General features: G+C 60.0%; 51 protein-coding genes, 1 tRNA gene and 1 pseudogene. 39 read left to right on the top strand and 14 right to left on the bottom strand.

What is annotated here, in order from left to right; translation table 11 throughout:
- Positions 1-467: 467 nt before the first annotated feature.
- From AB4Y71_RS16850 to AB4Y71_RS16800, 11 genes and pseudogenes are all read left to right on the top strand, one after another.
- A pseudogene (locus tag AB4Y71_RS16850) lies at positions 468-1,685 on the top strand (hypothetical protein); the annotation flags it as partial.
- 180 nt (positions 1,686-1,865) lie between these two features.
- On the top strand, positions 1,866-2,657 hold the full coding sequence (locus AB4Y71_RS16845) for a hypothetical protein (protein ID WP_441722238.1): 792 nt from the start codon (positions 1,866-1,868) through the stop codon (positions 2,655-2,657).
- A gap of 48 nt (positions 2,658-2,705) precedes the next feature.
- Entirely contained in the window at positions 2,706-3,713 is a 1,008-nt protein-coding gene (locus tag AB4Y71_RS16840) for an HAD-IIA family hydrolase (RefSeq protein WP_441722235.1), read from the top strand.
- Positions 3,714-3,715: 2 nt separating this feature from the next.
- The gene (locus AB4Y71_RS16835; RefSeq protein WP_013348515.1) at positions 3,716-3,889 is read left to right on the top strand and encodes a hypothetical protein; all 174 of its coding nucleotides are present in this window, start codon (positions 3,716-3,718) and stop codon (positions 3,887-3,889) included.
- Positions 3,886-4,674 carry a TlyA family RNA methyltransferase gene (locus AB4Y71_RS16830; protein WP_441722232.1) on the top strand — a complete coding sequence of 263 codons (789 nt, stop codon included), beginning with the start codon at positions 3,886-3,888 and terminating at the stop codon, positions 4,672-4,674. The genes AB4Y71_RS16835 and AB4Y71_RS16830 overlap by 4 nt, the downstream gene beginning before the upstream one ends.
- A 75-nt stretch (positions 4,675-4,749) precedes the next feature.
- Positions 4,750-5,775 (top strand): NAD kinase, encoded by a 1,026-nt coding sequence (locus AB4Y71_RS16825; RefSeq protein WP_262982999.1) that lies wholly within the window; start codon positions 4,750-4,752, stop codon positions 5,773-5,775.
- A 117-nt stretch (positions 5,776-5,892) separates the two neighbouring features.
- On the top strand, positions 5,893-7,647 hold the full coding sequence (gene recN, locus AB4Y71_RS16820; RefSeq protein WP_441722228.1) for a DNA repair protein RecN: 1,755 nt from the start codon (positions 5,893-5,895) through the stop codon (positions 7,645-7,647).
- A gap of 107 nt (positions 7,648-7,754) precedes the next feature.
- Positions 7,755-9,434 carry a CTP synthase gene (locus tag AB4Y71_RS16815; RefSeq protein WP_134780520.1) on the top strand — a complete coding sequence of 560 codons (1,680 nt, stop codon included), beginning with the start codon at positions 7,755-7,757 and terminating at the stop codon, positions 9,432-9,434.
- 114 nt (positions 9,435-9,548) lie between these two features.
- Positions 9,549-10,193 (top strand): NUDIX domain-containing protein, encoded by a 645-nt coding sequence (locus tag AB4Y71_RS16810; protein ID WP_193057741.1) that lies wholly within the window; start codon positions 9,549-9,551, stop codon positions 10,191-10,193.
- Positions 10,190-11,113, top strand: a complete 924-nt coding sequence (gene xerD, locus AB4Y71_RS16805; protein ID WP_013348521.1) for a site-specific tyrosine recombinase XerD — start codon at positions 10,190-10,192, stop codon at positions 11,111-11,113. The genes AB4Y71_RS16810 and xerD overlap by 4 nt, the downstream gene beginning before the upstream one ends.
- A gap of 2 nt (positions 11,114-11,115) precedes the next feature.
- On the top strand, positions 11,116-11,616 hold the full coding sequence (locus AB4Y71_RS16800; RefSeq protein WP_441722226.1) for an 8-oxo-dGTP diphosphatase: 501 nt from the start codon (positions 11,116-11,118) through the stop codon (positions 11,614-11,616).
- A gap of 14 nt (positions 11,617-11,630) precedes the next feature.
- Here the strand turns inward: AB4Y71_RS16800 and AB4Y71_RS16795 are convergent, their stop codons facing one another.
- The 6 genes from AB4Y71_RS16795 to AB4Y71_RS16770 form a co-directional block, all read right to left on the bottom strand.
- Positions 11,631-11,843: a helix-turn-helix domain-containing protein gene (locus tag AB4Y71_RS16795; RefSeq protein ID WP_441722223.1), complete on the bottom strand. Its 213-nt coding sequence runs from the start codon at positions 11,841-11,843 to the stop codon at positions 11,631-11,633.
- The gene (locus AB4Y71_RS16790; RefSeq protein WP_180993058.1) at positions 11,843-12,340 is read right to left on the bottom strand and encodes a DUF2975 domain-containing protein; all 498 of its coding nucleotides are present in this window, start codon (positions 12,338-12,340) and stop codon (positions 11,843-11,845) included. The genes AB4Y71_RS16795 and AB4Y71_RS16790 overlap by 1 nt, the downstream gene beginning before the upstream one ends.
- Before the next feature lie 134 nt (positions 12,341-12,474).
- Positions 12,475-13,614: a bifunctional 2-methylcitrate synthase/citrate synthase gene (locus AB4Y71_RS16785; RefSeq protein WP_013348525.1), complete on the bottom strand. Its 1,140-nt coding sequence runs from the start codon at positions 13,612-13,614 to the stop codon at positions 12,475-12,477.
- Between the two features lie 94 nt (positions 13,615-13,708).
- Positions 13,709-14,638: a methylisocitrate lyase gene (prpB, locus tag AB4Y71_RS16780; RefSeq protein WP_441722220.1), complete on the bottom strand. Its 930-nt coding sequence runs from the start codon at positions 14,636-14,638 to the stop codon at positions 13,709-13,711.
- Between the two features lies 1 nt (position 14,639).
- Positions 14,640-16,157, bottom strand: coding sequence for an MmgE/PrpD family protein (locus tag AB4Y71_RS16775; RefSeq protein ID WP_441679982.1), 1,518 nt, complete (start codon positions 16,155-16,157; stop codon positions 14,640-14,642).
- Positions 16,154-16,807 carry a GntR family transcriptional regulator gene (locus tag AB4Y71_RS16770; RefSeq protein WP_013348528.1) on the bottom strand — a complete coding sequence of 218 codons (654 nt, stop codon included), beginning with the start codon at positions 16,805-16,807 and terminating at the stop codon, positions 16,154-16,156. The genes AB4Y71_RS16775 and AB4Y71_RS16770 overlap by 4 nt, the downstream gene beginning before the upstream one ends.
- 148 nt (positions 16,808-16,955) lie before the next feature.
- Between AB4Y71_RS16770 and AB4Y71_RS16765 the strand changes: the two genes are divergently transcribed.
- The gene (locus AB4Y71_RS16765; RefSeq protein ID WP_441722217.1) at positions 16,956-18,911 is read left to right on the top strand and encodes an AMP-binding protein; all 1,956 of its coding nucleotides are present in this window, start codon (positions 16,956-16,958) and stop codon (positions 18,909-18,911) included.
- A gap of 25 nt (positions 18,912-18,936) precedes the next feature.
- Here AB4Y71_RS16765 and AB4Y71_RS16760 read toward each other — a convergent pair whose 3' ends face one another.
- Both AB4Y71_RS16760 and AB4Y71_RS16755 read right to left on the bottom strand, forming a co-directional pair.
- A complete protein-coding gene (locus tag AB4Y71_RS16760; protein ID WP_134780514.1) occupies positions 18,937-19,686 on the bottom strand; it encodes a response regulator in 750 nt (249 codons plus the stop codon).
- A 15-nt stretch (positions 19,687-19,701) separates the two neighbouring features.
- On the bottom strand, positions 19,702-21,396 hold the full coding sequence (locus AB4Y71_RS16755) for an ATP-binding protein (protein WP_441722214.1): 1,695 nt from the start codon (positions 21,394-21,396) through the stop codon (positions 19,702-19,704).
- Positions 21,397-21,571: 175 nt separating this feature from the next.
- On the opposite strand from AB4Y71_RS16755, the gene AB4Y71_RS16750 reads away from it, so the two are divergent.
- The 3 genes from AB4Y71_RS16750 to AB4Y71_RS16740 all read left to right on the top strand — a co-directional run bounded on the left by AB4Y71_RS16750 (position 21,572) and on the right by AB4Y71_RS16740 (position 24,062).
- Positions 21,572-22,870: a cation:dicarboxylate symporter family transporter gene (locus AB4Y71_RS16750; RefSeq protein WP_441722211.1), complete on the top strand. Its 1,299-nt coding sequence runs from the start codon at positions 21,572-21,574 to the stop codon at positions 22,868-22,870.
- 128 nt (positions 22,871-22,998) lie between these two features.
- On the top strand, positions 22,999-23,622 hold the full coding sequence (locus AB4Y71_RS16745; protein WP_441722208.1) for a DUF459 domain-containing protein: 624 nt from the start codon (positions 22,999-23,001) through the stop codon (positions 23,620-23,622).
- Positions 23,619-24,062, top strand: coding sequence for a cytidine deaminase family protein (locus AB4Y71_RS16740; RefSeq protein ID WP_441693214.1), 444 nt, complete (start codon positions 23,619-23,621; stop codon positions 24,060-24,062). Before AB4Y71_RS16745 ends, AB4Y71_RS16740 begins: the two co-directional genes overlap by 4 nt.
- Positions 24,063-24,078: 16 nt before the next feature.
- On the opposite strand, the gene AB4Y71_RS16735 is transcribed toward AB4Y71_RS16740, so the two are convergent.
- The 4 genes from AB4Y71_RS16735 to AB4Y71_RS16720 form a co-directional block, all read right to left on the bottom strand.
- Positions 24,079-24,417 carry a VOC family protein gene (locus AB4Y71_RS16735; protein ID WP_441722206.1) on the bottom strand — a complete coding sequence of 113 codons (339 nt, stop codon included), beginning with the start codon at positions 24,415-24,417 and terminating at the stop codon, positions 24,079-24,081.
- A 110-nt stretch (positions 24,418-24,527) separates the two neighbouring features.
- Positions 24,528-24,968 (bottom strand): hypothetical protein, encoded by a 441-nt coding sequence (locus AB4Y71_RS16730; protein ID WP_441722203.1) that lies wholly within the window; start codon positions 24,966-24,968, stop codon positions 24,528-24,530.
- The gene (locus tag AB4Y71_RS16725; protein WP_081461110.1) at positions 24,965-25,120 is read right to left on the bottom strand and encodes a maleylpyruvate isomerase N-terminal domain-containing protein; all 156 of its coding nucleotides are present in this window, start codon (positions 25,118-25,120) and stop codon (positions 24,965-24,967) included. Before AB4Y71_RS16725 ends, AB4Y71_RS16730 begins: the two co-directional genes overlap by 4 nt.
- Positions 25,121-25,154: 34 nt before the next feature.
- Complete coding sequence (locus AB4Y71_RS16720) at positions 25,155-25,535, bottom strand: hypothetical protein (RefSeq protein ID WP_441722201.1); 381 nt, start codon at positions 25,533-25,535, stop codon at positions 25,155-25,157.
- A 186-nt stretch (positions 25,536-25,721) separates the two neighbouring features.
- On the opposite strand from AB4Y71_RS16720, the gene AB4Y71_RS16715 reads away from it, so the two are divergent.
- The 9 genes from AB4Y71_RS16715 (at position 25,722) to AB4Y71_RS16675 (ending at position 34,147) form a co-directional block, all read left to right on the top strand.
- Complete coding sequence (locus tag AB4Y71_RS16715) at positions 25,722-26,618, top strand: ParA family protein (protein WP_013348536.1); 897 nt, start codon at positions 25,722-25,724, stop codon at positions 26,616-26,618.
- Positions 26,618-27,520, top strand: coding sequence for a segregation and condensation protein A (locus AB4Y71_RS16710; RefSeq protein ID WP_441687085.1), 903 nt, complete (start codon positions 26,618-26,620; stop codon positions 27,518-27,520). The genes AB4Y71_RS16715 and AB4Y71_RS16710 overlap by 1 nt, the downstream gene beginning before the upstream one ends.
- On the top strand, positions 27,513-28,103 hold the full coding sequence (gene scpB / locus AB4Y71_RS16705) for an SMC-Scp complex subunit ScpB (RefSeq protein ID WP_013348538.1): 591 nt from the start codon (positions 27,513-27,515) through the stop codon (positions 28,101-28,103). The genes AB4Y71_RS16710 and scpB overlap by 8 nt, the downstream gene beginning before the upstream one ends.
- A gap of 101 nt (positions 28,104-28,204) precedes the next feature.
- Positions 28,205-29,311: a pseudouridine synthase gene (locus AB4Y71_RS16700; RefSeq protein ID WP_134780508.1), complete on the top strand. Its 1,107-nt coding sequence runs from the start codon at positions 28,205-28,207 to the stop codon at positions 29,309-29,311.
- Positions 29,312-29,314: 3 nt separating this feature from the next.
- Positions 29,315-30,415 (top strand): prephenate dehydrogenase, encoded by a 1,101-nt coding sequence (locus AB4Y71_RS16695; protein WP_013348540.1) that lies wholly within the window; start codon positions 29,315-29,317, stop codon positions 30,413-30,415.
- A complete protein-coding gene (cmk, locus tag AB4Y71_RS16690; protein WP_441687082.1) occupies positions 30,397-31,092 on the top strand; it encodes a (d)CMP kinase in 696 nt (231 codons plus the stop codon). Before AB4Y71_RS16695 ends, cmk begins: the two co-directional genes overlap by 19 nt.
- Positions 31,093-31,157: 65 nt before the next feature.
- Complete coding sequence (gene der / locus AB4Y71_RS16685; protein ID WP_013348542.1) at positions 31,158-32,690, top strand: ribosome biogenesis GTPase Der; 1,533 nt, start codon at positions 31,158-31,160, stop codon at positions 32,688-32,690.
- 101 nt (positions 32,691-32,791) lie between these two features.
- Positions 32,792-32,868: transfer RNA gene (locus AB4Y71_RS16680), tRNA-Pro, on the top strand.
- 4 nt (positions 32,869-32,872) lie between these two features.
- Positions 32,873-34,147: a tyrosine-type recombinase/integrase gene (locus AB4Y71_RS16675; RefSeq protein ID WP_441722198.1), complete on the top strand. Its 1,275-nt coding sequence runs from the start codon at positions 32,873-32,875 to the stop codon at positions 34,145-34,147.
- A gap of 48 nt (positions 34,148-34,195) precedes the next feature.
- Here AB4Y71_RS16675 and AB4Y71_RS16670 read toward each other — a convergent pair whose 3' ends face one another.
- Entirely contained in the window at positions 34,196-34,609 is a 414-nt protein-coding gene (locus tag AB4Y71_RS16670) for an ImmA/IrrE family metallo-endopeptidase (RefSeq protein ID WP_441722195.1), read from the bottom strand.
- On the bottom strand, positions 34,587-35,021 hold the full coding sequence (locus tag AB4Y71_RS16665) for a hypothetical protein (RefSeq protein WP_441722192.1): 435 nt from the start codon (positions 35,019-35,021) through the stop codon (positions 34,587-34,589). The genes AB4Y71_RS16670 and AB4Y71_RS16665 overlap by 23 nt, the downstream gene beginning before the upstream one ends.
- Before the next feature lie 136 nt (positions 35,022-35,157).
- On the opposite strand from AB4Y71_RS16665, the gene AB4Y71_RS16660 reads away from it, so the two are divergent.
- The 15 genes from AB4Y71_RS16660 to AB4Y71_RS16590 form a co-directional block, all read left to right on the top strand.
- Positions 35,158-35,448: a helix-turn-helix domain-containing protein gene (locus AB4Y71_RS16660; RefSeq protein WP_441722189.1), complete on the top strand. Its 291-nt coding sequence runs from the start codon at positions 35,158-35,160 to the stop codon at positions 35,446-35,448.
- A complete protein-coding gene (locus AB4Y71_RS16655) occupies positions 35,445-35,678 on the top strand; it encodes a hypothetical protein (protein WP_441722187.1) in 234 nt (77 codons plus the stop codon). The genes AB4Y71_RS16660 and AB4Y71_RS16655 overlap by 4 nt, the downstream gene beginning before the upstream one ends.
- Before the next feature lie 86 nt (positions 35,679-35,764).
- The gene (locus AB4Y71_RS16650; RefSeq protein WP_441722184.1) at positions 35,765-36,031 is read left to right on the top strand and encodes a hypothetical protein; all 267 of its coding nucleotides are present in this window, start codon (positions 35,765-35,767) and stop codon (positions 36,029-36,031) included.
- A 427-nt stretch (positions 36,032-36,458) separates the two neighbouring features.
- Positions 36,459-36,962 (top strand): hypothetical protein, encoded by a 504-nt coding sequence (locus AB4Y71_RS16645; protein WP_441722181.1) that lies wholly within the window; start codon positions 36,459-36,461, stop codon positions 36,960-36,962.
- On the top strand, positions 36,955-37,248 hold the full coding sequence (locus AB4Y71_RS16640) for a hypothetical protein (protein WP_441722178.1): 294 nt from the start codon (positions 36,955-36,957) through the stop codon (positions 37,246-37,248). Before AB4Y71_RS16645 ends, AB4Y71_RS16640 begins: the two co-directional genes overlap by 8 nt.
- Positions 37,249-37,332: 84 nt before the next feature.
- A complete protein-coding gene (locus AB4Y71_RS16635; protein WP_441722175.1) occupies positions 37,333-37,875 on the top strand; it encodes a hypothetical protein in 543 nt (180 codons plus the stop codon).
- Positions 37,876-38,163: 288 nt separating this feature from the next.
- Complete coding sequence (locus AB4Y71_RS16630) at positions 38,164-38,589, top strand: hypothetical protein (RefSeq protein WP_441722172.1); 426 nt, start codon at positions 38,164-38,166, stop codon at positions 38,587-38,589.
- Between the two features lie 251 nt (positions 38,590-38,840).
- Positions 38,841-39,662 carry a PD-(D/E)XK nuclease-like domain-containing protein gene (locus AB4Y71_RS16625; RefSeq protein WP_441722169.1) on the top strand — a complete coding sequence of 274 codons (822 nt, stop codon included), beginning with the start codon at positions 38,841-38,843 and terminating at the stop codon, positions 39,660-39,662.
- On the top strand, positions 39,655-40,386 hold the full coding sequence (locus AB4Y71_RS16620) for a hypothetical protein (protein WP_441722166.1): 732 nt from the start codon (positions 39,655-39,657) through the stop codon (positions 40,384-40,386). The genes AB4Y71_RS16625 and AB4Y71_RS16620 overlap by 8 nt, the downstream gene beginning before the upstream one ends.
- A gap of 3 nt (positions 40,387-40,389) precedes the next feature.
- Complete coding sequence (gene ssb / locus AB4Y71_RS16615) at positions 40,390-40,941, top strand: single-stranded DNA-binding protein (protein ID WP_441722163.1); 552 nt, start codon at positions 40,390-40,392, stop codon at positions 40,939-40,941.
- Positions 40,942-41,301: 360 nt separating this feature from the next.
- Positions 41,302-41,709: a hypothetical protein gene (locus AB4Y71_RS16610; protein ID WP_441722161.1), complete on the top strand. Its 408-nt coding sequence runs from the start codon at positions 41,302-41,304 to the stop codon at positions 41,707-41,709.
- 184 nt (positions 41,710-41,893) lie between these two features.
- Positions 41,894-42,220 (top strand): DUF3310 domain-containing protein, encoded by a 327-nt coding sequence (locus tag AB4Y71_RS16605; protein WP_441722158.1) that lies wholly within the window; start codon positions 41,894-41,896, stop codon positions 42,218-42,220.
- A complete protein-coding gene (locus AB4Y71_RS16600) occupies positions 42,217-42,558 on the top strand; it encodes a hypothetical protein (RefSeq protein ID WP_441722155.1) in 342 nt (113 codons plus the stop codon). Before AB4Y71_RS16605 ends, AB4Y71_RS16600 begins: the two co-directional genes overlap by 4 nt.
- Positions 42,555-43,049, top strand: a complete 495-nt coding sequence (locus AB4Y71_RS16595; RefSeq protein WP_441722152.1) for a hypothetical protein — start codon at positions 42,555-42,557, stop codon at positions 43,047-43,049. The genes AB4Y71_RS16600 and AB4Y71_RS16595 overlap by 4 nt, the downstream gene beginning before the upstream one ends.
- Positions 43,039-43,404, top strand: a 366-nt coding sequence (locus tag AB4Y71_RS16590; protein ID WP_441722149.1) for a hypothetical protein, incomplete at its 3' end; no start/stop codon positions are given. The genes AB4Y71_RS16595 and AB4Y71_RS16590, both read left to right, overlap by 11 nt.

The raw sequence follows: 43,404 nt of genomic DNA, 5'->3' as shown, positions 1-43,404 counted from the left end.
GATGGTACTGCACTCGTGAGGGTGTGGGAGAGTAGGTCACCGCCGGACTTAACTTGAGATGAATGGTTTGAGGCCCTGGAACACTTATTGTGTTCCAGGGCCTCACCTGTTTAACCCGCAAAACAGGTTGCTGGGATGGCTTGCTGGTTGGTTGGTGGGGGGCAGAGGTTGATGCTTGGCCTCTTTCCGCTATTTAAAACAGGACTTGAAGACTCTGCTCCTATCGTTCCTAGCCAACACTGATATAGCTAGTTCTTAGGATCATCGGTTTTGGAAGTTCCTTGTAGCGTGCACTGAGTGTCTTGCCACATTAGAGCTGTTTCCCTAGGGTGGGACTCGTGCCTCCCGTAGACTTGAAGATAGATGTACATGTCTTTCTGGACGTGCTAAATAGTTAATAGTGAAGTGTTTTGCAAAGGCAAACACGAAGGTTGCGGTATTGAGATAGCCGCTGAAGGGGACATTAAATGTCTAACGAATTCCGCCGAAACTCCGATAACGGACGAGGCGACTTCCGGAACTCAGATTCAAACCGCAACAACTCCCGCGATGGCTTCAAGCGTCGCGAAGATCGTGGCGATTTCAAGCGCGATGATAACCGTGGTGGTGGCTTCAAGCGCGATGACAACCGCGGTGTTGGCTTCCGCAGCGATCGCAATGATGATCGCGGTGGGTTCCGTGGCGAGCGTCGTGACGACAACCGTGCCGTCGGCTTCAAGCGCGATGACAACCGCGGTGGTGGCTTCCGCAGCGATCGTAACGATGACCGTGGTGGCTTCAAGCGCGATGACAACCGCGGTGGTGGTTTCAAGCGTGACGATAACCGCGGTGGTGGTTTCAAGCGTGACGATAACCGCGGTGGTGGCTTCCGCAGCGATCGTAACGATGACCGTGGTGGTTTCAAGCGCGATGACAACCGCGGTGGTGGTTTCAAGCGTGACGATAACCGCGGTGGTGGCTTCCGCAGCGATCGTAACGATGACCGTGGTGGCTTCAAGCGTGATGACAACCGCGGTGGTGGCTTCCGCAGCGATCGTAACGATGATCGTGGTGGCTTCAAGCGTGATGATAACCGTGGCGGTGGCTTCAAGCGCAACGATGATCGTGGTGGCTTCCGCAGCGATCGCAATGATGATCGTGGTGGCTTCAAGCGTGATGATAGCCGTGGCGGATTCCGTGGCGAACGTCGCGATGACAACCGTGGTGGCGGCTTCAAGCGCAACGATGATCGCGCTGGCTTCAAGCGCGACGACAACCGTGGTGGTGGCTTCCGCAGCGATCGCAATGACGATCGCGGCGGTTTCAAGCGTGAGGATAACCGTGGTGGCGGTTTCAAGCGCAATGATGATCGCGGCGGTTTCAAGCGTGAGGATAACCGTGGTGGCGGTTTCAAGCGCAAYGATGATCGCGGCGGTTTCAAGCGCGACGACAACCGTGGTGGTGGCTTCCGTGGCGAACGTCGTGATGACAACCGTGGCGGTGGCTTCCGTGGCGATCGCAATGACGATCGCGGCGATTTCAAGCGTGACGATAACCGCGGTGGCGGCTTCAAGCGCGACGACAACCGTGGCGGTGGCTTCCGTGGCGAGCGTCGCGACGACAACCGCGGTGGTGGCTTCAACCGCCCTGACGACCGTCGCTCGCAGGGCGAACGCCCAGCACGCGAGGATCGCTTTGCCGACAAGCGCGGCGACGCACCACGTGCCCACAACCCAGGCGATCTGCGTATTTCGAACCGTGCAGACCGCGAGCAGTCCCCAGATATCGATGAGGACGTTACCGGTAAGGAGCTGGACCGCGTAGCTCGCGCTCAGCTGCGCTACCTCGAAGAGCGTTCGGCTAGCTGGGTTGCCAAGCACTTGGTGATGGCCGGCCGTCTGCTGGAAGAAGATCCAGAGCTGGCATACGAGCACACCCTGGCAGCATCGCGCCGTGGCGGTCGTGTAGCAGTAGTCCGCGAAGCCGTAGGCATCGCTGCCTACCACGCCGGCAAGTACGCCGACGCGCTTCGCGAACTGCGTACCCACCGTCGTATTTCCGGTTCGGACTACAACCTGCCATTGATCGCTGACTCGCTGCGCGGCCTGGGCCGCCCAGAAAAGGCAATCGAACTGGCACAGTCCGAGGAATGCGCCAACCTGGAAACCGCCGTCAAGGTCGAAATGCAGATCGTGGCAGCCGGTTCCTACGGTGACCTGGGCAAGCTGGATAAGGCACTGGCCGAACTGGAGTCGCTGGAACAGCTGGACTTCAACCGCGCCTTCTCTTTCAGCCCTCGCCTGTTCACTGCCTACGCTGATCTGCTTTCGGCCGCTGGTCGTGCCGAGGACGCAAAGCGTTGGAACGCACAGGTCGAGGTGGCTGAAAACGCTTTGGGCATCGAACGTGAAACCGAATCCTTCATCATGGACCTGGCTCCGGAGATGGACGAGGAAGAGGAAACTCCACGCGCCAAGGATCTGATTGATCCTGCCGAGGCTGAAACCGAAGACGCTGCGCAGGCCGACTCCGTCGAAGCAGATGCCGAAGCTGATGCAGATGCAGATGACGCTGAAGCTGAGCAAACCGGCATCGACGAGGAAGACGACCTGAACGAGGTTGTCGAATCCGACACGGACGCCATCGAGACAGACGCAGAAGAAGACTCATCGAAGTAAACTTTGGCGTAGTAGCCAAAACTCTCAAGTAGTAGGAACCGCCACAGAATGCTGATCTCCGGATTTGATTCCGTCCTCTCCGACTTGGACGGCGTCGTCTATGCTGGCCCGAACGCCATCGACGACGCCGTGGAGTCGCTGAACACCCTCGCGGAAGTGAACGTCACCTTGGCATTCATAACCAACAATGCCGGGCGTTCACCGATGTCAGTCGCAGCGCACCTGCGTCAGCTGGGTGTGAAGACCAGCGCTGAGCAGGTCTTCGGCTCGGCTGATGCTGGCGCGGAGATGCTGGCCCGCGAATTGAATCCGGGGTCCAAGGTTCTTGTGGTCGGTTCCCCCTACTTGCGTGAATGCATTGCGGTGCGCGGTTTGGAAGTCGTCGAATCCCATAGTGAAGAACCCGTTGCGGTGATTCAGGGGTTCGACCCGGACATTTCGTGGAAGAACCTGGCCGAGGCCAGCTACGCGATCAACAACGGCGCCAAATGGGTTGCCACCAATACCGACTTAACCATTCCGCGCGCCGAGGGCCTGGCCCCGGGCAACGGTTCACTGGTCAATGCGGTGAAGCTGGCTACAGACGTGGAACCACGGGTAGCTGGCAAACCGGAATCCTACTTGTTCGCGCGGGCCGCGGATCGCTTGGATTCCAAGCGTCCACTGGTTATCGGCGACCGTCTGGACACCGATATCCTCGGCGGATTCCGTGCCGGCTTCTCCACTGCGCTGGTGCTCACCGGCGTCGACACCCCGCGTACCGCTCTGGGTGCCCCTGTGGAGCAACGCCCCAACTATCTGATCAACTCCATGGCAGATCTGTATCGCCCGTACCCGACCATCAAGGTGCTTGGCTATGGCGTACAGGTGGGTGACGCCGTCGCGAAGGTCGACAAGGGCGCCATCGAAGTTGCGGGCAGCGAGCAGGATCTGAATGCCTGGCGCGCCGCCTGCCACGCCTGGTGGCTGGCTCACCCGCGCCAATCGGGACATGAAGAACCAGAAATCCGCTTCACCGAACGCGGACTGGACACCCTGCGCAAGATTCGAGGCTAGGGGTGGAACGGCAAAATCACGTCCCAGCTCCTGGCCCGCGCGGCCTGGGTGATGAAGCCGTTGAACAGGCTTTGTCTTCCCTGGCCGACCATGACATTACCGAGCATGCCGGAATCTATGAGCAGTTGCTCTCCGGCCTGCAGCAAGAACTGAACCGTACGGAGCACGGCGCGTGAATCGCCTGGATCAAGAACTAGTTATGCGCGATCTGGCTCGTTCGCGCACCGAAGCCGCCAAGCTGATCGAAGCCGAACGGGTGCTGCTCAACGGGCAGGTCGCAGCGAAGGCTTCGAAGAAAATCGCCGAGGGCGATGACTTGGCGCTGATACCCAGTGAAGGTGAAGAGTACGTCTCGCGTGCCGGGCACAAGCTTGCCGGCGCACTGGATGTCTTTACGACTATTAATCCTGAAGGGCTGCGCTGCCTTGACGCCGGCGCCTCTACCGGCGGTTTCACCGATGTATTGCTGCGACGCGGCGCAAAGAGCGTAGTCGCAGCCGATGTGGGCCACGGCCAGCTAGTCGATGTAATCCGCAACGACCCCCGCGTGCAGGTCCATGAAGGCCTGAACGTCCGTTATCTGGCCCCCGAAGATATTGGGGGAGTCGTCGACCTTGTAGTAGCCGACTTGTCCTTTATTTCGTTGCGTCTGGTAATCGATGCCTTGGCCGGCGCCGCCAAGGATGGCGGGTCGCTGGTGCTGATGGTCAAGCCGCAGTTTGAAGTAGGACGCGAACACCTGAACCGCACCGGTGTGATCACCAATCCAGAACTGCGCCGTAGCAGCGTTGAAGCCGTGATCGCCAGTGCGAAGGCCGCCGGATTGCATTTGCGCGGTTTGGCCCGCAGCCCGCTGCCCGGCCAGGATGGCAATGCCGAATTCTTCCTCTGGCTAGCCTCCGGAGAGAATCCACAGTCGGCCGATGTTCCACTTATCGAGCAGAACGTTGACTATTCTTAGTAGTGACGTGTTTTAGCCGTGGTCGATCGCCATGGTCATTTTGCACTTCGTGAAGCTGAGAGGGGCACGACCGCCTTGCGCCGAATCCTGATTTTCACCCATACTGGACGCCAAGAAGCGATCACCGCAGCCCTAGAGACCTGCGCCCTGCTCAATTCGGCTGGAGCGATCCCGGTGATGCGCCGCAAAGACCAGGCCGCGATGGCTGAAGCAATCGGCGCAGCGGTGCCTTCGGTGCAGGTGCTCGGTGAGGACTGCCAGATCGAAGACGTTGACCTGGGCGTGGTGCTCGGCGGCGACGGATCGGTCCTGCGAGCTGCGGAACTGGTGCGCGCCTCGCCAATGCCGCTGGTGGGCGTGAACCTGGGGCACGTAGGTTTCCTAGCCGAAGCCGAACGCAGCGAATTGGCCTCCACTGTCCAAGCGCTGGTCAACGAGACCTACACCGTGGAAGAGCGGATGACCATCGAGGTCAAAGTGTGGCTGGATAATGTCTGCCTCGCCGAAACCTGGGCCTTGAACGAAGCTGCGGTGGAAAAGGCCAATCGCGAACGCATGGTCGAAGTCGTGATCGAGGTCGACGGCCGGCCGATTTCCACCTTCGGCTGCGATGGAGTCGTCATGGCCACCCCTACCGGTTCCACCGCCTATTCCTTCTCTGCCGGGGGACCGGTGGTCTGGCCCGATGTGGCGGCGCTGATCATGGTGCCGATCTCGGCGCATGCACTGTTCGCCAAGCCTCTGGTGATCTCCCCGGACTCGATCATGGCCGTGGAAATGCTCACCCGCACCGATGCCGGTGCCGTGCTCTGGTGCGATGGCCGGCGCACCATTGAGTTGCCACCTGGAGCTCGTGTGGAAGTCACGCGCAGCGATCGTCCGGTTTACATGGCACGCTTGCACACCACCCCGTTCTCCGAACGCCTGGTCAACAAGTTCGAACTGCCTATTACCGGTTGGCGTGGTCCAGCGAATGAAGAGAGCCGTCGCCCAGCCACGACAGCACTTCCGGTGATCGGGCCAGGGTTGCAAAGTGTCGACCCGCATTACCGCGATGAACCCGGACTTCCCATGGTGGGAAAGCCCGAGAGCCAGGGTTGAAAGCCGGATTCGAAGAAAAATTTTCCACACGCTCGAACATAGTTACGAAAAATAGGGTTAGAACACATATACTAAAACGGCACGGTACGACTTGAACTCGACATTCGGGAGCAGGCAATGATTCAGGAAATCCAGATCTCCAACCTTGGGGTTATCACCGAGGCCACACTTCCCTTGGGCCCGGGGCTTACGGTAGTGACCGGCGAGACCGGTGCTGGTAAGACCATGGTGATCACAGCCCTGTCCCTGCTGCTCGGACGTCGAGCCGACGCTGGCGCGGTGCGCAATGGCGCCAAGCACGCACTGGCCGAGGCTGTGGTTCATCTGCCGCCAGATCACCACGTGCTCGATGCCGCAGGTCAAGCCGGCGCGTTTATCGAACCGGCGGGGGAGAATAGCGAACTACTGCTTTCCCGCTCGCTGTCCGCCCAGGGAAGATCCCGCGCAACCATCGGCGGACGCAGCGCCCCGGTTGGTTTGCTAGCCGAGCTTGGCCACGATCTGGTCGCCGTCCACGGACAATCGGATCAGATCCGCCTAAAGGAACCAGTCGCGCAGCGCGATGCCCTGGACCGCTTTGCTGGAAGCTCTTTGTCTCGCACGTTGAGCAACTACCAGCGTGCCTACCGCCAGTGGCGTTCGGCCGCCAAGGAGCTGGCCAGCCTCAAGACTGAATCGCGCAACCGGGTACGTGAAGCGGAAAACTTGCGCCTGGCCCTTGATGAGATCGACTCATTGGACCCGCAGCCCGGCGAGGATGGGTCCCTGCGCGAGCAATCCATGAAGCTTGGCAATGTTGAATCCCTGCGCACCGCTAGCCAGCAGGCGCAAGCGGTGATTGACTCCGAAGATTTTGAGAACCCCGGTGTAACCACCTTGGTGGAAACCGCCCGTGGCGTGCTGTCACAAGCTAGCGATGACGACGCCGGGCTCGCCGCCTTCGCGGAACGGGCCGCTGAACTTGGCATTCTCGCCTCAGAACTCTCCAGCGATCTTGCCGCCTACGTAGCCGACCTGGATGAAGAAGGCCCAGAACGCCTGGCGCAGATTGAAGCCCGCCGAGCAGACCTGAGCAAGCTCATGCGCAAATATGCGCCGAGCATTGACGAGGTGCTCGCATGGGCCTCCGAATCGCGTATCCGGCTTGAACAGCTTGGTGGCGATGACTCCCGCATTGAAGCTCTTGAAGTGGAAGTCGTCGACTTGGAGCACAAGGTCGCCTCGCTGGCCTCGGACCTGTCCGATGCGCGCCGCAAGGCCGCCAAGAAGCTGTCCACGCAGGTCTCTGCCGAGCTCAAGGCCCTGGCAATGCCCGATGCCAAGCTCGTCATCGAGGTCAATGAGCTGGACGAACCGGGTGCCTTTGGCCAAGATGCCATTTCGATGCTGCTCGCCCCGCACGCCGGAGCCTCACCTCGGCCGTTGGGCAAGGGAGCCAGTGGCGGCGAGCTTTCCCGCGTCATGCTCGCTATCGAAGTCGTACTCGCAGCAGTCGACCCGGTACCGACCTTCGTCTTTGATGAAGTGGACCAGGGTGTGGGCGGCAAGGCTGCCGTTGCTATTGGCGAGCGCTTGGCAATGCTGGCAAAGCACGTGCAGGTCATTGTCGTGACCCACCTGCCTCAGGTGGCCGCCTATGCGGACCGTCATATTCGGGTGATTAAGAATTCGGACGCCAAGTCGAAGGCGGGAGCTGGCTACACCGCCAGCGACGTCATCAGCTTGGACCAGGAAGCCCGCGTCAAGGAACTTGCACGCATGCTCGCCGGGCAGGAAGAATCCGACACTGCGCAGGCGCACGCAGAAGAGTTGCTTGAAGAAGCGCAAAATCTAGTGTCATCGCTCACCTCCAAAAAACCGGTGAAAGCCTAAAAGCGTTGGTGAGCGCCTGAATTACGGCAATGCTAGGGCATTTGCCGGTGGTGCACTAGAGTCTTATGAGGATGCGAAATATTGGAATGGTGATAGGATGAAATCCCGTGGTGCAGCGTAATTCAACTCGTGATTCTCGGTCGTCTGAAACGACAAAGCATATCTTCGTCACCGGCGGTGTGGCCTCTTCCCTGGGTAAGGGATTGACGGCATCCAGCCTTGGACATCTACTTCGAGCTCGTGGTCTCTCAGTGACCATGCAGAAGCTCGACCCGTACCTGAATGTCGATCCAGGTACTATGAACCCCTTCCAGCACGGTGAAGTCTTCGTTACTGACGATGGCGCAGAAACCGATCTGGATATCGGACACTATGAGCGTTTCCTGGATGAGAACCTCCCAGGTACCGCCAACGTGACCACCGGACAGGTCTACTCGACCGTTCTGGAACGCGAACGTCGTGGGGAATACCTCGGCGATACCGTTCAGGTCATTCCTCACATTACCGATGAGATCAAGCGTCGTATGCGCTTGGCTGCAACCGAACCAGGCGCGGGCAAGTCCGCTCCTGACGTGATCATCACGGAAATCGGTGGCACCGTCGGCGATATCGAATCCCAGCCATTCCTCGAAGCAGCACGCCAGGTCCGCCAGGACATCGGCCGCAAGAACGCTTTCTTCGTGCACGTCTCCTTGGTTCCATTCATCGGCCCAAGCCATGAACTGAAGACCAAGCCTACCCAGCACTCTGTTGCTGCTTTGCGTTCGATCGGTATCCAGCCAGACTCGCTGGTTATCCGCTCAGACCGTCCAATTCCAGCAGAAATGCGCGCCAAGCTCGGCCGCACCTGCGACGTGGACACCGAAGCAGTGATCAACTGTGCCGATGCACCAAGCATTTACGACATCCCGAAGGTCATCCACTCGCAGGGCTTGGACGCATATATCGTCCAGACCCTGGAGATGAAGTTCCGTGATGTTGACTGGACCTCGTGGGATCGACTGCTGGATGTAGTACACAACCCAGCAACCGAACTGACCGTGGCCCTGGTCGGCAAGTACATCGATCTGCCAGATGCGTACCTGTCGGTGACCGAAGCCCTGCGCGCTGGCGGCTTCGCCAACAACGCCAAGGTGAACATCCGCTGGGTGCCAGCCGACGACTGCGCTACCGAAGCAGGAGCCGCCAAGGCACTTGAAGGCGCAGAAGCTATCTGCGTGCCAGGTGGATTCGGCATTCGCGGCCTGGAAGGCAAGCTCGGCGCACTGCGCTTCGCTCGTGAAAACCAGCTGCCAACTCTGGGCCTGTGCCTGGGACTGCAGTCGATGGTCATCGAATACGCCCGCAACATGGCTGGCCTCACCGATGCATCGTCGACCGAATTCGATCCAGAAACCTCGACCCCGGTCATCGCGACCATGGAAGAGCAGCTGGCAATCGTGGACGGCAAGGGCGACCTTGGCGGCACCATGCGTCTGGGCCTGTACGACGCAAAGCTGCTTGAAGGCTCGGTCCTTGCAGAAACCTACGGCAAGACCGATGTCGCAGAGCGCCACCGCCACCGCTACGAGGTCAACAACTCGTACCGTGCACAGCTTGAAGAGGCCGGCCTGGTCTTCTCGGGCACTTCGCCAGATGGCAACCTGGTTGAGTTCGTTGAACTGCCAAAGGACGTACACCCGTACTACGTCTCCACGCAGGCTCACCCAGAGCTCTCCAGCCGCCCAACTCGCCCGCACCCGCTGTTCGCCGGTCTGGTCGAGGCAGCGCTGAAGTTGCGCAAGTAAGAGCTTCTTAGAGGTAAAATTCTGAAGGCAATGCGCGCCGGTCATTACTGACCGGCGCGCAGCTGTTTAAGCTGGAGATTGACGACCAGCATTTTCTACCAAAGGACAATCTTCGTGCCGCTGCATCCAATAGCCGATGAATTCTCACCGCGTGAACTGCTGAACCGCGAAACCGTGTACAAGGGGCGGATCTGGGATGTAGTGCATGACAGCGTGAAGCTTTCCGACGACGGCGCGACCATCGACCGCGACTACATCAGCCACCCTGGTGCGGTCAGCGTACTGGTCCTGGACGACCAAGAGCGCGTCTTGATGATCAACCAGTACCGCCATCCGGTAGGCATGCGCCTGTGGGAAATTCCTGCCGGCCTGCTGGACGTGGCAGGCGAACCGCCGCTGGAAGCTGCAAAGCGCGAATTGTGGGAGGAAGCGGATCGAACCGCCGATCACTGGGCGATCCTCACCGATGTCTTCTTGAGCCCGGGGTCCTCGGCCGAGGCCGTGCGCGTGTACCTGGCGCGGGATGCAAAACTGGTTGCCGATGACCAGCGCCATGAACGCACCGATGAAGAAGCCGAAATGATCAGCACCTGGGTGCCATTGGAAGAAGCCGTCGCAGCAGTGCTGGCTGGCAAGATCCATAACCCTACCGCGATGATCGCTATTCTGGCCGCTCAGGCTGCCCGGGCTAATCAATACCTTGGGCTGCGCGATGCAAACGAGCCATTCGACGTGCACCCCTACCTGCGCGAAGGATGAGCGACCAGTTCGAAACCCCGCTCAAACGCTACTTGCAGCACCTGGCCATTGAGCGCGGTCTGGCCGAGAACACCCTCGCCTCCTACCGCAGGGACCTGCTTCGCTATGTTGATACGATGCAGGCTGCCGGTGTTGAACAGCCGCAGAAGATTACCGAGCTGGCGATCAGCGGCTACCTGCAGGATCTTTCGCGCGGGAATGAGAAGCACAAGGCCCTGAGCGCCCGCTCGGTGGCTCGGCATTCGGTGGCGATCCGCCAGCTGCACAAGTACTGGGAGCTGGAAGGAATCTGCGTACCCAATCCCGCCCGCGAGATCCAGCCTCCCGCTATTGGCCAATCGCTGCCCAAAGCGATTTCCATTGACCAAGTCACCTCAATCCTTGAATCGGTGAGCATTGAAACCCCGGCCGGGTTGCGTGATCGGGCGATTCTGGAATTTTTGTACTCCACCGGTGCGCGCATATCCGAAGTAGTGGATCTGGACGTAGATGACCTGCACTTTGCCCAGGACGCTGTGGTGCGCCTCTTCGGCAAGGGATCCAAGGAACGCGTGGTTCCAGTTGGCGGGTATGCCCAACGTGCGGTGAGCGATTACCTGGTGCGTGCGCGCCCCTCACTGGCGGCCAAGGGCAAAGGCACACCCGCCTTGTTCCTCAATCAGCGCGGGGGCAGGCTGTCCCGGCAATCGGTGTGGCTGCTGCTTTCCAAGGCCGCTGAACGGGCAGGGATCACCACCGAAGTTTCCCCACACACGCTTCGCCATTCCTTCGCCACGCATTTGCTTGAAGGCGGTGCCGATGTGCGAGTCGTGCAGGAATTGCTGGGGCACGCTTCGGTCACCACCACGCAGATTTACACCAAGGTCACCGTAGATTCGCTGCGTGAGGCCTACCAATTGGCGCACCCGAGGGTGAATTAGCCATGGCTAGCAACTTACATGGTGCCAAGCAGATCGCCCTGGTGGCGTTGGTGCAGCACCGTGAAGGAGATGTGCAGATCCTGCTGGGACGCAAGCGTCGCGGGTTCGGCCAAGGCAATATCGTGCTGCCCGGAGGCAAGATCGAGCCAGGAGAAACCGCTAAGCAGGCAGCAATTCGGGAGTTCGCCGAAGAAACGGGTTTGCGGGTTGCCGCCGAGGATTTGGAACTAGCCGCGCAGATTAACTTCTGCTTTCCTGCCCAGCCAGCAGCAGATATGCAATGCGCTGCCTTTATCGCGCGGAAGGCGACCGGCCAGCTGGAACTTACCGAGGAACTCGAACCGCTATGGGCCGACCCCGCAGCGCTGCCAGTCACGCGAATGTGGCAAGATTCCCCGTTATGGTTGCCTCAGCTGGCGGCCGGCGAGAATTTCACGGTGGAAATTGTCCTGGCCGATGACAACCAGTCCGTGCAACAGATCAGCTTCGAGTATTGGCAGTAGCCAACGCGGCGAGATCAGTCTTGATCTGTCTCGAAAATCAACAGGTCGCCGGGCTGGCAATCCAGTTCCCGGCACAGCGCTTCAAGGGTGCTGAAGCGTACGGCCTTGGCTCGTCCGTTCTTGAGCACAGCCAGGTTGGCTGGGGTGATGCCGATGCGTTCGGCCAATTCGCCGACGGCCATTTTGCGGCGTGCCAGCATGACATCAATATCCACGCGGATTCCCACTAGATGACCCCGTTGAGCTCGGTGCGCAGGTCAGCTGCTTGAGCTTCGGTATGCGATGCCTGGGCCAACAGCTGGCGAAGCACCCATACGATCAGTGAGATGCCTGCCAGCACGACGCCAAGTCCGCCCGCCAAGAGGACCACGCCGGGGGCTACCTCCGGGCCTGGAGCCATGATGGCGCCGAGGGCGAAAGTCATGATGCTGCCGAAACTGATGGCCGCGATGATGATGTTGACGAATTTATAAGACGCGGGGGAGAAAACTGTTCCGTGCTGGACACGGGCGGCCAATTTCCATACGCAGATACAGCAAACTTGAATGATCAGCAGGGCAAGTACTACGTACAGGACGGTACTGCGGTGCACATAGCTGACATCTGCTGTGTCAGCCGAAGAGGCCAAGTAGAGCCACCAAGCGGCTTGGCCCTGAATAGCAAGGGCTCCGATGAAGACCAGAGCGAGAACAACGCGTAGCAGGATCGTGCTGGATTTTCCCATGACCATGCTTCTTTCTCTCACGATTTTCGATTTGCATCTATCGAAAAACAATAGGTCCTATTGATGCCAAAAGCAAGGCTGGGAAACAACAACGGGGCCAGGCCTGAAGGCCTGGCCCCGTTGTTGTGGCGCGCTTAGAGCGAGCGCTGCTCGACCCCGTTGTATGCCGAGAGCGGGCGGATCAGTGCATTTGCCGCGCGCTGCTCGAAGATGTGGCTGGTCCAACCAGTGATGCGTGCCGCGATGAAGATCGGGGTGAACATCTCGGTGTCGAAGCCCATCAGGTGATAGGTCGGGCCAGCTGGGTAGTCGAGGTTCGGCTTGATGGCCTTGGCCTCGTCCATGGCTGCTTCCAGGCCATCGTAGAGGCCCAGCATTTCATGGCGGCCGTAGTGCTCGATCATGCGGTCTAATGCGGCCTTCATGGTCGGCACGCGGGAATCTCCGTGCTTGTAGACGCGGTGGCCGAAGCCCATGACCTTCTTCTTGGCAGCCAGTGCGTCTTCCATCCACGACTTGGCACGCTTGGCAGCATCCTCGCGGGATTCTTCCTTATCGATGCCGATCTCGTTGAAGGTGTGCATGACCGCTTCGTTGGCGCCGCCGTGCAGTGGGCCCTTCAATGCGCCGATGGCACCGGTGACCGCCGAATGCAGATCCGAGAGGGTCGAGGTGATCACGCGTGCGGTGAAGGTCGAGGCGTTGAAGGAGTGCTCTGCGTACAGGACCATCGAGACGCGGAAGGCATCGACTACTTCTGGGGCTGCTTCTTCGCCAAAGGTCATCCACAGGAAGTTGGCCGAGTAATCCAGGTCCTCGCGCGGGGCAACTGGCTCCTGGCCGCGGCGGCGGCGCTGGTCGTAGGCGACGACGGCTGGGAAGGCTGCGAACAGTTCCTTGGCCTTGAGCAGTTCTGCCTCGGGGGAGGAGTTCTCCGCCTGCGGGTGGTTTGCGCCGATGACCGAGACCGCGGTGCGGCCCACGTCCATTGGGTGGCAATCGGTAGGGAGCAGGTCGATCGCTGCCTTCACGCGTGGATCCAGCGCACGGTTGGCGCGCTCAAACGCGCTGAATTCGGTCAGTTCGCTTGGCGTCGGCAGCTCACCGTTCCAGAGCAGCAGGGCGACCTCTTCGAAAGACTTGTTTGCGGCCAGGTCCTGGACCGGGTAGCCGCGGTAGAGCAGCGAGTTGGTCTCTGGATTGACCTTGGAGACGGCGGTGTAGTCAACGACGACGCCTGCCAGGCCCTTCTTGATTTCCTCGGTGGCAGTCATTCTTGCTCCTCTTCATTGCCGGAGAATAATAATGCTTTGGGTGCGCCGGCCGACGGGTGCCGGCCGGCGCAAAGGGTACTAATTGGTTGCGAGCCTAGAGGTTCGCGCTGTTGGAATCAATGTCCAGGGTCGGGACCTGGAAGTTGAAGATTCCGGTGTCGAAGCGGTTGTAGGCCTCGTAGTCTACGAGCTTATACAAACGTGACCTAGTCAACATTTTATCCACCTCGCGGGCCTGAGTGCCATCTTCGCTGATGGCATCCAGTACTCGTTCAGCCGCGCCCATGGCGCTGCGCAACAGGGTGACTGGGTAGATGATCAGCGCGACGCCGGCATCGGCCAGTTCCTGGCGGTTGAACAGCTCGGACTTGCCGAACTCGGTCATATTCGCCAGTACCGGCACGTCCACTGCGTTGCATACGGCTTCGAATTCGGCGACGTTCTTCATCGCTTCGGGGAAGATCGCGTCCGCGCCGGCATCGACCATGGCCTTGGCGCGATCGATTGCCGCGTCGAGTCCTTCGACTGCACGGATATCGGTGCGGGCCATGATCAGGAAGTTCTCATCGATGCGGGCATCTGCTGCCGCGGCGATGCGCTTGAGCATGGTCTCGGTATCCACCACGTTCTTGCCGTCCAGGTGGCCGCAGCGCTTCGGGTTGAACTGGTCCTCGATGTGGCAGCCGGCCAAGCCAGCGTATTCCAGTTCCTGGATGGTGCGGGCCACGTTCATTGGCTCGCCGAAACCGGTGTCGGCATCCACGATCGCTGGCAGGTCCGACATGCGGGCGATCTGCCCGGCACGGGTGGCGACCTCGGTCAGCGAGGTCAGGCCGATATCGGGCAGGCCCAGATCGTTGGCCAGCACGGCGCCGGAAATGTAGATGCCGTCGAATTCCTTCTCACCGATCAGCTTCGCCGAGAGCGGGTTGAATGCTCCGGGGAACTGGCGGGCAGCTCCCGGGGTGAGCATTTTGCGCAGCGCCAGGCGCTTGGCGGCGGGGGTTTTGGTTGAGTACAACATGTTAGAACAGGCCCTTCGGTGCGGCCGCTGCGTCGATGACGCCCGCTGCGGCCTGGATGTTCAGCTGATCCAGTTCGCCTGCAGCCAGGTTTTCAAGGTTTTCTGCGGCCGCGATGAAGCGGTCGATTTCCGCGTCGTCCACCAGGCCGGTGGCCAGGGTGCGGAACTTGTTGATGTACTGCTCGCGGGCGAACGGACGGGCACCCAGTGGGTGCGCGTCGGCTACGGCGATCTCATCGGTGATCACGGTGCCGTCGTTCAAGGTGATCTGAACCGAGCCGCCGAAGGCCTTCTCCGCGATATCCAGCGAGTGGTAGCGGCGGGTCCATTGCGCATCTTCTTCGGTGGTGACCTTGTTCCACAGCTCAACGGTGTCGGCACGGCCGGCACGTTCTGGAGCGTAGGAATCCACGTGGTGCCATGCGCCATCCTGCAGGGCCACGGTGAAGATGTACGGAATCGAGTGATCCAGGGTTTCGCGCGATGCGGTCGGATCGTACTTCTGCGGGTCGTTCGCACCGGAGCCGATGACGTAGTGGGTGTGGTGCGAAGTCTTGATCAGCACCGACTTCACGTTCTTCGGGTCGGCGGCTTCTGGGTGCTCGCCGTGCAGCTTGCGGGCCAGGTCGATCCAGGCCTGTGCCTGGTACTCGGCCGAGTGCTCCTTGGTGTAGGTGTCCAAGATGGCGCGCTTGGCTTCGCCGGCCTCTGGCAGCGGCACTTCGTAGGCGGCATCCTTGCCATCGAGCATCCAGGCGATGACGCCGTCTTCGCCTTCGTAGATTGGCACTGGGGAAGTCTGGCCTCGCATTGCACGGTCGGCTGCTTCAACGGCCATCTTGCCGGCGAAGGCCGGGGCGTGGGCCTTCCAAGTGGAGATCTCGCCCTTGCGCGACTGGCGGGTCGCGGTGGTGGTGTGCAGGCCCTGGCCAACGGCCTGGAAAATGGTTTCGACATCCAGGCCCAGCAGGGTGCCGATGCCGGCGGCGGCCGAGGGGCCCAGATGCGCTACGTGGTCGATCTTGTGCTTGTGCAGGCAGATGGCCTTGACCAGGTCCACCTGGATTTCGTAGCCGGTGGCGATGCCGCGGATCAGATCCTTGCCCGAAGCGCCGGTGTGCTGGGCAACAGCCAGGATGGGTGGGATGTTATCGCCTGGGTGGGAGTACTCGGCGGCCAGGAAGGTGTCATGGTAGTCCAGCTCGCGCACGGCTACGCCGTTGGCCCATGCAGCCCATTCAGGGGAGACCTTCTCGGAGATGCCGAAAACGCTGGCACCCTTGCCGCCGGTGGATGGGGCGTGGGTCAGGGCCTGGGCGCGGGCGGCAACGATCGGGCCGCGGTTCAGCGACGCGATGGCCACCGAAGCGTTGTCGATGATGCGGTTGATGATCATGTCGGTCACTTCTGCGGTGACCTCTACCGGATCGGCTGCAACCGTGGCGATCTTGTGCGCCAGCTGGTCTTCGCGAGCCAGGTTTTCCTCGGAGCGGTATACGCGTACTGGGTGGTTGATCATGGTGACTGCCTTTCTGATCCGGCCGCGTGGGCCATGATGTGTGTGAAGGATTGGTGCAGGTGGACTGTGGTGGCCGCGGCTGCGACCTCTGGGTTTCCGCTGGCGATCGCCCGGGCGATGGCCGCGTGCTCGGAAGCCGATGCTTTGAGCCGTTCGGGGTTGTCCTTGGCCATGCGCCGCACTCTTTGCAGGTTGACCCGCAAGGTGCGCAGTGCGTTGGACAGGTACTTGTTGTCAGCTGCCTTGTCGATCGACTCGTCCAGCAGCTGCACCAACTGGTAGTAGGACTCCTGGGAGCCGGGAATTTCTACCTCCGCGACGGCGGCTTCAAATCGGCTAGCTAGCTGGTTGAAGGCCGATCGCTGTGCGGACTTGGCCGCTTCGCGTGCACTGGCGCATTCCAAAGCACGGCGAAGCACGAACAGGTCCTCCACGTGGTCTTCGCTGACCTCGGAGACGATGGCACCGCGTCCGCGTTGCTGTACCGCCAAGCCGTCGGCGACCAATCTGCCCAAGGCTTCACGCACCGGTGTGCGGGAAACTCCAAGGCGTTCTGACTGTTCCACTTCGGCAAGGACGGTACCCGGAGCCAGGCGCCATTCGACGATGTCGGCGCGGAGGCTCTCATAAACCTTGTCGCTTGCTTTCATGGCTCCAGTGTATACATAAATTGCCAAAAAGTGTGACACAGGCCAATCTTTTCTGGAATTTTTGCGAAATATGTATACAAATTAGTTGCAGTGTTGTGATCATGCTCATAGAGTTAAGCCCAAGAGGACGACCTCAACCACCACGCAGGTGCCGGGTAATGAAGCTCGGTACCAGGAGGAGAACACCATGGTGCAGGAATACCGTCAGGCTTTTGACCAAGCCACCAATGACCCAGCCGCGTTCTGGCTGCAAGCTGCCCGCGGCATCAGCTGGGATACCGAACCGCAGATTGCGCTCGATGACCAGCGCAAGCCGCTGTATGACTGGTTCCCGGATGGAAAACTAAATCTTTCGGTCAACGCGCTGGACCGGCATGTGGGTGCTGGCCGCGGAGGCGACACTGCCCTCATCTACGATTCGGCGATGCTGGGCACCGTCACGAAATACACCTACTCCGAACTGCTGCGTGAAGTAGAAATCTTCGCCGGAGTGCTGGCCGGCCGAGGCGTGAAGACCGGCGACCGCGTACTGATCTACCTGCCGATGATCCCGCAAGCTGCCATCGCGATGCTCGCCTGCGCCCGTCTTGGTGCCATCCACTCGGTGGTCTTCGGCGGTTTTGCCCCTAGGGAACTGGCTGCGCGCATCACCGACTGCGCCCCGGTGGCGATCGTAACTGCCTCTGGCGGCATCGAACCAAGCCGCCACATCGAATACCTGCCGGCTGTAGCCGAAGCGCTGAGTCTGGCCGAACCTGCGGTGAAGGACGTCATCGTGGCCCACCGCGATGGATTCGCCCATTCCCTCCAGGAGTACCAGGACAAGGAAATCAACGGCCAGCAGATTAACTGGCTGGACTGGGAAGAGCAGGCCAAGACAGCTACACCAACCGGACCGGTGCCGGTGGACTCCACCCATCCGCTCTACGTGCTCTACACCTCGGGTACCACTGGTTCGCCTAAGGGCGTAGTGCGCGATACCGGCGGCTATGCCACCGCACTGCAGTACTCGATGAATGCCGTCTACGACGTGCATCCGGGGGACACCATGTTCACCGCATCCGATGTGGGCTGGGTAGTGGGCCACTCCTACATTGTCTACGCGCCGCTGATCGCCGGAGCCACCACGGTGCTCTACGAGGGCAAGCCCATCGGCACCCCGGACGCCGGAGTCTTCGGCCGGATCATCGCAGACCACAAGGTCACCACGATGTTCACCGCGCCAACCGCTCTGCGTGCAGTGCGCAAGGCTGATCCCGAAGGCGCACTGATCGCCAGCCATGACCTGTCTTCGCTGCGCGCGCTGTTCGTCGCCGGTGAGCGCCTGGATCCGGATACCTACCACTTCGCCTCGAAGCTGCTGGGCATCCCGGTAGTTGATAACTGGTGGCAGACCGAGACCGGCTGGCCGATCGCTTCGAACCCGCTGGGACTGGAAGAGCTTCCTGCCAAGGCCGGATCGCCGACCACCCCGGTACCGGGCTTCGATGTGCAGATCCGCGATGCACTGGGCGAGCAGCTGGAGGCGAACCAAGAAGGCAACATCGTGGTGAAGCTGCCGCTGCCGCCGGGAGCACTGACCACCCTGTGGGGCAACGACCAGCGCTTCATCGACACCTACCTGAGCCAGATCGAAGGCTGCTATCTGACGGGGGACTCCGGCTTCCTGGACGATGACGGCTACCTCTTTGTCATGGGACGCACCGATGACGTGATCAACGTGTCCGGACACCGCCTGTCCACCGGCGCGATGGAACAGGTGCTGGCCAGCCACCCGTCTGTGGCCGAATGCGCGGTGATCGGCTTGGCTGATGCGCTCAAGGGACAGCGGGCCAGCGGCTATGTAGTGCTCAAATCCGGAGTCGAAACCGACGAGGCAGAGCTGAAGAAGGAAATCGTTGCCCTGGTACGCCAGCACATCGGTGCGGTGGCCGACTTCCGCGAAGTCACTGTCGTGGCCGCGCTGCCCAAGACCCGCTCGGGCAAGATCCTGCGCAAGACCATGCGGCAGATCGCCGACGGCAAGGACTACACGGTTCCATCGACGATCGAGGACACCGCAGTGCTCGATGAGTTGCTGCCGCTGCTGCGTCCGCAGGCATAGGCTGCGTACGAGCTAGAGCAAGACCCTAGCGGTAAGAGGCTGCCCGGTATTCATATTCCGGGCGGCCTCTTGTGCCGTGGCGGGGCTGCTTGAGCACTGACTTCACATCGGCCAGATGCTCCAGATAGCGCCGGGCGGTGACCCTCGAAATGCCAAGATCCTCGCCCAGCTCGGTTGCCGACAGGCATAGATCGGGCTTGCTGCGCAGATGAGCAGTGATTTGCGCTAGCGTTTCGGGGATCAGGCCCTTGGGAAGGGGTGCTGAAGCGCTGGTGGTGCGCAAGGCCGAAAACGCATTATCCAAGGCGCGCTGGCTGGTATCCGGACCGGTGGAGCTGATCTCTGAAATGAACCGGCGGTGGTTTTCCAGCTTCTCGGTGAACGCCGCGAAGGTGAAGGGCTTGATCAGGTACTGGGTGATGCCGGTGGCCACGGCTGATCGCACCACAGCCAGATCGCGCACCGCGGTGATGGCGATGATATCGGTGGTCAGTCCGCGCCCGCGCATGCGCTTGGCGACGTCGATCCCGTGCAGGTCGGGCAGGGTCATATCCAGCAGGACAAGATCGAAGGGCTGCTTGGCTTCTCGGGCCGAGGCCAAGAGACCCAGCGCCTGTTGTCCATTGGCGGCAATGGCCCCGGTGGAGAAGCCGGGCACGCGGTTCACGTACTTGGCGTGGGCGGCGGCAGTTTCCGGCTCGTCGTCCACTACCAGGACCTTGAAGACGGGCGAGCCGCTGCCCGGCTGGGGGATGGAAACATGTGATTCGCGCATGGAACCTTCCGGAGGTCAGTTGTTGTTTTTCAAGGGCAGGGTGACGGTGAAGATTGCGCCGGCGTCGTTGTCAACATTCATTGTGCCACCAAGCCGAAGCACCGCTTGCTGCACCAGCGCCAAGCCCAGGCCGCGGTGTCCGCTGCCGTCCTTGGTGCTCACCCCGAAGCGCATCAGCTGGTCGAGGAACTCCGGTTCAATGCCGGGCCCGGAATCGGCGACCGCAATGATCAGCTCGTCATCGGCCGCGGTAACCTCCACCCAGACCGTCGCCTCTTGTGTTCCCACCGAGGCATCCAGTGCGTTATCCAGCAGGTTGCCCACGACCGTGACGATGTCGGTGGCGGCGTAGGCGTTGTTCGGGATGATTCCCTGTGCGTTGATATCCAGCTTGATGCCGCGTTCGTGGGCCTGGGCTGCCTTGGCCACCAGCAGGCTGGAAAGGTATACGTCATCGATGCTGTGCACGATCGCATCGGTCAGCTTCTGCGAATGCTGGCGGTCATCTACTGCAAAGGCCAGGGCCTTCTCGCTTTGGCCGTTTTCAATCAGGGTGGCGATGGTATGCAGGCGGTTGGCATGCTCGTGGGTTTGCGCTCGCAGGGCGGTGGAGAAGGTCTTCAGCGACTGCACTTCACCGGTAAGTTCCTGCACCTCGGTCAGGTCGCGCAGGGTCATGACCTGGCCGGAGAGCGGTTGGGCGCGGAACCAGCGGATCGGCAGGGAGCCACGGCGGGGCAGCCGCGCATTGGTCAGCCGCGCTGGTCCCTGGGAAATGGACAGCACGGTGTGGGTGCCCAAATGGATTTCGTCCTTGCAGCTGCGGCCGGTAGCCATCAGGGTGCGCAGGGTCTCGGGGATCTGCACCTGATCAAGATCCAGCCCATTGGGCGGCACCTGTTCCGGGAACCCCAGCAATCTGGCGGCCTCCTGGTTATAGAGCACAATGTGGTGCTGCCGGTCCAGAAGCACCAGTCCTTCGCGGACCGAGTGCAGGGCGGAAAAGTAGAAGGCATAGAGCCGGCGCAGCCCGTGCGGGCCGAAGCCCAGGGTCGCTTGATTGACGTAGCGGGAGAAGGACCAGGAGCTGAAGCCGGCCAGCAGCAAGGCAAGTGCCGAGACGGTCAAGATCTGCGGCAGTTCGCTGCGGTAGATCGATTCCAGGCTCTCCAGGGTAATGCCGGTAGCGACCATGCCCACCAGCGTGCCTTCATGGAAGACCGGGGCAATGGTCCGCACCGAAAGCCCAAGGGTGCCCAGGGCGACTTCGTTGTAGGTTTGGCCGGCCAAGGCCTGCTTGGTGGATCCGGAGTATTTCTTGCCCAGCTGCTGCGGGTTCGGGTGCGTTACGCGCCGCTCATCGGGAGTCATGATGGTGATGAAGTCGATGCCCTGCCCGCGGTCCAAGATCTTGTCCGTGTAGGGCTGCAATTCTTCGGTGGGCTGCGTTCCGGTCAGGGCCTCGGAGACGAAAGGATCATTGGCCAAGGTGATCGAAATTGTCGCCACCGTCGCCTGCTTGTCATCGAGGATGACCTGGGCTTGGTGCTTGTAGGTGGCCACTGCCAGCCCGATGACCACGAGCATGATCACCAGCATCTGCGCGGCGAAAATGACTACAGCCAGCGACCAGCCGTCGCTATTGAGCGGTGCAAGGGCGGCAGCGCGCGCTGAAGGCGGCCGGGTCTGGTCCGTGAAGTGATCGGTCAACTTGCGGTCCTCCTTGGACAGATTGGTCTTTGAAGTTCAACAGGTGTGACCAATATGAACGCAATAGAGATGCGGATCACTTCGAACCGCACCATGGATACAGAACGATTCTACGTAAGTCCGGATTGGCAAGGATGCCTGCCCGGAAAATACGCTAACAAGGGTAGGACTCTCCATGGCTGTCACCGAAGAACTAACTCCCAGCGGCAATGCGCCGCAGGGTGCAGCGAAGAAAAAAGACAAGACCCACTGGCTATACATCATGGTCATCGTCGCCGTCGTGCTGGGCGCAGGCATCGGCCTGGTAGCTCCGGAAGTCGGCAAGTCGCTCAAGCCGCTGGGCACCGCCTTCGTCGCGTTGATCAAGATGATCATCGCGCCGGTCATCTTCTGCACCATTGTGCTGGGTATCGGCTCGATCGCCAAGGCAGCGACTGTCGGCAAGGTCGGCGGCCTGGCCATGCTGTACTTCCTGGTCATGTCCACCTTGGCCCTGGGCATCGGGCTGCTGGTCGGCAATATCATCCATCCGGGCGAAGGCCTGGAGCTCAAGCCCTACGAAGCAGGCGGCTCGGGCGACTCGAACGCGACCGTCGACTTCCTGATGTCCCTGATCCCGGGCGACATCCCTGTGCTGCCAACCCTGGTACTGGCGATGTTTGTCGGCTTCGCGCTGCAGGGAATGGGCAAGGCCGGTGAGCCGGTACTGATCGGCATCCAGAACATCCAGAAGGTCGTCTTCCGCATCATGATGATGATCATGTGGGCTGCTCCGATCGGCGCTTTCGGTGCGATCGCCGCGGTGGTCGGTGCAACCGGTTGGGCCGCGATCGGCTCGATGGCTGTGCTGATGGGCGCGTTCTACCTGACCTGCATCCTGTTCATCGTCATCATCCTGGGCAGCATGCTGCGCGTGGTGACCGGGCTGAACATCTTCGCCCTGATGAAGTACCTGGCTCGCGAATACCTGCTGATCTTCTCGACGTCGTCCTCCGAGTCCGCACTGCCACGCCTGATCGCCAAGATGGAACACGCTGGCGTGTCCAAGCCCGTTGTGGGCATCACCGTTCCGACCGGCTACTCCTTCAACCTCGATGGCACCGCGATCTACCTGACCATGTCCGCGCTGTTCGTTTCCACCGCCATGGGCATGCCGATGAATCTGGGCCAGCAGATCGGCCTGCTGGTCTTCATGATCATCGCATCCAAGGGCGCCGCCGGCGTGACTGGTGCCGGCCTTGCAACACTGGCAGCCGGCCTGCAGGCGCACCGTCCGGAGCTGCTGGGCGGCATGGGCGTGATCGTGGGCATCGACAAGTTCATGTCCGAAGCCCGTGCACTGACCAACTTCACCGGCAACGCCGTAGCCACCTTGCTGATCGGCAAATGGACCAAGGAAATCGACATGGACCAGGCCAAGGCCGCGCTGACCGGCCAGATTCCTTTCGACGAAAACAGCGTCGAAGGCCACTAGCCACTAGCGACTACGGTCTTGCGAAAATCCGTTATCCGAAGCATTCGGGTAACGGATTTTTTGCGTCTTGGCTCCTTTGGGAAGATAGCCCCAGCCGGGAAAAACTGCTGGCAGGTCGGAAGGGCATCATGGGCGTTGCGGTACGAGTATGTTTTGTCGGGGATTCCTTTGTTGCCGGAGTTGGCGATGGCAGCCACCGTGGATGGGCAGGGCGGCTAATCGCCCGGGGAATCGAACGCGGCTATGAGCTCACCGGCTACAACCTCGGGGTCCGCGGCGATACCAGCACCATGATTCGCCAGCGGTTCGATGCTGAATGCGCCGCACGTTTTCCACCAGGAGAGCATGCGGTGGGGATCGTGTTCTCCTTTGGAGTCAACGACGTGATCCGCTGGTCATCAAAGCCCCGGGTGGCAGTCGGAGAACGGATTGCGAACCTCTCGGCCATCCTGGACCAAGCCATGGTGCGCCGGTGGCCGGTGCTGATGATCGGTCCGCCACCGATCGCCGATGATGCCCTGAATGAGCAACTGCGCGAGCTGGATGCGCAAATGCAGGATCGATGCGAGTTGGCCGATGTGCCCTATTTGAGCGTCCATGAGCAAATAGCCGGCAACGAGGTGTGGCGCAGCGAGGTGGCCGCAGATGATGGAGCGCATCCGCGCGCGGTCGGATATGACGCGCTGGCCGGACTGGCCGAAGGAGCATGGGATAACTGGTTGCGGGAATTGGCCGCTAGGCTGGAGCGATGAACTCCGCACCGAACCAGCTGCACTATCGCGAACTTGCCGATGCTGAAAAAGAACTCATTGAGCGGGCCCGGCAGACTATCGACGCGTCCACCGATGCGCCCGAAGGCGGCGACGGGATGCACACCATGGGAGCTGCAGTCCTGGATGCCAACGGCACCATGCACGCGGGCGTGAACTTCTACCATTTCACCGGCGGGCCTTGCGCCGAGCTGGTGGCCCTAGGAGCGGCTCGTGCCGCCGGGGCTCTGGAACCGCAGGCGGTTGTTGCGGTGGGAAACCAAGGTCGCGGTATCAAAAGCCCGTGCGGGCGCTGCCGGCAAATCATGGCCGATAGCTATCCGCAGCTGAGAGTCATCGTTCAAACCCAGGACGGACCGCGCAGCGTTGGCATCCGCCAGTTGTTGCCGTTGTCTTTCGACTGGGCGGCCGAGCAAGCCTGATTTCCCGATGGCAGGCTCAGCTCTCCGGCCCTGCTTTCGCAGAGGCGAGCACGATCCAGTTGCCGTCAGGATCCTGAAGCTGCAGGATATCTCCGCCCCTGCCGGGCTGGATGCCGGGATGCTCGATGCCTGCTTCAGCCAGCCGCGCCGCGTGGGCGTCGAGGTCGGCAACTTCCAAGACCACGGTGCTGTGCCCGGCCCGTTCAGGTTCGCAGTACACCTGCAGGCCAAAGCCCGGGCCCAGCTGCCACTCGAGCAAACCGGGCATGGGCCGACGATCCGGACCCCTGCCAATCAGCTGCGCATACCAGTGCTCGGCGCGGGCCAAATCCGATACCGTGGCATTTCCGAGCATTCCCGTGAACATCTGCCTCGCCTCTCACGCCGCCTGGAATCGGCGTTCCTGATCACATTCGACTACCACGGCGCGCGCGAGTCAAGAGCAAATCCGGTGAAGCCGGCGAATTAGCAGTTTGGGGACCAGGGCACTGGCCGGCCTAGGAATGCCGCCAGCTGATCCAGCGCAGCGGCAGTGCCGCTAATTGGCTGCGGGGGAGCGAAGCGTCCTGCTCGATCCACGCCTGCAAGCTGCCCGCCGGCGAATTCCAGAGTCTGCTGCGCCGAAGCTTGAAGCACAGGATCATTCTCCAACTGCTGGCCGGTGGCTTGGGCCAGATCCCAGAGGTGGGCGAGCAGGTCATAGCTGCGGATCAGCAACCGCTCCAAGCCGGTGGCTGTGCCCATCGGGCTCTGGAAGCTTTGTTCAAGCACGCCCGGCACGCCAAAAGCATCGAGCAGCAATTGCGCGGACCGGGCATAGGCGCCGGCAGGATCCCCGCCCAGTACGTCGGCCGCGCTAGGTGGCGGGCGCTTCCCGGCCAGCATGGCCGCGAACACCAGGTTCATCCCACCACATGTGCGAGCAGGTCGCGCACGGTCCACTCGGAGCAGGGCGTGGGCGCATCCCACTGCCGGCTTGCAATGTTCTCGACGAGCCGGCCGCCGAGCCGCAATGCATGCTCCAGGGAATCAACTGAGCTCTGGGAATCCTTGTTCATGATGGTTCCAGTCTTCAGTCCTGATGCCGGCCGGTCAATGGCCGGGCCCGGTGAGCAGCCGCTGCAGGCGCGGACCGAAACGGACCTCGTGTTCCAGCGCCATCAGTTCTTCGATCGACAGGTGGATTCCTTGGGCAGCGAGGAGCGAGCGGATGCACTTCCAGTAATCGCGAAATGCCTGGGCCCGGCTCGCCCCGGGTGCCGGTTCACCCGGGCCGACCACGGTCAGCGTGGTTTCGCGGATGGCAGCCGGTTCGGCCCGGGACCAGTTTTCGCTGGTGGACCAGCCCCGGTCACCGAGCACGAGGATGCATTGCCCGTTCTCCAGTTGGGCTTTCAGCAGCACGTACACGCTGACCTGCTCGCTGTTCGGCTCGGCCTCGGCCAGGCTGAGGAACTTTTCCAAGGTGCCCATCGGATCCTCCCGGATCATGCCAGTGCGCTTTCAGCTCGCATACAACATTAGAGCTAAGGTTCAAGGTAAAGGCTCGCCGTGAAAGTACCCAAAAAACCGGGATCGTTTGCTTCGGCCGATAACCTTGAAAAGAGCTTACAGCTCAAAGAATTAGGTTTATCGAACGGGAAGTGTGGTTTACCCATCGTGAGCGAGGAACAGGGAAATAAGCACCGCGGGGCGGGAATGCTCAAGGAGCCTCGTCCGGTGGGTCCAACTGGCAAGCCATTGACCGATTTCCCCGTGCCAGCACCGTTGCCTTCGCACGGTCCGGCACGTGTGATTGCCATGGTGAACCAGAAAGGTGGCGTCGGCAAGACGACCTCCACCATCAACTTGGCCGCTGCGCTCGCCGAATACGGGCGCAAGGTGCTGCTGGTCGACTTCGACCCGCAGGGTGCGCTGTCTGCCGGTTTCGGCACCAACCCGCATGAAATGGACATCACCGTCTACAACGTGCTGATGGACCGCAAGGTGAAGATCACCGATGCCATCGTGAAAACCGATGTCGAGAACATCGATCTGCTGCCGGCCAACATCGATTTGTCCGCCGCCGAGGTGCAGCTGGTCAACGAGGTCGCCCGCGAGCAGGTGCTTGAACGCGCACTGCGCAATGTCATCGACGACTACGACGTGGTGCTCATCGACTGCCAGCCATCGCTGGGTTTGCTGACCATCAACGCGCTGACCGCTGCGCACGGCGTGATCATCCCGCTGACCGCAGAGTTCTTCGCCCTGCGTGCGGTGGCCCTGCTGATGGAAACCATCGACAAGGTCAAGGACCGCCTGAACCAGGTCCTGGAGCTGGACGGCGTAGTAGCCACTATGTACGACGCCCGCACTCTGCACAGCCGCGAGGTCATCACCCGACTGGATGAGGCCTTCGGCGACAAGCTCTTCGAGACGGTCATCAAGCGCACCATCAAATTCGCTGATGCGAATGTGGCTGCCGAGCCGATTACGTCCTACGCAGCAAACCATCCAGGCGCCGAGGCTTACCGCAACCTGGCCCGCGAACTGATTTGGCGCGGTGGTGCCCCGTAATGAGCACCACGCTCAGCGAAGAAACCGCCACCGATTCCACCACGCCAGCAGAAGCTGAGCAGGAATCGGCTGGCGGTTTTCGCCTTGCCCTGCAGAATTTCAACGGGCCCTTCGATGTGCTGCTGCACCTGATTACCAAGCGCGAGCTGGATATCACCGAGGTAGCCCTGGCCGAGGTCACCGATGAATTCATCGCCTATCTGCGCGAACTGCAGGCTTCCAGCGCCGCCGATGGCAGCGACGGAATGAAAGTGCTCGATGAAACCACCGAATTCCTGGTCGTCGCCTCCACGCTGCTGGATTTGAAGGCCGCCCGTTTGCTGCCGCGCGGCGAGATGGCCGATGAAGAGGACTTCGAGCTGCTTGAGGCCCGCGACCTGCTCTTCGCCCGGCTGCTGCAGTACAAGGCCTTCAAGCAGGCCGCCGAATTCTTGGGCGAACGCTATATGAGCGAAGGGTCGCGCCACCCGCGCGAAGTCTCGCTGGAACCGCAGTTCGCCGCCTTGCTGCCCGAGCTGGTATTCAATATCGGACCCGATGCGCTGGCGGCAATGGCGGCCAAGGCCTTGGCGCCGAAGCCTGAACCCGCCACCGAGGTGGGCATCGGGCATCTGCACGGAGCGAATGTCACCATCGCCGAAGAGGCCGAGACGATCACCGCCATGCTTGAGTCCCGCGGCACCCTGGCTTTCACCCAGCTGGTGGCCGATGCCGATGGGCAGCTAGTGGTGGTCGTGCGTTTTCTGGCATTGTTGGAGATGTTCAGGCAAAAGGCGATCAGCTTTGCGCAGGAAGATCCGCTGGGGCCATTGCTGATTTCGTTGATTCAGGAGTCGAGTTTCGATGCGCAGGCGGTGCAAGATGACTATGAGGGCAGTAGCGGTGAGGTGAATCATGAGTGAGTTTGCACCCATTGACCAGTTGCCAGGAGGCCTGGAATCGGGTCTTGAAGCGGTGCTGATGGTCGCTGATATCCCCGTATCTTCGGCACGTTTAGCCGAAATCTTCGAGGTCCCCACGGCTAGGATTGCCACCGCATTGGAGAACCTCGCTACCGAGTATGATGGTAAGGATCGCCCGCGCGGATTTGAACTGCGTCGCGTCGCCTCCGGGTGGCGCTTCTATTCGCGGGCCGATTACGCCGATTTCGTCTCCAGTTATGTGCTCGACGGGCAGACAGCACGCCTGTCACAGGCCGCCCTAGAAACCCTGGCTGTCATCGCTTACCGACAGCCGGTCTCGCGTGGACGTATTTCGGCGATTCGAGGTGTCAACGTCGATTCAGTGGTGCGCACGCTGCTCACCCGCGGATTGATCACGGAGTATCCGGAAGTTGGAGATGGCGGAGCGACGCTGTACCAAACCACCGAATACTTCCTGGAACGACTGGGGCTGGGCTCGCTTGATGAGTTGCCTGCGCTGTCCCCGTATCTTCCCGGGGTGGCCGATCTCGAGTCGCTCGATTCGGCAACCTACGACGACTAGGTAGCTGCCAGCCGGCAGCTACACCGGATAAACTACGCGTGAAGCCCCAGAACTGGCGGGCTCGCGCAGCGAACACGTAACAGCAAGGGACACAGGCAAGCATGAGCAGGGGATCATCCTCCGGCCGCAACGATCGCGGCAACAATTCAAACTTCGGCGGCAAGCCAGCAGGCGGCCGCAACAACACCGGCGGCAAGTCCGGTGGCAAGAGCTACGGCAAGCCCGGCGGCGCAGGCCGCCCAGGTGGCAAGTCCTACGGCGAGAAGCCTTACGGCAAGTCCGCTTCGGGCAAGCCAGGGGAGAAGTCGAACTCCGCCAAGCGCAACACCTCGGCACCACGGAAGAACTCCGAGCGTGCCTTCGGCAAGGAACGCTTCGGCAACTCCGTGCCAACCAACTACGCACGCCCGACCCAGCGCGCTCGCGCCCAGGCCCGTGCCGAAAACCAGGCGCACCGCGAGCAGCATGGTGAGCAGCAGGACGGCATCCGCTTGCAGAAGGCCATGGCCAACGCCGGCGTAGCATCGCGCCGCGTCTGCGAGGAAATGATCCTCGAAGGCCGCGTCGAGGTCAACGGCAACCTGGTTGTCGAGCTCGGCTCCCGCGTGGATCCTGCCAAGGACCGCATCCACGTTGATGGCATGCGAATCCAGATGAACCAGGCCAACCGCTACTTCGTCTTCAACAAGCCGAAGCACGTGATGTGCACGATGGATGACCCTGAGGGCCGCCGCACCATCGCCGACTACTTCAAGAACGAGCACCACTCGCTGCGCTTGTTCCACGTCGGACGCCTGGACTACAAGACCGAAGGCGTCTTGATCCTGACCAACGACGGTGAGCTGGCCAACCGCCTGCAGCACCCGAAGTACGAGGTTCCCAAGACCTACCTGGTGCAGATCCCCGGCCCGCTGCCACGCGCAGTAAGCAACCAGCTGCGCGAAGGCGTCAAGCTGGAAGATGGCTGGATCAAGGTCGATGACCTGAAGATCATTGCGACCACCCCGAAGCACGTGATGGTCGAAGTGACCTTGCACTCGGGCCGCAACCGCATTGTGCGCCGCATGTTCGACGAAGTGGGCCACCCGGTCCAGCGCCTGGTGCGCGTGGCTGTGGGTCCGGTGCAGCTGGGCGACCAGAAGCAGGGCACCATCCGTTCCCTGGGCAACCAGGAAGTCGGACATCTCATGGCCATGGTGGGGATGTAACCCATGCTTTCCTCTCACCTTGCAGGCCCGGTGCTGGTCATCGGCACCGGCTTGCTGGGCACCTCGGTGGGATTGGGCCTGCGCGCCAAGGGCGTGCACGTCTACCTTTCGGATATTTCGCCGACCGCTGCCGGGGTAGCCCAGGACATTGGTGCCGGGACGCTGCTGGAACACCAGCAGATCGCCCCGGAACTGGTCGTCATCGGCGCCCCGCCGGATGTCACCGCCGCCTTGGTGGGCGACGCGCTGCTGGCCTACCCGAATGCAACCGTGGTGGATATCGCCAGCGTCAAGGGCTCCATCCTGGCCGGCGTGCTGGCCGATGAGCGCCTGGGCCAGAGTGACACCTCCCGCTATGTGGGAACGCACCCGATGGCAGGGCGAGAGAAATCCGGTCCGGCTGCGGCCCGTGGCGAGCTGTTCACCTCCATGCCGTGGGTCATCTGCGCCCATGAGGGTGCCGAAGCTTCGCGGGTGAAGGCTGCTGAATCGCTGGCCATCGACTTGGGCGCGACCATGCACCGCATGTCCGTGACCGAGCATGATGAGTCCGTCGCGCTGATCAGCCACTTCCCGCAGGCGGCCAGCTCGATGATCGCCTCGCGGCTGCTGAATGCCGAAGGCCACCAGCTGGCCTTGGCCGGCAACGGGCTGCGCGACACCACGCGCATCGCGGCCAGCGACGAGAAGCTGTGGATCCAGATCTTCTCGCACAATGCCGCCGCGCTGGTGCCGATCCTGACCGGGATGAAGGATGATCTGGACCGGCTGATCAACACGCTGCAGAACCCGCAGGGCCCAGGCGCCCTGCTGGATCTTTCGCAGCTGATGACCGAAGGCAACGCCGGCAAGGCCAGGATTCCTGGCAAGCACGGCGCCCCGCCGCAGGCTTTTGCCCTGGTCACCGTGCTGATCGATGACCGTCCCGGGCAGATCGCGCAGCTGCTGACCGAAATCGGCGACGCGCAGATCAACATCGAAGACTTGCGCATGGAGCACTCCGCCGGCCACCAGGTCGGCATGGTGGATGTTTCGGTCGTGCCCGGCCGGCGCGATGAACTAATTGACGTATTGACCAAGAACGGATGGAAAGTAGCCCAGTGAGCACCTTGAACAACGACAAGCTCGTTATCGCCATCGACGGACCTAGCGGTTCGGGCAAGTCCTCGGTCTCCAAGGCCGTGGCCCGCAAGCTGGGCGCAGCCTACCTGGACACCGGCGCGATGTACCGTGCGATCACCTACTCGGTGCTCGCCGACGGCACCGATCTGTCCGACGCCAACGCCATTGCCCAGGCAGTGCGCGATGCCAAGCTGTCCATCTCGGTTGATCCGGATGCTGAACTGGTGCAGATCGGCGGCGAAGATGTCACCGCTGCGATCCGCGAGCCGCGCATCTCCGAGCAGGTCTCCACCGTGGCCACCAACCTGGACGCGCGTGCCGAACTGGTCCGCCGCCAGCAGCAGATCATTGCCGAGAACACCCGGATCGTGGCCGAAGGCCGCGACATCACCACCGTGGTGGCACCGGATGCCGATGCGCGCATCTTGCTGACCGCTTCGGAAGAGGCCCGGCTTCGCCGCCGCGGCCTGCAGCTCGGTGGAACCCAGAACGAGTCGCAGCTGGCCACCCAGGTGCTGGCGCGCGACGCCAAGGACTCCACCGTAGTGAACTTCACCCAGGCAGCCGATGGGGTCATGACCGTTGACTCCTCGGACCTGGATTTTGAACAGACCATTGACGCGGTGCTTGACGCAATCAGCACCGCAACGAAAAACTAGCCTAAAGCTGGTGCCCATCCTCGGCGAGAGCCGATGAAGATTACGATCGCTGTGAAGGGAATATCATGAGCGAGAACAACTCCACCCACGACGAGGAATACATCCCCGTTGGAGACGACGATATCGCCGAGCGCCTGGCCGAACTGAGTGAGGAAGAGGCTGCGGTTCGCGCCCAGGCTCTGCTCAGCGGACTGGAAGACTACGAACTGGACGAAGAGGACTCCGCCCTGCTTGCAGGACTGGACTCCTTCGATGACGATGATGAAGACGTCGTCATCCCGCCGGTCCTGGCTGTTATCGGACGCCCCAACGTGGGCAAGTCCACCCTGGTCAACCGCATCCTGGGCCGCCGCGAAGCGGTAGTCGAAGACACCCCGGGCGTGACCCGCGACCGCGTGTCCTACTCCGCCGAGTGGATGGGCCGCCCATTCACCATCGTTGATACCGGTGGCTGGGAGCATGATGCCAAGGGCATCCACGCTTCGGTGGCCGACCAAGCAGAAATCGCCGCCGACGTGGCCGACGCCATCCTCTTCGTGGTCGACTCCCATGTGGGAGCAACCGCAACCGATGAGGCTGTGGTGAAGATGCTGCGCAAGAAGGGCAAGCCGGTCTTCCTGGTAGCCAACAAGGTCGATGACTTCAACCAGGAAGCCGAAGCCGCCGTGCTTTGGGGCCTGGGCTTCGGCCAGCCATGGCCAGTCTCGGCCCTGCACGGCCGCGGCACCGCCGACCTGCTGGACGCTGTCATGGAGAAGCTGCCGGCCCACTCGGCCTTCGGCGGCATGATCCCATCGGGCGGTCCGCGCCGCGTCGCGCTGATCGGCCGTCCGAACGTGGGCAAGTCCTCGCTGCTGAACAAGGTCGCAGGCTCCGAGCGCGTGGTCGTCGATGAGTATGCCGGCACCACCCGCGACCCGGTCGACGAGCTCGTCGAGCTGGGCGGAGAAATCTGGCGCTTCGTGGATACCGCAGGCATCCGCCGCCGCCAGCACATGGCAGTCGGTTCGGACTACTACGCTTCATTGCGTACCCAGACCGCCTTGGAAAAGGCTGAAGTCGCCGTGATCCTGCTGGCTGCGAACGAGATCATCTCCGAGCAGGACGTGCGCATCATCCAGCTGGCTATCGAGGCCGGACGCGCGATGGTCATCGTCTACAACAAGTGGGACGAGGTGGACGAGGACCGCCGCTACTACCTGGACCAGGAGATCGAGCGCGACCTCGCGCACATCGAATGGGCCCCGCGAGTGAACATCTCGGCGAAGACCGGCTGGCACAAGGACAAGCTCGTTCCTGCGCTGAACACTGCGCTGGATTCTTGGGACAAGCGCATTCCGACCGGCAAGCTCAACGCCTTCCTGGGCGAGCTCGTTGCAGCCCACCCGCACCCGGTGCGCGGCGGCAAGCAGCCTCGCATCCTGTTCGGCACCCAGGCTTCGGCCCGTCCGCCGCGCTTCGTGCTGTTCACCACCGGCTTCCTGGATCCGGGTTACCGCCGCTTCATCACCCGCCGCTTGCGCGAGACTTTCGGTTTCGACGGCAGCCCAATCGAAGTTTCGATGCGAATCCGCGAGCGCCGCGGACGCAACCGCTAAATTTCGAATCTGCCCCTTCACTTGGTGTAGGGTAAGAATGGAGCTTTTCGCAGACGGCACCCTTGGTTCTCACGACTTGGGGATAACGGCTGCGAGGGCATCGGGCTATGGCGCAGCTTGGTAGCGCGCCTCACTGGGGGTGAGGAGGCCGTGGGTTCAAATCCCGCTAGCCCGACCAGTACATGCCCGGTAACTCAACGAAGTTACCGGGCATGTGTCCAAATCGCTCGAAACTGTGTCCAAACTGCATTAAACTTTCCTATATGGCAAGCATCCAGACGCGCAAAAACAGCAAAGGCGTCATCACCTCATACCGCGTACGCTGGCGCGAAAAAGGTCAAAAAGGCGCGGATTCATACGAAACTTTCCACTCGCTCAACGACGCGGAAAACTACAAGCGATTCCTCGAATTGAACGGTCACGACTCCGCAAAGACGGATCGTGAAATTCTCCGCGCCGCCTCGCGTGCCCCATCTATTGAGGAAGTCGCAACGCAACACCTCAAACGCTTATCCGACATAGCAGTGCACACGATGCACACCTATGAGCGGATGATCGAAAACCACATCACACCCAAGCTCGGCTCCATCCCCTGCGACATGCTCTCAGAAGAAGACCTCGCGGACTGGGTGACATGGATGCGGGAAAAAAAGCTGTCACCCAAAACAATCAAGAACGTCCACGGATTCCTGTACTCGATCATGAAGACAGCGATCTACAAGGGGCACCGGCCAGACAACCCGTGCGAGCACACTCGACTCCCAAAGAGCGACCATACCGAGGACAAGACAACGTTCCTCACCAAGGCAGAGTTCGCGCTCATCCTGCGCCACCTCGACAAGCACTTCCACCCGTTCTTCCTATTCCTCATCGGAACCGGTCTACGCTTCTCAGAAGCCACCGCACTGCAACCGGGCGACTTCTCCGACGAGCAGGGAACCTACACTGTGCGCGTCACCAAAGCATGGAAGCGCGACGATAAGAACGGGCGAACCATCGGGCCGCCAAAGACTGAGCGTGCACGGCGCACAGTGCCTCTCAATGAGGATCTGGCCCGCACTGTCGCACCACTAGTGGCCAATACTCCGCCAGAAGCTTTCGTGTTCACGATGAAGCAAGGCGGGGAAGCGACAACCCAGGCAATGCACAACAAGGTGTGGAAGCCCGCCTTGAACGCTGCTAAGAACGCCGGCTTGAAGAAGTCGCCACGCATCCACGATCTTCGCCACACGTTCGCATCATGGATGCTCGCTGGTGAACCTCCGATGACCATCTTTGAATTGTCGGTGCTCATGGGCCACGAGTCGGTCAACACGACAACTAAGGTGTATTCCCATCTCATGCCGGAGTCGTTGAAGAAGGGTGCCGGCGTGATGGGCAATGCAATGGCCGGCCTGTTCAACATTGAAACGCAGAAGGAAGTCGATACCAACAAGCTAACGGCTATCGAGCGGTAGACAGCATAATACCCCCACTGGATCTTCGGATCTGGTGGGGGTATTTTTTTATGCCTGAAATTCGGCTATCTGGTTCATCATCTCAACTACTTGCTTGGCGTTGAGGGTGTTCACGAATGCTTCGACAACCCATGGCATGACGTTGAGTTGTGCGGCTATCTCACTAGTGGCAAGCGTGAACTGTGCCTGGTTGAGGATCATGTCGAAGTTGAGCAGCTTCCCCGCTGCCCACTTATCGGCTAGCCTCTCTGTTTTTGGGTGGTGTCCGTGGTGCCCGTATCTTGCGTGCCCGAGTTCGTGGGCGAGGGTGGAACGGTATTGGGCTTTGCTAAGGCCGGGAGAGAGTGTGATGAGGTGTCGGGGCTTGTCGTAGATGCCCCAGGTTCCGTTGGGTGTGGGCGCTTCTCTTACGCGCACACCCAAAGCCTCTGCTGTGGCATTAAGGTTCGTGTGGGCTGTCATCTGGTCCAATGTTTGGATCTGCTTTCTTTGCTGCTAGACCATAATTTCTAGCATCCTCGACGGACATGTTGGAGTAGTCGGGGTCGTCGTCTACAAGTTGCAGCTTGCGGACGTTGTCGATGTTCTGGCGTCCTGCTGCTCGGCGCAGGACTTCCTCAAGTAACGCGGTTTCGGGAACATCTTTGAGGCTGGCTTCTGCTGCCGCGTCGTTCACCTCGGATGCTTCCAGCAGTCCGGCTGCTAGTAGCCCCTCAACTGGGTTGAGGTTGTATGCGCGGCATACGGCGATGATTACTTCTGCTGTTTCGATGTTGCGGTTGAACGTGCTTGGTTGCTGTCCGAGCTTTATTGCCATCTGGCGCTTAGTATCGCCGGTTTTTTCTTCGAGCCACTGTGAGATGTTCGTGTTCATAAAATTAATTATGTTGCATTTTTGCTACATGCGCAACCTCAACGGCTCAAGTCAACGCAATTTCGTGTAGCAGTATTCGAACACTCGGTGTTTCGGATTCGAAATACACTGTTGCAATTCTGTTTGAAGGTGTGCCATGATCGATACATCAGCAAGCGAAAACGCAACAAACTTAAGGAAGTTAGACATGAGCCAACGAATTCGAATCAAGCCAGGACTTCTGGAACGTCTTCGAAATCTCTCAGGCATCCCATCTGACGATGCGCAGGCACGAATGCTAGACGTTAGCCGCGCAACCATCGATCGAATCAAGAACGGCGATCAACCTTCAGCGAAGTTCATGGCCGCGCTTTGCAGCTCATACGGGCTAGGCCTCGGAGAAGCATTCGAAATCTACGAATCAGCAGATGAGGCAATAGCAGCATGAGTGCCCAGCCAGAGTTCATCACTCCGGCACAGTTGGCCGAGAAGCTGAACATCTCAAAAACCACAGTCCTAACGAAGATCCGCAACGGCGACTGGGAATGCACCAAACTCAGTGACCGGATCTACCGCTTCTCACCAGAGCAGGTAGAAATCATCAAGGCTGGCGACAACCGCCGACACCTGAAAAGCAACAAAACGCGACTACGCGCAGCACTCAAAGCCATCGGCTAAGAGAACCCGCCCCACAGTCAGGGCAAACATTCACCCTTTGTACCACTTCCCCTTGGGTTCGTCCCTCGGAGTAAGGATTATTTGTCATGCCCTCGATCACTCTGTCATTCATGGAGAACAAGGCGAAGCAAGCCATTCCGGAGCTTCCACGTAGTGCGTATAAGAAGCTTGGCAAAATCGCTTTCAAACGGTTTGAAAAGTTCACCACCGAGCCGACCGAGCAAGAAGTGCTTGAGCTGTTCAAGACCATCGTCTACGGCGACCCTACCGGCGACACAGCAGTACGCCACCTCACGAACCCTGCCGAGTGCGAACACCACGCATCGGTGGCTCGTCGGTTGGCGGCGGCGTAATGCCTCTCGCGGACAAGACAGCGTTGCGTGAGTATCAGCGCGGTTGGATAGCTGGCCGGCGTGAAGCGTTCTTCAACGGCAAGTCCTGCGCTGAGTGTGGTTCAACTGATCGGCTTGAGCTTGACCATGTTGACCCGTCACTGAAGGTTACTCACCGCATCTGGTCGTGGTCAGTGGCTCGGCGCAATGCGGAGCTTGCTAAGTGCCAGGTTCTCTGTGCTGACTGTCATCTTCTGAAGACGATTAGCGAGTCTCGGACTGCACGTTGTGGCGATGCATCGATGTATCGGCGCGGCTGCCGGTGTGACAGGTGCAAGTTTTCTCAGCGTCTTCTGATGCGTGAGTATCGCGCTAGTAAGCGCCTAACCAAATAAGTAAAGGCCACTAGCTGTAACTAGTGGCCTTCGTCGTTTCAAGGAGAAATATCATGAATGAATTGTACTCAATCGGGCTACGTCCCGCATTCTTTATCCCACTAATCGTCATCGCCGTCCTAGCTGTAGTGGGGATATTTCCACTGCTCGCTGGGAAGAAGATCCAGAAGCGTGCGATAGACGCGAAGAAGGGTTACTTCCCCGAATGGGAAGGCGAGGGGCTGCGCACCATCGGGTACGTATCACTGACTTGCGCAGGACTCATGCTCCTTATCGCTTCCCTGATGTTCATTCCTTATCAGTGGAAGTACGCGGAGATGTACCGCGTGTCCGGTGAAGTTACCCGAGTTTCGAATGTTCTACAGGATGCCAGCGGTCAGCTGACTTCTTCGCCAGTTGTTGAGCTTGACTCTTTGGACGTTCCAGTTGAGGTCAATAACCAGCGTGCGGTTGGTATTGAAGGCAAGGACGTTACCCTGACTTGCACTTTGAATTGGAACTACGCTGCGGCTGATCGCCTGGTTTGCGATCTGTTTGAGGTGACTAGTAATGACTAGCAAGCCTCTCCCAGTACCAATGGTGCTCGATGATCGCGCCGAATGGTTTGAAGCTGCCAACGCTGGCATGGATACCTTGATCGCACGCGGTACTTCCTTCACTGCAGACGACTTGCGTGACCTCGTACCAATGCCAGCTAACCCGAATTGGGTGGGCGCAATTTTCAAAGGCTACCAGTCGATGAAACTTATTCGCACTGTTGGTTTTGAGTTGTCGCGGTCTAGTTCACGTCGTGGCGGTTCGCTACGGCGTTGGGTTGGGGTGAAGCGTCGTGCGACGGTTTAGCCCCGCTACCGTGTTCATTTGGTCGTGTGTTACCCCGTTCGCGGCCCTAGTTTTCGTTGTCATAGCAGATATGGAGTGGTGGTAGTGGAACTGGAAGAACTGCGCAAGATCGCAGAAGCGGTAAAGCAAGAGCCGTGGGTGTTAGCAGGAGGCAATGAGTGGATTTCACCTATTGGCATCACTGTTGATTATGACAACGGAGGGGTTAGTCCGGTCGAGGCCGAGTTCATCGCCACGTTTGATCCGCCTACCGTCCTCGCGCTCCTGTCCCGTGTCGAAAAGGCGGAGCGTTCCTGCCGGTTGCTTGGAAAGATCATCGAGCGTGATGGCAAAAATCTTGTTGAGCTGACCAACTCGCAGGACATCATCGCGGAAGACGGTGATGGTGACTGGGAAGTTGTGTGGGAGCGGGCGCAAGAAATGAAGGGCCGCCTCGAACAGGCTGAGCGGGTGTGCGTCAAACTGCGAAACCGTTTGGATGCGATGCGCCGGCAACGAGACGGATACCAAGCACAAGCGCGCAAGGCTGAGCAGGCCGTCGCAAGAGTGCGTACCGAGCTTGGGTATATCCCAGAATCTTTCTCTGCACGCATTTACAAGGCCCTGGACGGTGATACCCGTGGGTGACATGTGCGCCGCGTTGGTAGCGATCCAGGAACTACACAAGCCGGTTGACCCCGTATTCAACTGGAAAACCGGGCTCACCCTTTACCCTCCATGCCCTGACTGCAACGGCAAAGCCGGGGTGCATGACTGTGGCTGCTGGTCCGATGATGACGTTGAGTATGAGTGTTCTCACTGCAACGACTTCGGTAACCCCAGGCGAACCAGCGTGATTTGGCCCTGTGAAACCCGCAAGCTGGCCGACGAAGGGCTAACCGACCGTATGGCACGAACCAACCAAGGAGACACCAAATGAGCACCAAGACTTTTCATGACGATGATAGGAAGCTGGAAGTTCAAGAGAACGAAGGCCAAATCAACCTGTACATCGAAGGAGAAATCAACGAGCTCGGTATCAACCTCGCCCCGTCTGATGCTCCTGCGCTTGCCCTCGCAATCCTCGAAGCGGCGGGGCATCGGCCTGTAGCTTACGATCCAGAACGACTGGCAGGGGATGACCTTCTGGCATACATCGCTCACAGGCTGGCGGTGCATGTGGGCGATGAGGCCAAGCGCACCGCCAAAGCCAAAGACAAGGCTGAGTTGGAAGCCGAAGCGCTGGAACTATACAAAGCCGCATACCCAGTACATGCGGACTGGGATTGGAAATCAGTCGCCAACACAGATAAGTGGCTCGCTGTTGCACGCCGAGCACGTGAAATGAAGGCAGAGAAGTGAACAATCACAAGACTAGATCCTTTGAACGCCCTAAACTGCCCGTGTTTCAAGCGTCATGCGGGAAATGCGGGTGGACAGGCCGCGAATGGTCATTTGAAGCACCAGTCAGGGAAGAACAAGGTGAGCATCAATGCGACCTTTAGGAAACGGCGGATACCAGAACAGTTGCGGCCCAGGATGCGGATGCGACGATGACTTAGACCTCGAAGAATCGGGGTCTATTTTTATTGGCGACAACATGGAGGCAGACTGTGGCGACACTGATTTATGACTTGGATGAAACTGAGTATCACGCTCATGAGGCGCTTGGTTCAACGTCGATCAAGACGCTTTCAGATACCGGCATCAGCATGGCCGAGGTCAAAGTGTTGCTGTCTACGAATGAGCACAAGCGTACTTTCGACGTTGGGAGTTTGGCTCACGCGTTGATCCTCGAAGGCAGTCTTGACCGGCTTGTTGAGCGTGTGGACGTGGACGCATGGCGAACCAGCGACGCGAAACAGGCCAAGGCTGAGGCTTACGCTGCCGGGAAGATCCCGATCAACAACAGCGAGGTAGAGAGCATCTTGCAGCCGGTGGAGCGCATGGCAGATAGCGTCATGAACCACCAGCTCGCATCCTCACTGCTAACCGATTTCAGCCCGGAGGTTAGCGCGTTTTGGGAGCAAGACGGCATCAAGCTGAAAGCTCGTTTTGACGCGTACCGGCCTAATTATGGTCAGATTATCGACCTGAAAACCACCCGGTCAGCACGCCCCAACGACGTCCGCAAGTCCATCAGCGACTTCGGCTACTACATCCAAGCGCAACACTATTTGAACGGCGCTCAGGCGGTCACAGGCTTCGTGCCCGACTGGAAGTTCATCTTCGTGCAAAACTGCGAACCCTACACAGTCAGCATCGGATCACTCGACCCCGAGGCACTACGGCAAGCACAAGCACGAATTGATATTGCGTTACGCCGATACCAGGAAGCCCAGTCATCGGGTAACTGGCCAGGCTACGAAAACGAATACACCTACGGCCTCACACCGTGGGAATCAATCAGAAACGGAGAGATGGAAAATGAGTGAACTAGTACCGCAGTCCATCGGCGGGAAGATGGACTACGCACAGGCAATGGCGGGGTCAAACCTGCTGCCGAAACACTTCCAAGGCAACCCAGCCAACCTCTTGTATGCGATTGAGTTCGCCGAGGCGTTGGGCATGAAGCCTATTCATGCGATCACGAGCGTGCATGTTATCAATGGCAAACCGAGCGCCAGCGCAGACCTTATAGGGTCTATGGTTCGCAAGGCTGGGCACAAGCTACGCGTTACTGGTGATGAGACTTTCGCCGAGGCGGTACTGATCCGTGCTGACGACCCTGACTTTGAGTTCAAAGCTCGTTGGGATCTGTCCAAGGCGAAGCAAGCCGGTTTGAACACTCCCACATGGCGTGCTTACCCCGGTGCGATGTTGAAGGCTCGTGCAATCACTGAGGTGTGCAGGGCTGGTGCTCCGGACGCTCTACACGGCATCCAGCACTCTACTGAGGAGCTGGAAACCGTACCGCCAAGCAACAGTCGTTCGCACGCTCCGCAGCCCGTGGAGGACGTGCAGGAGCTTATCGAAGTCCCGATGATCACCGAAGTGCAGTGGCAAGAGGTAGTCAACGCTTGTTCGACTGCGGGGATCGAAAACCCTGGCGCGTTCGTCGCCGAAACCCTGGGACGGCAACTACCCGGCCCGAACGCAATCAAGGCAGACGAACTGCCACTAATCATGAACACCATCAACAACAACGAAGGAGCCTAACTAATGGCGAATGAAACTTACTTGACTGTCCGTGGCCGACTCACGAGTGATCCGGAGATGCGGTTTACGCCATCCGGTGCGGGGGTCGCCAATTTCACCGTGGCTGTGAACGCACGCAAGTTCGACAAGCAGACCAACGAGTGGAAGGACAAGGAGGCGAAGTTCTGGCGTTGCGCCGCGTGGAACCAGGGCAAGCTCACCTTGGCTGAGAACATCGCCGAAGGCTTGAAAAAGGGTGACGCGGTGCTCGTGTATGGCGAGGTTGAAACCCGCTCGTATGAAACCAAGGAAGGCGAGAAGCGGACCGTCGATGAAATCCGTGTGGAGCACATCGGCAAGGATCTCGTCTTCCACAAGCCAGCCCAGCAGGGTGGTGGCGGCTTCAACGCCCAGCCTCAGCAGTCTACTCAGCAGTCCGCACCACAGCAGAGCCAGCCTCAGCAGGGTGGTGGTTGGAATGCGCCGGCTGCTGACCCGTGGAGCACTGGTAACAACCAGCCACAGGGCAACGGTGGCGGATGGGGTTCGCCAAGCAACGACGAGCCAGCGTTCTAAACCGCATGCAGTAACCCTCCAAGCGCTAACCCAAACCGGGTAGCGCTTCTTTTATACCCAAAACGCGGGGTCGGTCATCACGCCGACCCCGCACACACTAACCAAGGAACCCTAATGGCACGCAAACCACACGGCACTATCCGACCTTGCGCCGAATGCGAAAAACCCATGCGACCCAAAACCTGGAAAGCCGAAGACCACCCCGGCACCGTAGTCCACGCAACATCAGGCCGATGCTCCAAATGCAACTACGCACACATCACACGCCTCGAAAAGCAAGGGCTGAAACCAACCGCACCATCACGCAAACCCAAAACCAAAGACAAAACAGCACGACCATGCCAAGGAGACTGCGGGAAGATGCTACGAAACAAAGAATGGAAAACCGAACTCTTTCCGAACACGATCATCCATCGTGGACGCGGGCTTTGCTACAACTGCTACAACAATGAACACGGGCGGGCTGAGAGGCTCATACCAGTTGTTACGCCGCGCCCATCCTACGAGGAGAACCTTGCATCGTTGCGAGCCTACTTCTCTAGCCGCCGCCCGTATCGGGAAGCGTTAGGGCAAACTTTCTTCCCTGACCCGTTGGATTCTGCTGCGAACCGGCCTGAGAACCTTGTGCCGATCGAGCATGGCAGCGCCCGCGGTTACGACATGGAAGGCCGACGAAATGTTGAGCACTGCGAACCGTGCATCATGGCGAAACGTCGAGCCAACCGCGAATCGCACCACCGCCGCAAGCAAGCAAAGGCCACAGCGTGAGCCATGACAATCCGGAATGCCTCGCTTGTTGCAAGGGCGCACCACCTTACTTCCTATGCCGGGATAAGCGGTGCATCTGCCATTTGGAGCAGGACTTGATGGCGCAGAAGAAACATAAAGCGTCTGGGCATCGCGACCCAACCGCATCAACAGCTATCGGCAACGTTATGAAAGGCCAAAAGAAATGACCACGGACGACGAGATTCAGAATGATGCGCTTGGTGAGCAGATTGATTTGGACTGCATCGAGCGTTTAGGCGCTGCACTAACCCATGTGCCCGATGTGCCACACGTTGCACCAGACCCGGTATCACACCCATCGCACTACACCGCATACCCCGGCATTGAAGTCATCCAACTAACCGAGCACATGAACTTCTGTTTAGGAAACGCCGTGAAGTACGTCGCACGCGCCGGACTGAAAGACCCATCCAAGACCATCGAAGACCTCAAAAAAGCGGTCTGGTACATCGAACGCGAAATCCAACGACTCAAGGAGCAAGGCAAATGAGCGCCGACTGGTTTACCGAGGGCATGCGCGATCAAGACGCTGGCTACGCGCTAGCCCGACCCCGCGAGAAGTTCCACGTATACCGCTACAGGATCGCCGGGCCGGGGGCACTGCGCAGGACGGCCCTCTGCCATGGAGTGCAAGGCGTAGTCATGGTCAGCAGTGGACTCGACCTGGATAACGAAGCCGAGTGCATGGCATGGCTAAACGGGGAAACCGGGATCTTTGGAGGTCGCAGATTCCCGGCAGGTGAAGACCTTGAAACAAAGCTCACCGCCTACCAATACGCCGTCATGTGTGCGCGGTGCAAGGCCAGCTACGAAAGGAAGACGTCATGACCATCCAAGAAATCCTCGAAGCGCATAAACCGTCGCGCTGGCGGTCATTCACTAACGAGAATGAGATCTTGCGCTGTTGCGGCAAGGACTTCGGGAACGCCACCAAGAAAGCCAAACGTGGAGATGGGCACCTCGCATGGACTGAGTTCAACGCTCATGTTGCTGAGGTGCTGGACAAGCACATGCAGGAACGGGAAGCGGCGGTTATTGCTGGACTCGCTGAACTACTAGACGAATACCGGAGCAACCATGACATAGCCGAATGCGCTGCACCCGTGGAGGGTGAGGCGGGGCGGCAATCGGTCATCGACAAGTGGGAAACGATTTGCGAGGAACCCGCCGAATGGTTGCGCGAACAGTCCAAGCTTCACCATGAGAACGGCTTTGAATACCTGCGGTATGTCGCCTATGAAGCATGGTACGCAGGCAAAGAATCCGACTCGGACGAAGAAAACCCCTACGCAGACGAGGAACTACACCATGGGCGCTAATGAGAAGCACGCAGCCACCTACCACGGCGGAGAATACACGCCGACGACGGCGATCGTACACAGCATCTACATGACCGCATGGAACTCCACTGCAGACCCCGTAGACCAGCAGGAAATACAGGATAAAGCGCGAGATGAATTCACTCGCTGGCTTGAAACCGTCCGCGCCGAAGCGAAAGCAGAAGCGCTACGTGAAGCGGCGGACGCGCTGAACCCGGAACTGATCAACTACCGACGCGACGCAATGGAAGCACTAAGCCAGCCGATTAGACCCGCTGGCGGTGACAGCACCATGAGTCTCCAACTTGCTCTCGTCGCAGCAAATCGAACCGCCGTCTGGCTCCGTGCCCGCGCT

Origin of the sequence: Glutamicibacter sp. MCAF14 (genome assembly GCF_052114325.1) — a bacterium.
Lineage (GTDB): Bacteria > Actinomycetota > Actinomycetes > Actinomycetales > Micrococcaceae > Glutamicibacter > Glutamicibacter arilaitensis.
The sequence above is the reverse complement of the archived record's forward strand: the minus strand, read 5'-3'. Positions and strand labels throughout refer to the sequence as shown.

Excerpts from the sequence above, each read along its gene's own strand:
- AB4Y71_RS16710 (WP_441687085.1), top strand. The coding sequence starts at position 26,618 with ATGAGCACCACGCTCAGCGAAGAAACCGCCACCGATTCCACCACGCCA.
- AB4Y71_RS16790 (WP_180993058.1), bottom strand. The coding sequence starts at position 12,340 with ATGGGAAAATCCAGCACGATCCTGCTACGCGTTGTTCTCGCTCTGGTC.
- AB4Y71_RS16770 (WP_013348528.1), bottom strand. The coding sequence starts at position 16,807 with ATGAAAGCAAGCGACAAGGTTTATGAGAGCCTCCGCGCCGACATCGTC.
- recN (WP_441722228.1), top strand. The coding sequence starts at position 5,893 with ATGATTCAGGAAATCCAGATCTCCAACCTTGGGGTTATCACCGAGGCC.
- AB4Y71_RS16645 (WP_441722181.1), top strand. The coding sequence starts at position 36,459 with ATGAATGAATTGTACTCAATCGGGCTACGTCCCGCATTCTTTATCCCA.
- AB4Y71_RS16670 (WP_441722195.1), bottom strand. The coding sequence starts at position 34,609 with ATGACAGCCCACACGAACCTTAATGCCACAGCAGAGGCTTTGGGTGTG.
- AB4Y71_RS16725 (WP_081461110.1), bottom strand. The coding sequence starts at position 25,120 with ATGAACAAGGATTCCCAGAGCTCAGTTGATTCCCTGGAGCATGCATTG.
- AB4Y71_RS16675 (WP_441722198.1), top strand. The coding sequence starts at position 32,873 with ATGCCCGGTAACTCAACGAAGTTACCGGGCATGTGTCCAAATCGCTCG.
- AB4Y71_RS16845 (WP_441722238.1), top strand. The coding sequence starts at position 1,866 with ATGGCCGGCCGTCTGCTGGAAGAAGATCCAGAGCTGGCATACGAGCAC.
- AB4Y71_RS16650 (WP_441722184.1), top strand. The coding sequence starts at position 35,765 with ATGCCCTCGATCACTCTGTCATTCATGGAGAACAAGGCGAAGCAAGCC.
- AB4Y71_RS16600 (WP_441722155.1), top strand. The coding sequence starts at position 42,217 with ATGAGCGCCGACTGGTTTACCGAGGGCATGCGCGATCAAGACGCTGGC.
- AB4Y71_RS16660 (WP_441722189.1), top strand. The coding sequence starts at position 35,158 with ATGATCGATACATCAGCAAGCGAAAACGCAACAAACTTAAGGAAGTTA.
- AB4Y71_RS16665 (WP_441722192.1), bottom strand. The coding sequence starts at position 35,021 with ATGAACACGAACATCTCACAGTGGCTCGAAGAAAAAACCGGCGATACT.
- scpB (WP_013348538.1), top strand. The coding sequence starts at position 27,513 with ATGAGTGAGTTTGCACCCATTGACCAGTTGCCAGGAGGCCTGGAATCG.
- AB4Y71_RS16630 (WP_441722172.1), top strand. The coding sequence starts at position 38,164 with ATGAGCACCAAGACTTTTCATGACGATGATAGGAAGCTGGAAGTTCAA.
- AB4Y71_RS16750 (WP_441722211.1), top strand. The coding sequence starts at position 21,572 with ATGGCTGTCACCGAAGAACTAACTCCCAGCGGCAATGCGCCGCAGGGT.
- cmk (WP_441687082.1), top strand. The coding sequence starts at position 30,397 with ATGGAAAGTAGCCCAGTGAGCACCTTGAACAACGACAAGCTCGTTATC.
- AB4Y71_RS16840 (WP_441722235.1), top strand. The coding sequence starts at position 2,706 with ATGCTGATCTCCGGATTTGATTCCGTCCTCTCCGACTTGGACGGCGTC.
- AB4Y71_RS16740 (WP_441693214.1), top strand. The coding sequence starts at position 23,619 with ATGAACTCCGCACCGAACCAGCTGCACTATCGCGAACTTGCCGATGCT.
- AB4Y71_RS16655 (WP_441722187.1), top strand. The coding sequence starts at position 35,445 with ATGAGTGCCCAGCCAGAGTTCATCACTCCGGCACAGTTGGCCGAGAAG.
- ssb (WP_441722163.1), top strand. The coding sequence starts at position 40,390 with ATGGCGAATGAAACTTACTTGACTGTCCGTGGCCGACTCACGAGTGAT.
- AB4Y71_RS16595 (WP_441722152.1), top strand. The coding sequence starts at position 42,555 with ATGACCATCCAAGAAATCCTCGAAGCGCATAAACCGTCGCGCTGGCGG.
- AB4Y71_RS16800 (WP_441722226.1), top strand. The coding sequence starts at position 11,116 with ATGGCTAGCAACTTACATGGTGCCAAGCAGATCGCCCTGGTGGCGTTG.
- xerD (WP_013348521.1), top strand. The coding sequence starts at position 10,190 with ATGAGCGACCAGTTCGAAACCCCGCTCAAACGCTACTTGCAGCACCTG.
- AB4Y71_RS16720 (WP_441722201.1), bottom strand. The coding sequence starts at position 25,535 with ATGGGCACCTTGGAAAAGTTCCTCAGCCTGGCCGAGGCCGAGCCGAAC.
- AB4Y71_RS16775 (WP_441679982.1), bottom strand. The coding sequence starts at position 16,157 with ATGATCAACCACCCAGTACGCGTATACCGCTCCGAGGAAAACCTGGCT.
- AB4Y71_RS16620 (WP_441722166.1), top strand. The coding sequence starts at position 39,655 with ATGAGTGAACTAGTACCGCAGTCCATCGGCGGGAAGATGGACTACGCA.
- AB4Y71_RS16735 (WP_441722206.1), bottom strand. The coding sequence starts at position 24,417 with ATGCTCGGAAATGCCACGGTATCGGATTTGGCCCGCGCCGAGCACTGG.
- der (WP_013348542.1), top strand. The coding sequence starts at position 31,158 with ATGAGCGAGAACAACTCCACCCACGACGAGGAATACATCCCCGTTGGA.
- AB4Y71_RS16695 (WP_013348540.1), top strand. The coding sequence starts at position 29,315 with ATGCTTTCCTCTCACCTTGCAGGCCCGGTGCTGGTCATCGGCACCGGC.
- AB4Y71_RS16785 (WP_013348525.1), bottom strand. The coding sequence starts at position 13,614 with ATGACTGCCACCGAGGAAATCAAGAAGGGCCTGGCAGGCGTCGTCGTT.
- AB4Y71_RS16605 (WP_441722158.1), top strand. The coding sequence starts at position 41,894 with ATGACCACGGACGACGAGATTCAGAATGATGCGCTTGGTGAGCAGATT.
- AB4Y71_RS16700 (WP_134780508.1), top strand. The coding sequence starts at position 28,205 with ATGAGCAGGGGATCATCCTCCGGCCGCAACGATCGCGGCAACAATTCA.
- AB4Y71_RS16745 (WP_441722208.1), top strand. The coding sequence starts at position 22,999 with ATGGGCGTTGCGGTACGAGTATGTTTTGTCGGGGATTCCTTTGTTGCC.
- AB4Y71_RS16730 (WP_441722203.1), bottom strand. The coding sequence starts at position 24,968 with ATGAACCTGGTGTTCGCGGCCATGCTGGCCGGGAAGCGCCCGCCACCT.
- AB4Y71_RS16760 (WP_134780514.1), bottom strand. The coding sequence starts at position 19,686 with ATGCGCGAATCACATGTTTCCATCCCCCAGCCGGGCAGCGGCTCGCCC.
- AB4Y71_RS16610 (WP_441722161.1), top strand. The coding sequence starts at position 41,302 with ATGCTACGAAACAAAGAATGGAAAACCGAACTCTTTCCGAACACGATC.
- AB4Y71_RS16640 (WP_441722178.1), top strand. The coding sequence starts at position 36,955 with ATGACTAGCAAGCCTCTCCCAGTACCAATGGTGCTCGATGATCGCGCC.
- prpB (WP_441722220.1), bottom strand. The coding sequence starts at position 14,638 with ATGTTGTACTCAACCAAAACCCCCGCCGCCAAGCGCCTGGCGCTGCGC.